This window comes from Aeromonas veronii bv. veronii, from assembly GCF_000820225.1.
Taxonomy (GTDB): domain Bacteria; phylum Pseudomonadota; class Gammaproteobacteria; order Enterobacterales; family Aeromonadaceae; genus Aeromonas; species Aeromonas veronii.
The window spans coordinates 232,076-288,317 of record NZ_CDDK01000031.1 but is presented as its reverse complement, the minus strand read 5'-3'; the positions used below and the strand labels follow the sequence as shown (position 1 = coordinate 288,317).

The 56,242-nt window shown below is 58.9% G+C and carries 55 protein-coding genes, 3 tRNA genes and 1 other annotated feature (1 of these 59 only partly in view); of the genes, 34 read left to right on the top strand and 24 right to left on the bottom strand.

What is annotated here, in order from left to right:
* The 12 genes from glmM to pnp form a co-directional block, all read left to right on the top strand.
* A protein-coding gene (gene glmM / locus BN1139_RS13965; RefSeq protein ID WP_005349539.1) for a phosphoglucosamine mutase crosses the window boundary here: on the top strand, window positions 1–1,063 show its 3' portion. Its footprint begins 272 nt before the window's first position; 1,063 of the gene's 1,335 nt are visible here — the last part of the coding sequence; its start codon lies off the left edge, out of view; it ends in the stop codon at window positions 1,061–1,063.
* 131 nt (window positions 1,064–1,194) lie between these two features.
* The gene (gene tpiA, locus BN1139_RS13960; RefSeq protein ID WP_005349542.1) at window positions 1,195–1,959 is read left to right on the top strand and encodes a triose-phosphate isomerase; all 765 of its coding nucleotides are present in this window, start codon (window positions 1,195–1,197) and stop codon (window positions 1,957–1,959) included.
* Window positions 1,960–2,286: a preprotein translocase subunit SecG gene (gene secG / locus BN1139_RS13955; RefSeq protein WP_005338811.1), complete on the top strand. Its 327-nt coding sequence runs from the start codon at window positions 1,960–1,962 to the stop codon at window positions 2,284–2,286.
* A gap of 7 nt (window positions 2,287–2,293) precedes the next feature.
* Window positions 2,294–2,378 (top strand) — tRNA-Leu (locus BN1139_RS13950).
* Between the two features lie 92 nt (window positions 2,379–2,470).
* Window positions 2,471–2,547 (top strand) — tRNA-Met (locus tag BN1139_RS13945).
* Window positions 2,548–2,713: 166 nt separating this feature from the next.
* Entirely contained in the window at window positions 2,714–3,172 is a 459-nt protein-coding gene (gene rimP, locus BN1139_RS13940) for a ribosome maturation factor RimP (protein WP_005349544.1), read from the top strand.
* Between the two features lie 14 nt (window positions 3,173–3,186).
* Window positions 3,187–4,689: a transcription termination factor NusA gene (nusA, locus tag BN1139_RS13935; RefSeq protein ID WP_005338808.1), complete on the top strand. Its 1,503-nt coding sequence runs from the start codon at window positions 3,187–3,189 to the stop codon at window positions 4,687–4,689.
* A gap of 20 nt (window positions 4,690–4,709) precedes the next feature.
* On the top strand, window positions 4,710–7,403 hold the full coding sequence (infB, locus tag BN1139_RS13930) for a translation initiation factor IF-2 (RefSeq protein ID WP_005349547.1): 2,694 nt from the start codon (window positions 4,710–4,712) through the stop codon (window positions 7,401–7,403).
* A 55-nt stretch (window positions 7,404–7,458) separates the two neighbouring features.
* Entirely contained in the window at window positions 7,459–7,896 is a 438-nt protein-coding gene (gene rbfA, locus BN1139_RS13925; protein WP_005338799.1) for a 30S ribosome-binding factor RbfA, read from the top strand.
* Between the two features lies 1 nt (window position 7,897).
* Window positions 7,898–8,848 (top strand): tRNA pseudouridine(55) synthase TruB, encoded by a 951-nt coding sequence (gene truB / locus BN1139_RS13920; protein ID WP_005338798.1) that lies wholly within the window; start codon window positions 7,898–7,900, stop codon window positions 8,846–8,848.
* 144 nt (window positions 8,849–8,992) lie between these two features.
* Window positions 8,993–9,262, top strand: a complete 270-nt coding sequence (gene rpsO, locus BN1139_RS13915; protein ID WP_005338797.1) for a 30S ribosomal protein S15 — start codon at window positions 8,993–8,995, stop codon at window positions 9,260–9,262.
* Window positions 9,263–9,429: 167 nt separating this feature from the next.
* Window positions 9,430–11,577: a polyribonucleotide nucleotidyltransferase gene (gene pnp / locus BN1139_RS13910; RefSeq protein WP_005338796.1), complete on the top strand. Its 2,148-nt coding sequence runs from the start codon at window positions 9,430–9,432 to the stop codon at window positions 11,575–11,577.
* 98 nt (window positions 11,578–11,675) lie between these two features.
* Here pnp and BN1139_RS13905 read toward each other — a convergent pair whose 3' ends face one another.
* From BN1139_RS13905 to BN1139_RS13855, 11 genes are all read right to left on the bottom strand, one after another.
* A complete protein-coding gene (locus BN1139_RS13905; protein ID WP_005349555.1) occupies window positions 11,676–12,734 on the bottom strand; it encodes a protein-glutamate methylesterase/protein-glutamine glutaminase in 1,059 nt (352 codons plus the stop codon).
* Window positions 12,731–13,222, bottom strand: coding sequence for a chemoreceptor glutamine deamidase CheD (gene cheD, locus BN1139_RS13900; RefSeq protein WP_005349556.1), 492 nt, complete (start codon window positions 13,220–13,222; stop codon window positions 12,731–12,733). The genes BN1139_RS13905 and cheD overlap by 4 nt, the downstream gene beginning before the upstream one ends.
* A 3-nt stretch (window positions 13,223–13,225) precedes the next feature.
* Window positions 13,226–14,029 (bottom strand): CheR family methyltransferase, encoded by an 804-nt coding sequence (locus BN1139_RS13895; protein ID WP_005349557.1) that lies wholly within the window; start codon window positions 14,027–14,029, stop codon window positions 13,226–13,228.
* A 57-nt stretch (window positions 14,030–14,086) separates the two neighbouring features.
* Window positions 14,087–15,841: a methyl-accepting chemotaxis protein gene (locus tag BN1139_RS13890; RefSeq protein ID WP_005349558.1), complete on the bottom strand. Its 1,755-nt coding sequence runs from the start codon at window positions 15,839–15,841 to the stop codon at window positions 14,087–14,089.
* A 43-nt stretch (window positions 15,842–15,884) separates the two neighbouring features.
* A complete protein-coding gene (locus BN1139_RS13885) occupies window positions 15,885–16,454 on the bottom strand; it encodes a chemotaxis protein CheW (RefSeq protein WP_005349560.1) in 570 nt (189 codons plus the stop codon).
* A gap of 12 nt (window positions 16,455–16,466) precedes the next feature.
* A complete protein-coding gene (locus BN1139_RS13880; protein WP_005349563.1) occupies window positions 16,467–18,392 on the bottom strand; it encodes a HAMP domain-containing methyl-accepting chemotaxis protein in 1,926 nt (641 codons plus the stop codon).
* 10 nt (window positions 18,393–18,402) lie between these two features.
* A complete protein-coding gene (locus BN1139_RS13875) occupies window positions 18,403–20,613 on the bottom strand; it encodes a chemotaxis protein CheA (RefSeq protein ID WP_005349566.1) in 2,211 nt (736 codons plus the stop codon).
* 22 nt (window positions 20,614–20,635) lie between these two features.
* Window positions 20,636–20,962 (bottom strand): STAS domain-containing protein, encoded by a 327-nt coding sequence (locus BN1139_RS13870; protein WP_005349569.1) that lies wholly within the window; start codon window positions 20,960–20,962, stop codon window positions 20,636–20,638.
* A gap of 13 nt (window positions 20,963–20,975) precedes the next feature.
* Complete coding sequence (locus BN1139_RS13865) at window positions 20,976–21,344, bottom strand: response regulator (RefSeq protein ID WP_005338778.1); 369 nt, start codon at window positions 21,342–21,344, stop codon at window positions 20,976–20,978.
* Between the two features lie 9 nt (window positions 21,345–21,353).
* On the bottom strand, window positions 21,354–22,568 hold the full coding sequence (locus BN1139_RS21940; RefSeq protein WP_005349573.1) for a methyl-accepting chemotaxis protein: 1,215 nt from the start codon (window positions 22,566–22,568) through the stop codon (window positions 21,354–21,356).
* Between the two features lie 253 nt (window positions 22,569–22,821).
* Window positions 22,822–23,910 (bottom strand): ketoacyl-ACP synthase III, encoded by a 1,089-nt coding sequence (locus BN1139_RS13855; protein ID WP_005349577.1) that lies wholly within the window; start codon window positions 23,908–23,910, stop codon window positions 22,822–22,824.
* 226 nt (window positions 23,911–24,136) lie between these two features.
* Here BN1139_RS13855 and BN1139_RS13850 point away from each other — a divergent pair, with 226 nt between their 5' ends.
* The 3 genes from BN1139_RS13850 (at window position 24,137) to BN1139_RS13840 (ending at window position 27,770) form a co-directional block, all read left to right on the top strand.
* Window positions 24,137–25,078 carry a LysR family transcriptional regulator gene (locus BN1139_RS13850; RefSeq protein ID WP_005349580.1) on the top strand — a complete coding sequence of 314 codons (942 nt, stop codon included), beginning with the start codon at window positions 24,137–24,139 and terminating at the stop codon, window positions 25,076–25,078.
* Window positions 25,079–25,204: 126 nt separating this feature from the next.
* Window positions 25,205–25,813 carry a LysE family translocator gene (locus tag BN1139_RS13845; protein WP_005349583.1) on the top strand — a complete coding sequence of 203 codons (609 nt, stop codon included), beginning with the start codon at window positions 25,205–25,207 and terminating at the stop codon, window positions 25,811–25,813.
* A gap of 97 nt (window positions 25,814–25,910) precedes the next feature.
* Entirely contained in the window at window positions 25,911–27,770 is a 1,860-nt protein-coding gene (locus BN1139_RS13840; RefSeq protein ID WP_005349586.1) for a peptidase U32 family protein, read from the top strand.
* Window positions 27,771–27,836: 66 nt separating this feature from the next.
* Here BN1139_RS13840 and BN1139_RS13835 read toward each other — a convergent pair whose 3' ends face one another.
* The gene (locus BN1139_RS13835; protein WP_005349587.1) at window positions 27,837–28,310 is read right to left on the bottom strand and encodes a methylated-DNA--[protein]-cysteine S-methyltransferase; all 474 of its coding nucleotides are present in this window, start codon (window positions 28,308–28,310) and stop codon (window positions 27,837–27,839) included.
* Window positions 28,307–29,851 (bottom strand): AlkA N-terminal domain-containing protein, encoded by a 1,545-nt coding sequence (locus tag BN1139_RS13830; RefSeq protein ID WP_041202742.1) that lies wholly within the window; start codon window positions 29,849–29,851, stop codon window positions 28,307–28,309. Before BN1139_RS13830 ends, BN1139_RS13835 begins: the two co-directional genes overlap by 4 nt.
* Window positions 29,852–30,262: 411 nt before the next feature.
* On the opposite strand from BN1139_RS13830, the gene BN1139_RS13825 reads away from it, so the two are divergent.
* The 6 genes from BN1139_RS13825 (at window position 30,263) to BN1139_RS13800 (ending at window position 34,140) form a co-directional block, all read left to right on the top strand.
* The gene (locus tag BN1139_RS13825; RefSeq protein WP_041915426.1) at window positions 30,263–30,652 is read left to right on the top strand and encodes a type IV pilin protein; all 390 of its coding nucleotides are present in this window, start codon (window positions 30,263–30,265) and stop codon (window positions 30,650–30,652) included.
* A gap of 1 nt (window position 30,653) precedes the next feature.
* Complete coding sequence (locus BN1139_RS13820; protein ID WP_005338751.1) at window positions 30,654–31,073, top strand: GspH/FimT family pseudopilin; 420 nt, start codon at window positions 30,654–30,656, stop codon at window positions 31,071–31,073.
* The gene (locus BN1139_RS13815; protein ID WP_005358533.1) at window positions 31,070–31,462 is read left to right on the top strand and encodes a type IV pilus modification PilV family protein; all 393 of its coding nucleotides are present in this window, start codon (window positions 31,070–31,072) and stop codon (window positions 31,460–31,462) included. The genes BN1139_RS13820 and BN1139_RS13815 overlap by 4 nt, the downstream gene beginning before the upstream one ends.
* Complete coding sequence (locus BN1139_RS13810) at window positions 31,456–32,016, top strand: PilW family protein (RefSeq protein ID WP_013724064.1); 561 nt, start codon at window positions 31,456–31,458, stop codon at window positions 32,014–32,016. Before BN1139_RS13815 ends, BN1139_RS13810 begins: the two co-directional genes overlap by 7 nt.
* A complete protein-coding gene (locus BN1139_RS13805) occupies window positions 32,013–33,644 on the top strand; it encodes a DUF7305 domain-containing protein (protein WP_013724063.1) in 1,632 nt (543 codons plus the stop codon). The genes BN1139_RS13810 and BN1139_RS13805 overlap by 4 nt, the downstream gene beginning before the upstream one ends.
* Window positions 33,645–33,738: 94 nt before the next feature.
* Window positions 33,739–34,140 carry a VOC family protein gene (locus tag BN1139_RS13800; RefSeq protein WP_005338740.1) on the top strand — a complete coding sequence of 134 codons (402 nt, stop codon included), beginning with the start codon at window positions 33,739–33,741 and terminating at the stop codon, window positions 34,138–34,140.
* 134 nt (window positions 34,141–34,274) lie between these two features.
* Here BN1139_RS13800 and BN1139_RS13795 read toward each other — a convergent pair whose 3' ends face one another.
* From BN1139_RS13795 to BN1139_RS13780, 4 genes are all read right to left on the bottom strand, one after another.
* Entirely contained in the window at window positions 34,275–35,753 is a 1,479-nt protein-coding gene (locus BN1139_RS13795) for a carboxypeptidase M32 (RefSeq protein ID WP_005349604.1), read from the bottom strand.
* Between the two features lie 138 nt (window positions 35,754–35,891).
* Window positions 35,892–36,473 carry a DNA endonuclease SmrA gene (smrA, locus tag BN1139_RS13790; RefSeq protein WP_005338734.1) on the bottom strand — a complete coding sequence of 194 codons (582 nt, stop codon included), beginning with the start codon at window positions 36,471–36,473 and terminating at the stop codon, window positions 35,892–35,894.
* A 187-nt stretch (window positions 36,474–36,660) separates the two neighbouring features.
* Window positions 36,661–36,840, bottom strand: coding sequence for a DUF3149 domain-containing protein (locus BN1139_RS13785; protein WP_005338733.1), 180 nt, complete (start codon window positions 36,838–36,840; stop codon window positions 36,661–36,663).
* A gap of 121 nt (window positions 36,841–36,961) precedes the next feature.
* A complete protein-coding gene (locus BN1139_RS13780) occupies window positions 36,962–37,864 on the bottom strand; it encodes a TraB/GumN family protein (protein WP_005349606.1) in 903 nt (300 codons plus the stop codon).
* 88 nt (window positions 37,865–37,952) lie between these two features.
* Between BN1139_RS13780 and BN1139_RS13775 the strand changes: the two genes are divergently transcribed.
* Window positions 37,953–38,285: a DUF1904 family protein gene (locus tag BN1139_RS13775; protein ID WP_005349608.1), complete on the top strand. Its 333-nt coding sequence runs from the start codon at window positions 37,953–37,955 to the stop codon at window positions 38,283–38,285.
* 91 nt (window positions 38,286–38,376) lie between these two features.
* Here the strand turns inward: BN1139_RS13775 and BN1139_RS13770 are convergent, their stop codons facing one another.
* From BN1139_RS13770 to BN1139_RS13745, 6 genes are all read right to left on the bottom strand, one after another.
* Entirely contained in the window at window positions 38,377–39,204 is an 828-nt protein-coding gene (locus tag BN1139_RS13770; RefSeq protein WP_005349610.1) for an SDR family oxidoreductase, read from the bottom strand.
* A gap of 141 nt (window positions 39,205–39,345) precedes the next feature.
* Window positions 39,346–40,794 carry an OprD family outer membrane porin gene (locus BN1139_RS13765; protein ID WP_005338723.1) on the bottom strand — a complete coding sequence of 483 codons (1,449 nt, stop codon included), beginning with the start codon at window positions 40,792–40,794 and terminating at the stop codon, window positions 39,346–39,348.
* A 501-nt stretch (window positions 40,795–41,295) separates the two neighbouring features.
* Window positions 41,296–43,233 (bottom strand): methyl-accepting chemotaxis protein, encoded by a 1,938-nt coding sequence (locus BN1139_RS13760; protein ID WP_005349613.1) that lies wholly within the window; start codon window positions 43,231–43,233, stop codon window positions 41,296–41,298.
* Between the two features lie 105 nt (window positions 43,234–43,338).
* On the bottom strand, window positions 43,339–44,223 hold the full coding sequence (locus BN1139_RS13755; RefSeq protein ID WP_005349615.1) for a DMT family transporter: 885 nt from the start codon (window positions 44,221–44,223) through the stop codon (window positions 43,339–43,341).
* Window positions 44,224–44,410: 187 nt separating this feature from the next.
* Window positions 44,411–44,487 (bottom strand) — tRNA-Arg (locus tag BN1139_RS13750).
* 50 nt (window positions 44,488–44,537) lie between these two features.
* A complete protein-coding gene (locus BN1139_RS13745; protein ID WP_005349617.1) occupies window positions 44,538–45,692 on the bottom strand; it encodes a flagellar assembly protein FlgT in 1,155 nt (384 codons plus the stop codon).
* Between the two features lie 206 nt (window positions 45,693–45,898).
* Between BN1139_RS13745 and BN1139_RS13740 the strand changes: the two genes are divergently transcribed.
* Both BN1139_RS13740 and BN1139_RS13735 read left to right on the top strand, forming a co-directional pair.
* The gene (locus tag BN1139_RS13740; RefSeq protein WP_005349620.1) at window positions 45,899–46,519 is read left to right on the top strand and encodes a FlgO family outer membrane protein; all 621 of its coding nucleotides are present in this window, start codon (window positions 45,899–45,901) and stop codon (window positions 46,517–46,519) included.
* Window positions 46,520–46,529: 10 nt separating this feature from the next.
* The gene (locus tag BN1139_RS13735; protein ID WP_005349622.1) at window positions 46,530–46,955 is read left to right on the top strand and encodes an LPP20 family lipoprotein; all 426 of its coding nucleotides are present in this window, start codon (window positions 46,530–46,532) and stop codon (window positions 46,953–46,955) included.
* 77 nt (window positions 46,956–47,032) lie between these two features.
* Here the strand turns inward: BN1139_RS13735 and pheA are convergent, their stop codons facing one another.
* On the bottom strand, window positions 47,033–48,205 hold the full coding sequence (gene pheA, locus BN1139_RS13730) for a prephenate dehydratase (protein WP_005343631.1): 1,173 nt from the start codon (window positions 48,203–48,205) through the stop codon (window positions 47,033–47,035).
* Between the two features lie 38 nt (window positions 48,206–48,243).
* Window positions 48,244–48,365, bottom strand: a sequence feature (Phe leader region).
* Between the two features lie 170 nt (window positions 48,366–48,535).
* On the opposite strand from pheA, the gene BN1139_RS13725 reads away from it, so the two are divergent.
* The 10 genes from BN1139_RS13725 to BN1139_RS21785 all read left to right on the top strand — a co-directional run.
* Window positions 48,536–49,147: an HAD family hydrolase gene (locus BN1139_RS13725; RefSeq protein ID WP_005349628.1), complete on the top strand. Its 612-nt coding sequence runs from the start codon at window positions 48,536–48,538 to the stop codon at window positions 49,145–49,147.
* A gap of 18 nt (window positions 49,148–49,165) precedes the next feature.
* Window positions 49,166–49,444 carry a DUF6482 family protein gene (locus BN1139_RS13720; protein WP_005338699.1) on the top strand — a complete coding sequence of 93 codons (279 nt, stop codon included), beginning with the start codon at window positions 49,166–49,168 and terminating at the stop codon, window positions 49,442–49,444.
* Between the two features lie 79 nt (window positions 49,445–49,523).
* Entirely contained in the window at window positions 49,524–50,360 is an 837-nt protein-coding gene (locus tag BN1139_RS13715) for an adenine nucleotide alpha hydrolase family protein (protein WP_005349631.1), read from the top strand.
* A 106-nt stretch (window positions 50,361–50,466) separates the two neighbouring features.
* Window positions 50,467–51,039 (top strand): DUF3157 family protein, encoded by a 573-nt coding sequence (locus BN1139_RS13710; RefSeq protein ID WP_005349633.1) that lies wholly within the window; start codon window positions 50,467–50,469, stop codon window positions 51,037–51,039.
* A gap of 189 nt (window positions 51,040–51,228) precedes the next feature.
* Window positions 51,229–51,876 carry an autotransporter gene (locus tag BN1139_RS13705; RefSeq protein WP_005349637.1) on the top strand — a complete coding sequence of 216 codons (648 nt, stop codon included), beginning with the start codon at window positions 51,229–51,231 and terminating at the stop codon, window positions 51,874–51,876.
* Between the two features lie 180 nt (window positions 51,877–52,056).
* Window positions 52,057–53,004, top strand: coding sequence for a YbgA family protein (locus BN1139_RS13700; RefSeq protein WP_005338692.1), 948 nt, complete (start codon window positions 52,057–52,059; stop codon window positions 53,002–53,004).
* A 69-nt stretch (window positions 53,005–53,073) separates the two neighbouring features.
* On the top strand, window positions 53,074–53,961 hold the full coding sequence (locus BN1139_RS13695; protein ID WP_005349639.1) for a MerR family transcriptional regulator: 888 nt from the start codon (window positions 53,074–53,076) through the stop codon (window positions 53,959–53,961).
* Window positions 53,958–55,379, top strand: a complete 1,422-nt coding sequence (gene phrB / locus BN1139_RS13690; RefSeq protein WP_005349641.1) for a deoxyribodipyrimidine photo-lyase — start codon at window positions 53,958–53,960, stop codon at window positions 55,377–55,379. Before BN1139_RS13695 ends, phrB begins: the two co-directional genes overlap by 4 nt.
* 1 nt (window position 55,380) lies before the next feature.
* Window positions 55,381–55,809 carry a nuclear transport factor 2 family protein gene (locus BN1139_RS13685; protein ID WP_005343652.1) on the top strand — a complete coding sequence of 143 codons (429 nt, stop codon included), beginning with the start codon at window positions 55,381–55,383 and terminating at the stop codon, window positions 55,807–55,809.
* A partial coding sequence (locus BN1139_RS21785) for an SDR family NAD(P)-dependent oxidoreductase (protein WP_041980618.1) occupies window positions 55,806–56,242 on the top strand: 437 nt, incomplete at its 3' end. The genes BN1139_RS13685 and BN1139_RS21785, both read left to right, overlap by 4 nt.

Sequence of the window (56,242 nt, the reverse complement as noted above, 5' to 3'; positions counted from 1 at the left end):
TGCCGAAGCTGGCATCGTCATCAGCGCTTCCCACAACCCCTTCTACGACAACGGCATCAAGTTCTTCTCCGCCGATGGCACCAAACTGCCCGATGATGTCGAGCTGGCTATCGAAGCCGAGCTGGATCACGAGCTCCAGTGTGTCGAGTCGGCCGAACTTGGCAAAGCGGTGCGCATTGATGATGCTGCCGGTCGCTATATCGAATTTTGCAAGAGCACCTTCCCCTCCCACATGAATCTGGATGGGGTGAAAATGGTGGTCGACTGTGGCCACGGCGCCACTTACCACATTGCGCCGTCGGTTTTCCGCGAGCTGGGCGCTGAAGTGATCACCATGGGCTGTGCCCCGGATGGTCTCAATATCAACGATGGTGTCGGTTCGACTGCGCCTGACGCTCTGGTTGCCAAGGTACTGGAGTGCAAGGCCGATCTGGGGGTTGCCTTTGATGGTGATGGTGACCGTCTGATCATGGTCGACCATACCGGCTATCTCATCGACGGTGATGAAGTGCTCTATATCATCGCGCGCGATGCCCTGCGCAATGGTCGCCTCAAAGGCGGTGTCGTCGGCACCCTGATGGCCAACATGGGTCTGGAGCTGGCGCTGCAAACCCTGGGTATTCCGTTTGCCCGTGCCAAGGTGGGTGACCGCTATGTGCTGGAGATGATGGAAGAGAAGGGCTGGCGCATCGGTGGCGAGAACTCCGGCCACATTATCTGTCTGGATCAAACCACTACGGGTGATGGCATCGTAGCCGCCTTGCAGGTGCTTACCGCCATGCGCAGTGCCGAGATGCCGCTGGCCAAGCTGCGCTCCGGCATGAGCAAGTTCCCGCAGGTGCTGGTTAATGTTCGTTTTGCCGAAGGCAAGGATCCGCTGGCCGCTGATGCTGTCATGGCTGAGGTTGCCAAGGTGGAACAGGAGCTGGCTGGTCGTGGTCGCGTACTATTGCGTAAATCAGGTACCGAACCGCTGATCCGGGTCATGGTCGAAGGGGAGCATGAACAGCAGGTACGTGACATGGCTCAGCGCATCGCCAAGCAGGTTGAATCGGCGTTTTAATGAACAACCAGGGCGGCTTTTTAGCCGCCCTGGTTGTATCTTGTTCAAACGATTCAAAAATTTAAAAATAGCACTTGTCAGCTGAGCATCCTCTGGATATTATCAGCCCCGCTTTCGCAAGGGAGTTGCCGATGGGACATCGCAAGCCGTTTGTAGCAGCCAACTGGAAGTTGCACGGTAGTAGGTCGCAGTTAGAGCAGTTTACGAGTCAGTGCCTGAAGGGCGTTGACGGAAAAGTAGATGTGGTTCTCTGTCCTTCCCATGTGCATCTCGACTTTACCGCTTCACTGCTCAACGAGCAGAAAGTAATAAAGTTGGGGGCTCAGAATGTGAGTCAGCACGCTACTGGCGCTTACACTGGAGAAATCTCGTGTCAGATGCTGGTTGAGGCAGGGTGTCGTTACGTATTGGTAGGGCACTCCGAGCGTAGGCGTCTCTTTGGTGAGACCAGTTTTATCGTCGCAGAGAAGTTTGCGGCAGCCAGAGCGGCAGGCTTGATCCCCATCCTCTGTTTAGGTGAATCAGGCGCGGCGAGGCAGGCGAGAAGAGCCTTCGAGGTGATCGCTGAAGAGCTGGATATCGTCATAGAGAAAAATGGCGCGATGGCTTTCGATAATGCTATCATCGCCTACGAGCCGATTTGGGCTGTAGGTACAGGTAAATGCGCCACACCCGAGCAGGCACAAGAGGTTCATTCCTTTATACGTGGTCGCTTGGCGGAGGATACTCCGGTAATAGGTGAGAAAGTTAGAATCATCTATGGTGGGAGCGTAACGCCGAGCAACGCGAGAGATTTGTTTGCACAGCCCGACATTGATGGCGGACTGATTGGCGGAGCAAGCCTCGATAGCGATGCGTTTTTAGGAATTGTTGAAGCGGCAAAGGGTGCAAGTTAAATGTACGAGATTCTTTTAGTCGTTTATCTGCTGGTTTCACTGGCTCTGATTGGTCTGGTGATGATTCAGCAAGGTAAAGGGGCTGATATGGGCGCCTCCTTCGGCGCAGGGGCATCGAACACAGTATTCGGCTCCGGTGGTTCAGGCAGTTTCCTGACCCGAACAACAGCAATTTTGGCTACTCTGTTTTTCGTTATCAGCTTGGTGCTCGGATCTATGTCCAGCAACAAGGTCAAGCAGGGTAGTGAGTGGGAAAATCTGCAACAAACCCAACAGGTTGAGCAGACCAAAGCGCCAGTGAAGAAAGATACTGACGTTCCCGAGTAAGAGTTTTGCCGTGGTGGTGGAATTGGTAGACACGCTATCTTGAGGGGGTAGTGCTCTAGGGTGTGCGGGTTCGAGTCCCGCCCACGGCACCAATTAAGCAGTGAGCTCGGGAAGCCGAGTGTATTATAGCCAGTCAGTCTTGTATCGAGAGAGTGAAGTGGCTATAATCTCGCACGATTTCGGACGCGGGGTGGAGCAGCATGGTAGCTCGTCGGGCTCATAACCCGAAGGTCGTCGGTTCAAATCCGGCCCCCGCAACCAAATTTCACGCATTTCCTACGCTCAGGAAGGCGGTCGCTGCGAGGCGACAATCAGGGTAAAGCGCCAAGCCCCGATTTGACATCGGGGCTTTTTGTTATGTGCAATTTACTCTGAATCGATATCTATCTGGGCTTTATGCCCTTTTTTTGTTTTTCGGAGGGTGACTTTGGCTACGTTGGAACAACGTTTGACCGATCTGCTCGAGGCTCCGGTCGTTGCCTTGGGTTTTGAACTTTGGGGTATTGAGTTTATCCGTGCGGGTAAACACTCCACCTTGCGTGTCTATATCGACGGCGAGCAGGGTGTGACTGTCGAGAACTGTGCTGAGGTCAGCCATCAGGTTGGCGCCATCATGGACGTCGAAGATCCCATCACCGAGGAGTACTACCTCGAGGTGTCCTCCCCAGGCCTGGATCGTCCCCTGTTCAAGGTTGCCCATTTCGAAAAATACGTTGGCCAAGAGGCGGCGGTAACGCTTCGGATGGCAACAAACAACCGCCGCAAGTTCAAAGGCGTAATCAAAGCTGTGCAAGGCGACATGATCACCCTGGCAGTAGATGGTAAGGACGACGTGTTGGCTTTCACCAATATCCAAAAAGCGAACATAGTGCCGAACTTTGGTTAACGAGGCTATCGGATATGAATAAAGAGATTTTGCTGGTCGTTGACGCAGTATCCAACGAGAAAGCGGTACCCCGCGAGAAGATCTTCCAGGCTCTGGAAACCGCGCTGGCGACTGCGACCAAGAAGAAATATGAAGGCGAGATTGAAGTTCGGGTCGAAATCGATCGCAAGACCGGTGACTACGACACTTATCGCCGCTGGGTAGTCATTGCGGATCAAGCCGCGATGGAGAACCCCTACGCGGAAATCACCCTGGAAGCGGCGCAGATCGATCAGCCGGAAATCCAGATCGGTGAGTATGTTGAAGACCAGATCGACTCTGTGACCTTCGACCGTATCACTACCCAGACCGCCAAGCAGGTTATCGTGCAGAAAGTGCGCGAAGCCGAGCGTTCACAAGTAGTTGATCAGTTTAAAGATAAAGAAGGCACCATCATCAGTGGTGTGGTCAAGAAGAGCAACCGCGACAACGTCATCCTGGATCTGGGCAGCAATGCTGAAGCCGTGATCTTCCGTGATGACATGCTGCCGCGTGAAACCTTCCGCCCGGGCGACCGTGTCCGTGGCCTGCTCTACGCAGTACGCCCGGAAGCCCGTGGTTCCCAGCTGTTTGTCAGCCGTTCCAGCCCGGACTTCCTGAAAGAGCTGTTCCGTATCGAAGTACCGGAGATCGGTGAAGAGATGATCGAAATCATGGGCGCAGCCCGTGATCCGGGTTCCCGCGCCAAGATCGCGGTGAAGACCAACGATCGTCGTATCGACCCGATCGGTGCCTGTATCGGTATGCGTGGTGCCCGTGTGCAAGCTGTCTCCGCCGAGCTGAGCGGTGAGCGTGCCGACATCGTACTGTACGATGACAACCCGGCCCAGTACGTGATCAATGCCATGGCACCTGCCGATGTGGCCTCCATCATCGTTGATGAAGACAACCACACCATGGATATCGCCGTGGAAGCTGCCAACCTGGCTCAGGCCATCGGTCGCAATGGTCAGAACGTGCGTCTGGCCTCCCAGCTGACCGGTTGGGAGCTGAACGTGATGACCGTTGAGGACATGCGTGCCAAGCACCAGGCCGAAAACGACCGCATCATGAACCTGTTCACCAGCACCCTGGACATCGACGACGATTTCGCCGGTCTGCTGATGGAAGAGGGCTTCTCTACCCTGGAAGAGATCGCCTTTGTACCGGTCAACGAGCTGCTGGCTATCGACGGTCTGGATGAAGACATGGTCGAAGAGCTGCGCAAGCGCGCGAAAGATGCCCTGACTACCAAGGCACTGGCCAAAGAAGAGTCTTTCGATGGCGTTGAGCCGTCCGAAGAGCTGCTCAATCTGAACGGTCTGAGCCGCGAACTGGCTTACGCTCTGGCGGGCCGTGGCGTGGGCACCCTGGAAGATTTGGCTGAGCAAGGTATCGATGACCTTGCTGATATTGAAGGGCTGACTGCCGAGAAGGCAGGTGAGCTCATTATGGCTGCTCGCAATATCTGTTGGTTCGGAGAAGAGCAGTCCGAGTAAGATCAAACGGAGGAAAATGAATGGCAGAAGTATCAGTCAAACAACTTGCCACTGACATCGACACACCGGTTGATCGTCTTCTCCAGCAGTTTGTCGATGCCGGTATCAGCAAGAGCAAGGCCGACGACATGGTCAGCGAGTCTGAGAAACAGGCTCTGCTGACACACCTGAAGAAACAGCATGGAGGTGACGAGGTCGCCGCTCCTGCCCGCATGACCTTGCAACGCAAGACCAAGAGCACCATCAGTGTTCAGGGGACTGGCGGCAAGAACAAGGAAGTGCAGGTAGAAGTGCGCAAGTCTCGCACCTATGTAAGACGCTCGGCGCTGGAAGATGAACAGCGTCAGGCGGAAGCCGAGGAAACAGCGCGTTTGGAAGCAGAAGAAAAAGCTCGTCGCGAGGCCGAAGAGAAGGCTCGCCTCGAAGCTGAAGAGAAGGCTCGCCGTGAGGCTGAGCAAGCTCGTCGTGAAGCTGAGGAAAAGGCGCGGATCGAGGCACAATCAAAGGCTCGACAGGCTTCACAGCCCGCCAAAGCAGCCAGTAGCACAGCTCAGCAAGAGGCAGAAAAGATGGCCAAGCGCGAAGCAGAAGAACTGAAGCGCCAACAGGAACAAACAGCTTTGAAAAAAGCTGAAGAACTCGCCGCGAAGAAAGCCGAAGAGGCTCGTCTCATGGCGGAACAGAACGCAGCCCGCTGGGCTGAAGAAGAGGCCGCTCGCGCCAAAGAGAGCAGCGACTACCATCTGACCACCAACAAGCATGCGCAAGCCGCAGAAGACGAGTTGGATCGGAAAGAAGAGACCAGCCGCCGCACTGCCGCAGCTGCCAAGGCACCGAAGAAAGCCGGTCGTCGTGAAGATGATCGCGACTCTCGCAACCCGCGTGCCCGTAAAGGCAAGCGCGGCAAGGTTGCCATGCCGAACGCCATGAAGCACGGCTTCAACAAGCCGGCTGCCGTGGTGAACCGCGATGTCGTCATCGGCGAGACCATCACTGTGGCCGAGCTGGCCAACAAGATGGCCGTCAAGGGCGTGGAAGTCATCAAGGTGATGATGAAGATGGGTGCCATGGCCACCATCAACCAGGTGATCGACCAGGAGACCGCTCAGCTGGTCGCCGAGGAGATGGGTCACAAGGTTGTGCTGCGTCGTGAGAACGAGCTGGAAGAGGCGGTACTGTCCGATCGTGACGAGACCTCCGAAGCCAAGCCGCGCGCACCGGTCGTTACCATCATGGGTCACGTTGACCACGGTAAGACCTCGCTGCTCGACTACATTCGTAAAGCCAAGGTTGCTGCTGGCGAAGCCGGTGGTATTACCCAGCATATCGGTGCTTACCACGTCCAGACCGACAGTGGCATGATCACCTTCCTGGATACTCCGGGTCACGCGGCGTTTACCTCCATGCGTGCTCGTGGTGCCAAGGCGACCGATATCGTTGTTCTGGTTGTTGCAGCTGACGACGGCGTGATGCCGCAAACCATCGAAGCTATCCAGCACGCCAAGGCTGCCGGTGTGCCGCTGGTTGTTGCGGTCAACAAGATCGACAAGCCTGAAGCGGATCCGGATCGCGTCAAGACCGAACTGGCCCGTTACAACGTCATGTCCGAAGATTGGGGTGGAGACTGCCAGTTCGTGCACGTATCCGCCAAGTCTGGCGAAGGCATCGACGACCTGCTGGAAGCCATTCTGATCCAGGCTGAAGTACTGGAGCTGAAAGCGGTGGTTGACGGCATGGCCAACGGCGTCGTGATCGAATCCTTCCTGGATAAAGGTCGTGGTCCGGTTGCTACCGTACTGGTACAAGAAGGTACTCTGCGTCAGGGCGACATCGTTCTGTGTGGTCTCGAGTACGGCCGTGTTCGCGCCATGCGTGACGAACTGGGTCGCGAGATCAAGGAAGCGGGTCCGTCCCTGCCGGTGGAAATTCTGGGTCTGTCCGGCGTTCCCTCTGCCGGTGACGAAGCCACCGTTGTCCGTGACGAGAAGAAAGCCCGTGAAGTGGCGCTCTATCGTCAGGGCAAGTTCCGCGAAGTCAAGCTGGCTCGCCAGCAGAAGGCCAAGCTGGAAAACATGTTCGCCAACATGACCGAGGGCGAAGTGTCCGAAGTGAACGTGGTGATCAAGGCCGACGTACAAGGTTCTGTGGAAGCGATCTGCGATGCGCTGGTCAAACTCTCCACCGACGAAGTGAAGGTGAAGATCGTGGGTTCCGGCGTAGGTGGTATCACCGAAACCGACGCGACCCTGGCTGCTGCTTCCAGTGCCATCCTGGTTGGTTTCAACGTCCGTGCCGACGCATCTGCGCGCAAGGTCATCGAATCCGAGAGCCTGGATCTGCGTTACTACTCCGTCATCTATGACCTGATCGACGAAGTGAAGCAGGCCATGAGCGGCAAGCTGGCCCCTGAGTATCGTCAGGAAATCATCGGTCTGGCTGAAGTGCGTAGCGTCTTCAAGTCTCCGAAGTTCGGCGCAGTTGCCGGTTGTATGGTTACCGAAGGTGTGGTCAAGCGTTCCAACCGTATCCGCGTTCTGCGTGACAACGTGGTTATCTATGAAGGCGAGCTGGAATCCCTGCGCCGCTTCAAGGATGACGTCAACGAAGTTCGCAACGGCTACGAGTGTGGTATCGCGGTTAAAAACTACAACGACGTACGCGAAGGCGACCAGATCGAAGTTTACGAGACTGTTGAAATCCAACGGACTCTGTAAGCCGAGAGTTAGACAAAATAGGGGGCCGCGGCCCCCTTTTATCGCAGGATAGAATATGGCCAGAGAATTCAGCCGGACCCGTCGGGTCGGACAGCAGATCCAGCGTGAAATCGCGCTGATCCTGCAGCGCGAGGTGAAAGACCCGCGCATCGGCATGGTGACTGTTTCCGATGTGGAAGTGTCCCGTGACCTCAACTATGCCAAGATTTACGTCACCTTCTTGCAGCTGGAAAATGATGCTGAGCGCATCAAGGAAGGCTTGCAGGGTCTGACCGAAGCAGCCGGATATATCCGTAGTCTGCTGGGCAGTGCCATGCGTCTGCGCGTGGTGCCCGAGCTGCGTTTCTACTACGACCAGACCCTGGTCGAGGGGATGCGTCTCTCCAACCTGGTGACCAACACTGTGCGTGAAGACAAGCGTCGCATGGCCGAATCCGGCCGTGACGAAGAAGCTGAATCCGCACCGGATGACACGACTGAGGATAAAGCCTGAGATGACCCGAAGACGTCGTTTCAAGGGCCGTGATGTGCACGGCATTCTGCTGCTGGACAAGCCGACCGGCCTGACCTCCAACGATGTGTTGCAGAAGGTCAAGCGCATCTACAACGCCGCCAAGGCCGGTCACACCGGCGCACTGGATCCGCTGGCGACCGGCATGCTGCCGATCTGCCTCGGCGAGGCCACCAAGTTCTCCCAGTATTTGCTGGAAGCGGACAAGCGCTATGAGGTGACCGCCAAACTGGGCGAGCGCACCAACACCAGCGACTCCGATGGTGAGGTGGTCTCCACCCGTCCGGTGAACGTGGCTGTCGGTACCCTGATCGAGGCGCTGGACCAGTTCCGCGGCCCCATCATGCAGGTGCCGTCCATGTACTCCGCGCTCAAGCACAACGGCCGTCCGCTCTACGAATATGCTCGCGAAGGCATCGAGATCGAGCGTGAAGCCCGTCCCATCACCGTATTCGAGCTCAAACTGCTGAGCTTTGAAGGTGATGAGGTGCGCCTTGAAGTGCACTGCAGCAAGGGCACCTACATCCGCTCTCTGGTGGATGATCTGGGTGAAGTGCTGGGTTGTGGCGCCCACGTGACCCAGTTGCGTCGTACCCAGGTGGCCAGCTATCCGTACGAGCGGATGCTGACTCTGGAGCAACTCGAGTGCATCTTCGAGCAGGCCAAGGCCGAGAGCATCCCGCCGCGCGAGCAGCTGGATCCGCTGTTGCTGCCGATGGATACCGCCGTAGCAAGCTTGCCCGAAGTGAACATGCTGGCGGTTGTGGCTGCCTATGTGAATCAGGGCCAGGCCGTGCAGGTGGCGGGTGCGCCGCAAAGCGGTCAGGTTCGCATGACGGTCGGCCCGGAGCGCGAGTTCATCGGGGTTGGCGAGATTGATGATGATGGCCGCGTCGCCCCCAAGCGACTGGTGCGTTATCACGACGAGGAGTGATCCTCAGGCGATATCAGCACGTCTTTCCCGTTTCGCCTCTTTATCGTTGCGAAAAGGGGCGGGGACGATTATGATACCGCCCTCATTTCACGGCTGAATTAGAGATTGGCTGTGAACCTTTAAACACTCTACTGGAGTATTACCATGTCTCTAAATGCTGAGATCAAAGCTCAAATCGTTGCTGACAACGCTCGTTGCGCCAACGACACCGGTTCCCCCGAAGTGCAAGTTGCCCTGCTGACTGCCCAGATCAACCATCTGCAAGGTCACTTCAAAGAGCACTCCAAGGACCACCACGGTCGTCGCGGTCTGCTGCGCATGGTTTCCCAGCGTCGTAAGCTGCTGGACTACCTGAAGCGTAAAGATTCCGAGCGTTATGCTGCTCTGATCGCCAAGCTGGGTCTGCGTCGTTAATCGACCATCAGATTTCGCGAAAAAGGGGAACCGTCAGGTTCCCCTTTTTTATTGCTCTTCAAGCCGTTGCCTGCCTCACAGAATTCGCGTCGCCGCTTACCTTTTGCATCGAATCAAGTATACTTGTGCGCGAATTTAAAGAGCCAAATTGTAAAAAGGAAATTCACGTGAATCCTATTGTAAAGTCATTCCAGTACGGTCAACACACCGTCACTCTGGAAACCGGTGTGATGGCCCGTCAAGCCACTGCGGCCGTTATGGTCAGCATGGACGATACCTGCGTATTTGTGACCGTCGTCGGCAAGAAAGAGGCCGATCACGGCCGTGATTTCTTCCCGCTGACCGTCAACTACCAGGAGCGTACCTATGCTGCTGGTCGTATCCCGGGTGGTTTCTTCCGTCGTGAAGGCCGTCCGAGCGAAGGCGAGACCCTCATCTCCCGTCTGATCGACCGTCCTATTCGTCCGCTGTTCCCGGAAGGCTTCCTCAATGAGGTTCAGGTCGTTGCGACCGTAATGTCCGTGAATCCGGCCGTATCCCCCGACATCGTTGCCATGATCGGTGCCTCTGCTGCACTGGCCATCTCCGGTATCCCGTTTGGCGGCCCGATCGGTGCTGCTCGCGTTGGTTACATGAATGGTCAGTATGTGCTGAACCCGACCACCACCGAACTGCCGCAGAGCGATCTGGATCTGGTAGTTGCCGGTACTGCCAATGCCGTGCTGATGGTTGAGTCCGAAGCGGCCATCCTTTCCGAAGAAGTGATGCTGGGCGCCGTGGTATACGGTCACGAGCAGATGCAGACCGTGATCAATGCGATCAACGAGTTTGCCGCTGCCGTCGGCACCAAGCCGTGGGACTGGACTCCGCCTGCCGTCAACGAAGCGCTGAAAGCCAAGGTTGCCGAGCTGGCGAGCGCCGAACTGGGTGAAGCCTACCGCATCACCGAGAAGGCAGTTCGTTACGAAACCATCGCGGCCATCAAGGGTCGTGTGGTTGAGCAAGTTATCGCTTCCGGCGTGGAAGAAGATGCCAAGAAGATCGGCGAAGAGTTCCACAGCCTGGAAAGCCGCATCGTTCGTGGTCGCGTAGTACGTGGTGAGCCGCGTATCGATGGTCGCGATCCGGAAATGATCCGCGCCCTGAGCGTAGGTACCGGTATTCTGCCCCGTGCTCACGGCTCTGCCCTGTTCACCCGTGGTGAAACTCAGGCCATCGTGGTCGCCACTCTGGGTACCGAGCGTGATGCCCAGAACATCGACGAGCTGACCGGCAACCGTGCCGATCGCTTCATGCTGCACTACAACTTCCCGCCATACTGTGTCGGTGAGACCGGCATGATGGGTAGCCCGAAGCGTCGTGAAATTGGTCACGGCCGTCTGGCCAAGCGCGGCGTTGCTGCCGTGATGCCGAGCGCCGCCGAGTTCCCGTACGTGGTGCGCGTGGTCTCTGAAATCACCGAATCCAACGGCTCCTCCTCCATGGCGTCTGTCTGTGGTTCCTCTCTGGCGCTGATGGATGCCGGTGTGCCGATCAAGGCCTCCGTTGCCGGTATCGCCATGGGTCTGGTGAAGGAAGAAGAAGGTTTCGTCGTGCTGTCAGACATTCTGGGTGACGAAGATCATCTGGGCGACATGGACTTCAAAGTAGCCGGTACCACCGAAGGTGTGACCGCGCTGCAGATGGACATCAAGATCGAAGGCATCACCAAAGAGATCATGGAGATTGCGCTGAAGCAAGCTCGTGGTGCTCGTCTGCACATCCTGAAAGTGATGGACGAAGCTATCCAGGCTCCCCGCGCCCAGATCTCCGATTTCGCACCGCGTATCCACACCATCAAGATCAATCCTGAGAAGATCAAGGACGTGATCGGTAAGGGTGGTTCCGTGATCCGTGCGCTGACCGAAGAGACCGGCACCAACATCGAGCTGGATGATGACGGTACTGTTCGTATCTCCGCCGTGGCCAACGAAGCCGCCATGGAAGCGATCCGTCGCATCGAGGCCATCACTGCCGAGATCGAAGTGAACCGCATCTATGAAGGTAAAGTTGTTCGTCTGGCCGATTTCGGTGCATTCGTCAACATTCTGCCGGGCAAAGATGGTCTGGTACACATCTCCCAGATCACCGACGCTCGCGTGCAGAACGTGGCTGACCACCTGACCATCGGTGACGTAGTCAAGGTGAAGGTACTGGAAGTGGACCGTCAGGGCCGCGTACGTCTCTCCATCAAGGAAGCGAACGCCCCGACCGAAGCAGCTGCACCTGCTGCTGACGCCGCTCCGGCCGCTGAAGAAGCGCCTGCTGCAGAGTAATCTGCTCGCCTGATACCGGATTGGTTCCGGTTGATGTAAAAAGTCCGGCTCCCCAAGGGGAGCCGGACTTTTTTATGGGCAAAACGCGCGATAAGGGATTACTTGCCGAGGATGGCGTACTGCATCTCTTGCAAGGGGAGCACATGGCGGGCTGCTCCCAGCTTGATCGCCTCCTTGGGCATGCCGAAGACCACGCAGGAGGCCTCATCCTGGGCATAGGTGTTGGCACCCGCATCCAGCATCTCGCGCAATCCCCGGGCTCCGTCATCCCCCATGCCGGTCATGATGATGCCGGTGGCATTCTTGCCGGCATATTTGGCGACGGAGCGAAACAGCACATCCACCGAGGGGCGATGGCGGTTGATAAGCGGCCCGTCGACCACCTCGACGTGATAGTAGGCACCGCTGCGTTTGAGCAGCATATGCTTGCCTCCGGGGGCAATCAGCGCCAGCCCCGGGATCACCCGGTCATTGTTCCTCGCCTCCCGCACTTCAATCTGGCAGACCCCGTTCAGGCGTTCTGCAAACATGGCGGTAAATTTCTCTGGCATGTGCTGCACGATGACAATGCCGGGGCTGACCCGGGGCAAGGCTGTCAGCACGGCTTCCAGCGCCTGGGTACCGCCGGTCGAGGTGCCGATGGCGATGAGCCGCTCGGTGGTTTGTGCCATGGCGTGCTGGTTGGGCGGCAGCATGGCATCTGCGTTGAGTTTGGTGCTGACCGGCACAGAGGAGGGCTTGCCCACGCGCTTGAGGTTGGCCTGAGCCGCAGCACGTACTGCCATAGCCAGGTCGTGGGCAGATTCTTGCAGAAAGCTTTTTATCCCCATGGTCGGCTTGGTGATGATGTCCACCGCGCCGGCAGCCATTGCCTGCAAGGTTGTCTCGGCCCCCTTTTCGGTGAGGGAGGAGCAGATCACCACCGGGGTTGGATGCTCTGCCATGATCTTGGTGAGAAAGGTGATGCCATCCATACGGGGCATCTCCACATCGAGCACGATGACGTCAGGCCACTCTTTCTTCAGTTTTTCCTGGGCAAACAGGGGATCCGATGCTGTGGCGATCACCCGGATATCGGGCTCCTGCTCCAGCACCGCTTGCAATACCTGTCTGACCACGGCGGAATCATCCACCAGCATGACCCGGATCTGCTTCATTCTCGCGACTCCCGTTGATGTGGCAGACGATGATGGCGGAGCCAGACACTGCCGTTGCTGAGCTCAAAGAGCAAGCTTCGGTGGCCGCTATGGCCAAGATGATGAGCCTTGATATCAAGGCCAAGGTGTCGGGTCAGCTGCCAGGCTGCCTGAATATTTTTGGCGGCGACATTATTGTCGCTCTGTGCGTATTGAGGCTCGGTAAACATGTTGCCACCCCCGAACAACTTGGCCTCATATTCATGGATAGGGGCGGGATAGTGACTGGCCGCTTGCAGCAGCAAGGCGAGGGCCTCATCGGCATAGCGCCCATCCAGCTTGGTAGAGGGATTGCGCCGACTTGGCAGCATGTAGTGACACATTCCTCCCTGTTTCTGCTCCGGATGCCACAAGGTGATGGCAATACAGGAGCCCAGTACGGTTCTGACCACCACATCCTCCTTGCCAAAAAAGAGCTCTCCCGGTTGCAGGATCACCTCCCGAGTCATGACTTATCTCTTCTGATAGATGGAAGGCGAGACAAGCTGCAGGCCGTGGTGCAGGCCATGCAGGCTCTCGGCGTGGCTCACCAGCAGGTAGCCACCGGGTTTGAGTCTGGGTACCAGCCGCTGCAATACTTGCCCTTTGGTCTCCTTGTTGAAGTAGATCATCACGTTTCTGATGAAGATGACGTCAAACATGCCGATGTCCGGCAGATCCTGATTGAGGTTGATCTGCATGAACTGCACCTTGTCCCGCAACTTGCGATCGATGATGAAGATGCCCTCCTGCAGGCCCACACCCTTGAGGCAATATTTCATCAAAAAGGGCAGTGGAATATTTTGCGCCCGCTCGATGGGGTAGCGACCGCTCATCGCCTGTTCCAGCACCCGGGACGAGATATCGGAGGCCAGGATCTCCCAGTTGAAGGTGCTGCGTTTTTCCGCGAGGGTCATGGCCAGACTGTAGGGCTCCTCGCCGGATGAGCTGGCAGCGCTCCAGACCCGCAGCGATTGCTCGGGCGGGAGCGCTGAGACTATCTCCCGCGTCAGAAACTCGAAGTGTTTGGGCTCCCTGAAAAAGTAGGTTTCGTTGGTGGTAAGGAGATCGAGCGCCAGCTGCAGTTCGCTGCTGCGATCGTTCATGATGAGCTGGAAGTAGTCGTCATAACTATCCAGCTCATAGTGGCAGAGTCGCTTAGCCAGGCGGCTGGCTACCAGCGCCTTTTTGGCTGGAGACAGCTCTATCCCCGCCGTTTGATGAAGCCAGCGCTGGAAACGGGAGAACTCATCATCATGCAGCTGGGTTTGATACAAAAAACAGTCCCTCTACCTGTGGTGTCGGAGATGGGAGAGGCGACGCCTCTCCCGTGACTAGAACCGCACAAAATCGCCATCGCCGGTGGGGCGTTGGACTGTGGCGGCTCGTTCCCGACTGTTGGCATTGCTCTCGTTCATGAAGCGGCCTCTGGTATTGGGGTGAAGATGCGAGGTGGCTGCTTTACCTTCTTTGGCGTGGACCTCCAGGGTAAAGAACTCCATGGCCAGCTGCAGCTGTTCAGCCTGGCTGCTCATCTCTTCTGCTGTGGCAGCCAGCTCTTCGCTGCAAGAGGCGTTCTGCTGGGTAACCTGACTCAGCTGGTTCATTGCCTGGTTGATCTGGCTGACACCGGTGGATTGCTCAACCGAAGCGGCACTGATCTCCTGCACCAGATCCGAGGTCTTGTTGATGGAGGGCACCATTTGATCCAACAAACGACCTGCTTTTTCCGCCATCTCGACACTGCTGGAGGCCAGCTCACCAATCTCCTGTGCTGCAACTTGGCTGCGTTCGGCCAGTTTGCGCACCTCCGCCGCCACTACGGCAAAGCCTTTGCCGTGATCGCCTGCCCGTGCCGCTTCGATAGCTGCGTTGAGAGCCAACAGATTGGTCTGGTAGGCGATGTCATCGATGATGCCAATCCGTCTGGCGATCTGCTTCATGGCATCCACAGTCAGTTTGACCGCTTCTCCTCCCTCTACGGCCTCTTTGGCTGCCTTGCTGGCCATGCCATCGGTGACCTGGGCATTGTCGGTATTCTGGTTGATGCTGGCGCTCATCTGCTCGATGGAAGCGCTGGTCTCCTCCATGCTGGAGGCCTGTTCACTGCTGGATTGGCTGATCGACTGGGCGGTCGCGCTTACCTGTTCGGCGGCACTGGATAGGTTGTCAGAGGCGCCGCGCACTTCGGTGACGATGTTGGTGAGCGATGCGATGGTCTTGTTGAGCGCATCCTTGGTGGTGCCAAACACGCCGGGATAGTCCGCCTCAATCTGCTGGGTCAGGTCACCTTTTGCCAGACATTGCACGACCCGGATGACGTCGTTGAGGGTACTGTCGATCACTTCGGCAATCTGGTTGATCCCTTCTCCCATCGCCTGAAAGAAGCCGCTCTTGCCAGCAAGTTCCATCCTGCGGTGCAGCTCGCCATTGATCACGGCCTGCACAATGTCGGACATCTCTTTCTCTATCATCACCTCCTTGGTTCTGTCGGCCCATTCGACCACGGACCCCAACCGTTCACCGGTATCGTTGAAGACCGGATTGGCGATCAGGGAGAAGGTGCGCCCCCCCAGCTGTATCTGGGTGCGGTAGGTGCTGTTGAGTTTGGCCAGCATGGCGCGCTGATGGCCGGGATTTTTATGAAAGCTGTCGATGTTGGCGCCCATCAGCTGATTGGCGTTGAAGCTGTATAGCTCTTTCTTGATGTCGGTCTCGGCCTGATTGAGCATGCCGGTCACTGCCTCGTTCATATAGATAATGTCGAGGTTGGTATCGGCAATCATCACGTTGGTGCTGGCGCAGTCGAGGGCTTTGCGAACCAGCTGGTTCTCATGGAGCAACACCTGGTTCTTTTTAATGTCGTTGCGGCTCTGTTCCAGCTTGTCACTGAGCAAGGTGACCACCTCGTTGATGGCATGTCCTACTTCACGCAAGGGGCTATCCATACCGGAAAGATCGAGTGGTGCTGGAACCTGCTCTGCCAGGACTGCGTGTTGCAGTTGGCCGATTGCGTCGAGTAACAGGGTCCGCTGCCTCACTTCGGTGGCATTGTCTCCGAAGAGTTTTCCTAAGAGTGATTGGGTCATGAGCGTTTCCTTATGCTGCATGTCGTGGAGTATAGAGGCCTGTTCAGGAGGGTTGCAGGTTGCCTTGTGGCAACCTTGCCTGTGGCTGGGCCAGTTCGTTGAGTTGAGCCATCTCATCGAGTGACAACACTTTCCCGGTATCGATGAGGATGACGAATTTGCCGTTGACCTTGCCCATGCCGCTGATGAAATCGGCCCGGATGCGGGCACCAAAACTGGGTGGGGGCTCGATATCTGCTTGTGGGATACCCAGTACTTCCGATACGGAATCCACCACAACGCCAATATCCTGACCTACAGGTTCATCGCCCTGCGGGGCCACCCCCTCGATAATGACGATGCAACTGCGGCGGGTGATGACCGAAGGTGCATTGCCAAAGCGGGCATTCAAGTCTACGACCGACACTACCGCTCCTCTGAGGTTGATTACGCCGCGAATAAAACCCGGCATCATCGGAACCGGAGTGATATTGCCGTATTCGATGATCTCTTTGACCCCCAGAATATTGATGGCGAACATCTCGTTGTTGATCAGAAATGTCAGGTACTGGGCATCGCCACTGCTCTCGTCAGCGGCCGCTGTTGGCACCGTGATGTCGGTGGATGTATGCATGGTCGCCTCCGGTTAAAAGCGGACAAAATCCGCGTCATCAATGGAATGGGATGATGGTTGATTGGGCTGGCTGGCCCGTTGTGGGGGGGCGATGAAACTGCCTCTGGGAGGCATGCCCTTGTGGCCGGTTTCATGGGGCCTGGTGTTGAGCTGCGCACTTTTCTCCAGAGCAAAAAAGGCCATGGTTTGCTGCAGTTCGCTGGCTTGTGAGCTCATCTCTTCGGCCGTGGCCGCCAGCTCCTCGCTGCTGGCCGCATTCTGCTGTGTCACCTGATTAAGCTGGTTCATGGCCAGACTGATCTGGTTGGCTGCACTGGCTTGTTCACCTGAGGCGGCATTGATCTCTTGTACCAGGTCAGAGGTTTTGCGAATGGAGGGGACGATCCTCTCCAGCAGGTTGCCAGCCCGCTCTGCCTTGCTGACGCTGTCGGAGGAGAGCTCACCAATCTCCTGCGCAGCGATCTGGCTGCGCTCTGCCAGCTTTCTCACTTCGGCAGCAACCACCGCGAAGCCTTTGCCATGCTCTCCGGCGCGAGCCGCCTCGATGGCGGCGTTGAGGGCAAGCAGGTTGGTCTGGTAGGCAATGTCGTCGATGATGCTGACTTTCTTGGCGATTTGCTGCATGGCGGTCACCGTCTGTTGAACGGATTGGCCCCCTTCGGTGGCCTCCAGCACTGAGTTGCTGGCCATGCTGTCGGTGATCTTGGCGTTCTCGGTGTTCTGATTGATGCTGGCGCTCATCTGCTCGATAGAGGCGCTGGTCTCTTCAACGCTGGCTGCTTGCTCACTGGTGGCCTGGCTCAATGCCTGCGCAGTGTTGCTCACCTGATTGGAGGCATTGGTCAGGTTGTCGGCGGCGTTGCGTACCTCTTCGATGATATTGGTCAGCGCAGTGATGGTCCGGTTGAGGCCGTCTTTGGTCTGGCCAAAAATTCCTGGGTAGGGCTCATCGATCCGTTGGGTCAGATCCCCCTTGGAGAGCGCGGTGGCGATGCGCATCACATCTTCCAGGCTGGTATCTGTCACATGGGAGAGGCGATTCAGCAGCTCGGATACCCGCTTGATGTAGCCCTGACGATCCTCCAGCGCAATCTTGTGGCTGAAGTCGCCTTGTTCGACAGCGGCAGTAACCAGGGTCTCGATATCCGTGATCAAGGCACCGAGTTTCTTGACCATGTTATCCATCGCCATCAAGAGCTGACCCGCTTCATCGTTGGACTCTATCTGGATCGATACATCCAGATTGCCATCGGCCAGACTATTGGCCACGCGCAGAGCCTGTTCGATGGGGGTGATGATGCTTTTGATTAGCAGGGTGCCAAACCAGGCTGCGAGTGCAATGCCGACCGCGATAACCACCGCCATGGTTATCAGCATCACGTCATACCAGGATTGCGCTGCGGTATATTCCGACTTGGCCACATTGAGCTGCAGGTTAACCAGCTCGGTGATTTTGTTGCCTATCGGGTCGATGGAGCCATAGAGCGCACCGTCAAAAGTGTTCAGCATGCCAGTAATCATGCCGTGCTGGGTGGCGAGGTATTTCTCCAGCTTGCCAATATCGGTATCGGCCGCATTGAACAGGGTTGTCGCCTCGGCTGACAAACGCTGTTCATCTGGTGTGAGAGTGGTGGACTGGTAGTGATGCCACTCGTTTTTGATTGTCTGCTGGGCCTGTTGTATCTGCTTCAAAGCCTCTTCTGCCGGGATCAGCCCCGCATTGGCCTTGTTGAGGTTGTCGATGATCGAGACGGCATAGCTGTCGGAGATAGTCTTCAGCTGCTTGAGGGGAACCACCCTGTCGTTGTAAACGCGCTGCAACCCGGTATTGCTGCTCTGCATGTTGTATAACCCGAGGCTGCCAACGGCCAGCAGCAGCAGGCAGAGCATGCAGAGCAGTACGATAAGACGCAATTTGATGGTGGAATTTTTTAACATGATGGTCCCCTCAGTTGATGCTGGATTGAGGCAGGTTGCGCGACACTGTCAACCTGTTGAGCTGACAGGATTCCTGAGTGATTGCGTGCTGGATCAGCGAAGGAATGTCGAGGATCAGGGCGACTTCTCCCCCCCCCAGAATGGTTGAACCACTAATGCCCTGCAGGCGCTGGAACAATTTCCCCAACGGTTTGATGACGGTCTGGAATTCTCCCAGCAGTTCATCCACTACCAGTCCGGATTTTTTGCCTGCATGGCTGACTACGACAATGTTCTCGCGCCGCCCCTTGCTGCCATTGGTGTCGAAGTAGTGTTGCAGGCGGATAAAGGGCAGCACCTCGCCACGCAAATTGATGTAATTGCGACCCTGGGTGTCGGACAGTGCACTCTGGGTCAATTCAACGCACTCGATCACCATATCGAGGGGAATGACGTAGTGGGTGTCGCAGACTCGCACCAGGAAGCCGTCGATGATGGCAAGGGTGAGCGGCAGGCGGATCTGCACACGGGTTCCTTTTCCCGGGATGCTGTCCAGATCGACCGTGCCGCGCAGGGCAGTGATGTTGCGTTTGACGACGTCCATGCCCACCCCGCGACCGGAGAGGTTGGTTATCGCCTCGGCGGTAGAGAACCCCGGCTCGAAGATCAGGTTGTATATCTCCTGATCCGTCAGCGTGGTGGTTGGGCTGATCAGACCGCGCTCGATGGCTTTTTGCTGGATCCTGGCTTTGTTGAGACCTGCGCCGTCATCCCGAATTTCGATGACGATACTGTTGGAGTCGTGATAGGCATTGAGATTCAGGGTGCCACGGGCGGGTTTTCCTGCCAGCAGCCGTTGCTCTGCCGATTCGATGCCGTGATCCATCGAGTTTCTGACCAGATGCATCAGCGGATCGCCGATCTTCTCTACCACCGACTTGTCCAGTTCAGTCTCGGCTCCGGAGATTACCAGAGTGATATCCTTGTTCAGTTCCTGACTGACATCGCGCACCACCCGCTGGAAGCGGTTGAAGGTATCGCCGATAGGCACCATTCGCAGGCGTAGTGCACTGTCGCGGATCTCTTCCACCAGCATGGCAATGACTGAGGTGGCTTCCTGCAGTTGGCTTTCGCGGGTACGTTGGGCCAGCAGATTGGCTCCTGAACTGGCGACTACCAGCTCCCCGACCAGATTGATTAGATCGTCCAGCTTGTCGGCATGTACCCTGACGTAACGGCCCTCTTTGCTCTTGCTCTCCTTGGTCTGGTTCTGTTTTTTCAGGGCGGCATCGACGACGGCTTCGTTGACGGCACCCTGCGCAATCAGGATCTCCCCGAGTTTGGGCGCTTGTTCTGCCGGGGTCGCTTGTTGTGCCTGCAGACCGCTGGCTAACTCCTCTGCGGTGAGGGCGCCGGTGTTGACCAACAACTGCCCCAGCATGGCGCTATCTTCCGGCAGCGACTCGATCAGGTTGATGAACTCGGCGATCTTGCTGTGGGGTGGCAAGATGGTGATCTGGCAGTCATCTCTGACAAATTCAAAAACATCGCTGATGGCCGTCTTGTCTGCCTGCGAGTCGAAGTCTATCTCGTAGCCTAGGTAGCAATTCTCCGGATCGAACTGCTCCCAATCCGGTAGCGCCTGATGGATGGTCTCCACCGAGCATATGGTTCCGAGGGTGCCGAGATAGCGCAGAAATGCGGCCGGATCCATGCCATTGCGCAGCACATCGGCGCCAAAACGCAGGGAGATATGCCACAGGGAGGCGGAGCTGGTAATTCCTCCCTCTTTTTCGATCTTGGGTTCCGGCGTATGCACAGTATCTGGCAGCGTGGCGTGGGGGACGCACTGATGACGGGTGAGGGTGAGCCTCAGTCGTTCATCCTGGTTGGCATCGCCCTCGCTTAAGGTACTTCCCTGTTCTGCAACGACACTGATGAGCGTCTGGATGTGGTCACAGCTTTCCAGCAGATCCTTGATCAGAGGAGAGGTGACGGTGAGCTGCTGATTACGGATCTGGTCTAGCAGATCCTCGACGATATGGGTAAACCCGACGATTGGTTGCAGACCAAACAGGCCAGCCGACCCCTTGATGGTATGAGCAGCACGGAAGATGGCTCCAATCAGCTCGCTATTGTCAGGGTCAGATTCCAGTGATAGAAGGGCTGACTCCATCTCTTCAAGCAACTCGCGTGCCTCGGCGATATAGGTTTGTAAAGCCTGATCAAGATCGATGCTCACGGGGACTCCTTGTCATGGTGGCTCAGGGCCGTTCGCCATGGGTGATGAGGGTGGGGTCGCCAAAAAAGGCCGAGAGCTGGCAGAGCTCCAGCAGTTCAAGCACAACATGGCTGTGCCAGACCAGCGCCAGGGAGGTGCCCTGCTGCAGAGCGGTCTTCTTCGCTGCCAGCAGCAGTTGCAGCCCGGCGCTGTCTATCTCGGATACCGCTGCCAGATTCAGCTCCAGTTCGTTCCCCTGATGCAATAAGGGTGAGAGAGCATCTTTCAGCTCGCTGACTGTATAAATGGTGATCTCGTCCGGCATGGTCACCACTACCTTGTTGTCGAGTAGCTCACTCTGTAGTTGCATGATGCGCTCCGGATCACGGCATGATGAGCTTGGCGACTGCGGCCAGCATCTGTTCGGGCTGGAAGGGTTTGACCACCCAGGCTTTGGCTCCCGCGGCTTGTCCCTCCTGCTTCTTGCTGTCCTGAGACTCGGTGGTCAGCATGATGACAGGGGTAAATTTGTAGTTGGCCAGCTTTTTGGCCTCTTTGACGAAGGTGATGCCATCCATGTTCGGCATGTTGACGTCACTGATGATCAGGTTGATCTTCTTGCCATCTAGTTTGTTGAGCGCATCTTTGCCGTCAGAGGCTTCCATGACCTCATAACCGGCTCCCTTGAGGGTCATGCCCACGACTTGGCGAATAGTTGCCGAGTCATCCACGATCAGGATCGTTTTGCCCATATATCTCTCCTAGAAAAATGTGATGTCGGCGCTGCTTGGTTGCGCGTTGACAGAACGGGTGGTGCGACCATGGTGAATATTGCGCTGTTCGTCGGTGGCGTATGAGAGCTCCATCTCTGCCAGCCAGCGATTGGCATCGATCTGGATTGGCCCTGTCGCATTGCTGCTCTGCTCCGAAGCAACCAGATGGCTGGAGAGGCTCTCCATGTTTTGTCTGACGTGGCTGAGGATTTGGCTGACTCTGTCTTGAAATTGCAGCGAGACAATGACGCTGGAGATTTCGCGATGGATATCGGTGCTTTCGTTTTGCAGCAGGGAGGCGGATTCCGCCAGGCTGTCAGTGGCATGGCGAAAACGGGACAGTACCTGTTCGATTGTCTGCTCCGAGTTGAGCGCCGAGGCGTGATCCCGTGCGGCAGCATTTTCGGCAATCTGGAAGGCGCGACCGATAGCAGTATTGATGGTATCAACCTTGTCGGTCATCTTCTGGGCGGTTTCGCTGGAGAGGCGGGAGAGGTTGCGCACTTCATCCGCGACCACAGCAAAGCCACGACCAGCTTCCCCTGCACGAGCCGCTTCAATGGCGGCGTTGAGGGCCAGCAGGTTGGTCTGGGAGGCGATTTTGGCCACATCCATGGCCATGGTGTTGAGCTCTATGGTGTAGGTGGTCAGGCTTTTTATCTCACCCAGCATGGCGTCCCGATTGGCCTGGGCGGAGTGCAGGATGGCCACTACCTCATTGAGTTGCTGCTGGCTCTCGCTCAAGACTCCTGCCATGCCACGGGAATTGGCATCACCCAATTCTCCGGCTGCCAGATGAGAAGCATTGACTGCTTCTTCCAGCTTGTTGGCCAAGCCGCTGAAGCGTTGAGTCAGGTCAATCATCGCGGCTTCGGTTTGTTGACGAGAGCTTTCAATTTGCTGGGACCAGATGGGGAGTGCCTTCTCGCACACCTGTTCGAGCCCGATGATGGAGTGGGCGAGAGGATCGGTTGCGACGGTTTGTTCCTCTCCGGCACGATGTCGGAGTGTGTGCTGGTGGAAGTGACTCGATGTCCAGAGCGCGGCGGCAATACCAACCAGCACATTGAGCAGCAGGTAGAGAGGTGACAGCGCATCGGCAAGCTGCAGCAACAGGCAGCTCAGCAGAGCAAGCCCGATGCAGCAAATCCAGCAAACCGGTTCCCAAAGCGGTGTGTTCACGCCACTTTTGTGTTGTGCCATACGTAGCTTATCCCTGTGCAATTATTTGGTAAGAGGTAAAGGCGCGGGACCGAAACAGTCATGGTGCCCCTTGACGCTCTTTTCTTTATTTATAGTTGGCACAATAAGGTTAGCGGAAAAAAATTAATTGGCTGCAAATCGGAGTTGTTTGTATCAGCGATTGCCGTATCAAGCGGCTTGCGAAATGGGGGGAAGAGCCAGGTGGGGATGAAAAGGAGAGAAGGAGCCTGAGGATTCAGGCTCCTGATGAGGATCAAGCCTCGTTGGCGTGGGCCCTCTGGCAACCTTCCACGGCATGGGCGATGAGCTCCAGCGCGCTCTGGTCGCACGGTGGCAGTTCAGCCTCGCACTTACTGATAGGGGTAACACGATCGCCCCACTTGATGATGGCGGCACCCCAGGTCAGGCCGGCACCGAAAGCGGCGGTCAGCAGATAGGAGTTCGGCTTGACGCGCCCCTGCTCCAGCGCTTCACACAGGGCGATGGGCACAGTGGCGGCGGAGGTGTTGCCGTAATTTTCGATGTTGACCATCACCTTCTCCATCGGCGCATTCATCCGCTTGGCGAGGGTCTCGATGATGCGGATATTGGCCTGGTGCGGCACGATCAGGTCGACCTGCTCCGGCGCAATACCGGCCTGCGCCAGCACAGTGCTGGTGGCTTCCCCCATGCCGCGCACGGCGCGTTTGAAGATCTCCGGCCCTTCGAAGTTGAAGGTGAACAGCCCATCGATATCGGCAAAACGCACCCGATCGGTACCGAAGTTCGGTACGTGCAGGATCTCCCGGGCTTCGCTGTCGCAGCCCAGCTTGTTGGCGATCAGGCCACACTCCTGCTCGCTTGCCTCGATCACCACGGCACCGGCACCATCGCCAAACAGCACGGCGGTATCGCGGCGCGCCCAGTCCAGCAGGTAGGTGAGGCGCTCGGCACCAATCACCAGCACCTTCTTCATCATGCCGGTCTGCACCAGCGAGGTGGCGACGGAGAGGGAATAGACGAAACCAGTGCAGGCAGCGTTGAGATCAAACACGGCGGCATTGACGGCGCCCAGCTTCTTCTGCACCGCAGAGGCGGCACTTGGCAGCAGGTTGTCCGGGGTGGCGGTGGCCAGGATGATGCCATCGAGATCGTTCGCTTCCAGACCGGCGCAGGCCAGCGCGCGGCGACCGGCCAGGGTGGCGAGATCCGAGGTGCTGACATGGGAGATCCGGCGGGCCTTGATGCCGGTGCGCGGATAGATCCACTCGTCTGACGTATCCATGATGGTGCTGAGGTCGTCGTTGGTCAGCACGGAGGGAGGCAGGCATTTGCCCCAGCCGGTGATATTGGCGTATTTCATCTTGTTACCGCTTCTCAAAGTGGATCGCCCGCGGGCGGAAAATCGTGCAATTATGCCGTACGAGACAACCACTGTCATCTTGTGGTCATGGTTATGTGCGGGGGGAGCAGCTGTGCCATCTGGTCGCAAAGGGCTGCAACGTGCTGAGTATGGCTGGAAATTTTGCTTAAAACGCGGGACTCCTCTGCCCTAAGATAGGCGTTTCACCACCGATGAGGGTATCTCCTTGCTCAGAGCCAATCTCAACTTGTTGCCGACCCTCAAGGTACTGCTGGAGACCCGTAATATCAGCCGCGCCGCCGAGCTGCTGCACCTGAGTCAGCCCTCCATCAGCAAGCAGCTTGCCCAGTTGCGCAGCGAGTTTGATGACGAGTTGCTGGTGCGGGAGGGGCAACGCTGGCTGCTGACGCCGCGTGCCGAAGCGCTGGCCGCCCAGCTGGCGGATTCTCTCGGTGCGCTGGAGCGGCTCTACGAGGCCCCCGGGTTTGACCCGAGCCGCTGCGAGCGGGTATTTCGGCTCGCCTCCTCCGATTATGTGGCCCAGCATATCCTGCCCGATATCTGTGCCGCGCTCGCCAAAGAGGCGCCGTTGGCGGCGCTGGAGTACAGCCTGTGGGACAAGCGTCAGCTGCCGCAACTGTGGCAGTCCGAGCTCGATCTGGTCTCTACCATCACCGAGCAGGTACCGGAGCAGATACGCGGTCTGCATCAGGGGGAAGATCGGCTGGCGGTGCTGATGGGATGTCACCACCCGCTGGCAGGCAAGACGCTTAATCTCGATGACTATCTCGCCTGGCCTCACCTGCAGGTGAGTGGCGGTGGCGACAAGGACAGCCCGGTGGAGCAGGTGTTGGCGCCGCAGGGACTGAGTCGGCGCTGGTTTGCCAGAGTTCCCTTCTTTCAGGCGGCAGTGGAGGTGTTGCTGCGCACCGATTGCCTGATGACCACCCCGGCTCATATCGCCTGGCAGCTCTCCTGTGGCCATCAGCTCACCTTTGTCGACCTGCCCTTTGCGACCCGCGACCAGCAGTATCATCTGCTGTGGCATCAGCGCCACCATCAGGATCCGGCCCATCGCTGGTTTCGCGAGCTGGCCTACCCCTTCCTGCGGGATCACCTGCAACGCACCGTCGGCGAGAGTCGCAAGCTGCTCGATTTCGGCGGTTAGTCCAGTCAGTTGTGTGGTGCCATAGCCATTGGTTATGGAATCTATTCATAACTTTCACTACTGGCATAATGGCTCAGCCCGTACCCTGAATGCAGGCATCATATCGAGCATATAAAGAGGAAAAGCATGGAACTGACGAGTTGGCTGGCACTGGCCGCAATCTGCGTGATGGGCGCCATCAGCCCGGGGCCGAGTCTGGCGCTAATCATCCGCAACACCGTGCAGGGCGGGCAGGGGCACGGCGTCGCCACTGCGCTCGGTCACGGCCTCGGGGTTGGTATCTATGCGCTGGTCACGGCGCTCGGCCTCTCCATTCTGATCACCCAGACTCCTATCCTGTTTGATCTGATCCGCTACGGAGGTGCTGCGTTTCTTGCCTGGCTTGGGGTGAAAGCCCTGCTGGCAAAACCAGCCAGTGGTGACGCGAGTGAAGACGTTCACCAGCTGCGTGGTCGGCAAGGGGCCTTTGAAGGTTTTATGGTGGCCTTCCTTAACCCCCAGCTGGCGGTCTTCTTCATCGCCCTGTTCAGCCAGTTTGTGCGGGCCGATACCGGCTGGAGCGAAGGGGGCATCATGATGCTCACCGCTGGCGGGATCGATGCCGTCTGGTACGTGCTGGTGGCGCTGGTGCTCTCGCGCGGGCCTGTGCTGGCGTGGCTTAAAGCCAAATCCTTTGTGATCGATAAGGTGAGCGGCTTGGTGCTGCTGGGACTGGCACTCAAGGTGGTTATCTAATCCTGCATTTTGCGGATACCTTAAGCGGGATCAAGGCACGCGGGTGGTGAATGGGCTAGAGTAGCGCCCATTTGCTGTCCGCCCTGATCCCGAGACTATGCACCAGAACAAGCACCCGTTAAGCCACAACAACCGGTTGGAGCTGCTGGCTCCGGCCAAGAACCTCGCCTACGGCATCGAAGCCATCAACCATGGTGCCGATGCCGTCTACATGGGGGGGCCGGCCTTTGGCGCCCGCAGCGCGGCGGGTAACACCATCGAAGATATCGAAGCGCTGGCGCGCCACGCCCACCGTTTCGGCGCCCAAGTCTTTGTCGCCTTCAACACCCTGCTGCACGATCACGAGCTGGAGCAGGCCCGGCGGCTGACCCACCAGATCTACGAAGCCGGTGCCGATGCGCTCATCGTGCAGGATATGGGGCTGCTGGCGCTGGATTTGCCTCCCATCGCGCTCCATGCCAGTACCCAGACCGACAACCGCACGCCGGAGAAGGTGAAGTTTCTGCAGGATGTGGGTTTCTCTCAGGTGGTGCTGGCGCGCGAACTGTCTCTTGCGCAGATCCGCGAGATCAGCGCGGCGACCAATGTGCAGCTGGAGTTCTTTATCCACGGCGCGCTCTGTGTCTCCTACAGCGGCCAGTGCAACATCAGCCATGCCCGTACCGGCCGCAGCGCCAACCGTGGCGAGTGTGCCCAGCTCTGCCGTCTGCCCTGCTCGCTGCAAAAGCCGGACGGTGAAGTGCTGGTGGCCGACAGCCACCTGCTGTCGCTCAAGGATATGGATCAGACCGATAACCTGGAGGCCTTGATCGAGGCGGGGATCCGCTCCTTCAAGATTGAAGGGCGACTCAAGGGGCTCGACTACGTCAAAAACGTTACTGCCTGGTATCGCCAGAAGCTGGACGCCATTCTCGATAGCCGCTCCGATCTGGTGGCCGCCTCGGCGGGTCGTTGCAGCTACAGCTTCACGCCTGACCCCAAGAAGAGCTTCAACCGCGGCAGCACCGACTATTTCCTCCATGGCCGCCAGCAGGGGATCGACTCCACCAAAAGCCCGAAATATGTGGGCGAACCGCTGGGGCGTGTCACCAAGGTGACCCGTGACGGTATCGAGATTGATGGCAAACAGGTCACCCTCAACAACGGCGACGGTTTGGGCTTCTTCAAGCCGAACAATGAGCTGGTGGGGATGCGCCTCAACAAGGTCGAAGGTAAGCAGTTACTCCTGTCAGAACGAATGCCGGGGCTAAAGGTGGGGACAGAAATCTACCGCAACCACGATCAGGCGTTCAGCAAGATGCTGGAGAAGGCGAGCGCGGATCGCCGCATCCGGGTCGATATGGTGCTGGCTGAGTGCGATGAGGGTGTGATCCTCACGCTCACCGACGAGCAGGGCATCAGCGTTGCGGTGACCCTGCCTTGCGACAAGCAGCCTGCCGACAACCCGGAGCGGGCGCTGCAACAGGCGCGGGATCAGCTTGGCAAACTCGGCAATACCCTGTTTGTGGCGCGCAAGATTGAGTTGGCATTCACTCACCCGCTATTTATCGCCGCATCACAGCTCAACGGTTTGCGCCGGGATGGCATCGCTGCACTGGAGGCCGCACGCGTGGCCAGCTACCAGCGCCCCGAGCGACGCATTGCCCTGCGGGATATCAACTATCCCCAGCACCGTCTCTCCTACCTTGGCAATGTGCTGAACAGCGCGGCCGAGCAGTTCTTCCGCGAACACGGGGTGGATCGGATTGCTCCCGCCTATGAGGCGAACAAGGAGGAGCGGGAAGTGGTGCTGATGATCACCAAGCATTGCATCCGCTATAGCCAGAACCTCTGCCCGAACGAGGTGCCAGGTCTCAAGGCCGAGCCGCTGGAACTCAAAATGGGTAAAGACACCTTCCGCCTGCGTTTTGACTGTAACCGCTGCGAAATGCATGTGATGGGCAGCCTGAAACGCTGATCAATGAGCCCCTTTCTCCATCCGGAAAGGGGCAATTTTTATCGCAGGTTCTCTGCCTACCCTCCTTTAATTGCCCCTCTCCAGCGCCAGCAGCGTTTTTTTAATCTCCAATCCCCCCGCATAGCCGGTCAGGCTGCCGTTTTGGCCGATCACCCGATGGCAGGGGACGATGATCGAGAGCGGATTGCGGCCATTCGCCGCGCCCACTGCCCGCACCGCATCGGGTTTGCCGATGGTGCGAGCGATATCGCTGTAGCTGCGGGTCTCGCCGTAGGGGATGTCGCACAGCGCTTGCCACACCGCCTGCTGAAAAGCTGTGCCACGGGCGGCAAGGGGCAGGGAGAAGCGCTGCAAGCGACCGGCAAAATAGGCGTCAAATTCGGCGAGGAAGGGGGCCAGCGCTGCGGGGTCTTGCAGCCAGCCGCTCATATCGGGCAGCGCCCGCAGGCCCGCCACAAAGTCCACGTGCACCAAGCCATACTCGTTGATGGCAACCAGCAGATTGCCGCAGCGGGTCGGCAGGATATCGTAGCGGATCATGGGGTTCTCTCCTGTTGTTGGGTATCTGGCTGTTGTTCGTTGCCGGTGGCACGGAGCAGCAAATCGGGCGCTTCACTCATGGCGTGCCACAGCCAGCTGGCCGCATAGCTGCGCCATGGCTGCCATGCTGCGCTTTGCGCCAACACCTCCTTCACCGGCAGCTTGGTGCCGCCTCCGAGTGCCTTTTGCAGTACCAGATCGGAGGCGGGGAAGGCATCGGTATCCAGCCCGCAACGCAGCCGCCAGTAAGAGACCGTCCAGGGGCCTATGCCCGGCAGCGCCAGCAACTGCTCGTCACTGGCTGTAGTGAGGGGCAGCTCGCCACTGGCCAGCGCCTGCGCCACTCCGCGCAGGGTGCGAATGCGGCTGCCGGGCATGCCGATACCGTCGAGATCGAGTTCGCACAACTGGGCGGGGGTCGGTAGTTGCGCCACCCCGAATTGCGCCTCGGTGCGGGCCACCAGTCGCCCGAGTATGGTGATGGCTCCCTTGACCGAGACCTGCTGGCCGACGATGGCGCGCAGCATCACCTCGTATTCGTCCCAGCCACCCGGCAGCCGAACGCCGGGCCAGCGCGCCTGCAAGCGGGCGAGCAGCGGATCCTGACCGAGCAGATCACCGATCCGCTGCATGTCGGCATCGAGATCCCACATCCGACGCACCCGATAGAGCAGATCGGGCAGCGCGGCGAGCGGCAGGTCATGCACGGTGAGCTGCAGGCTATGCCCCTTGCCCTGCGCGATACGCACCCGCGCGACCTGATCGCCGACCCGGTAGCACCGCTCATACATCTCACCATCCACCTGCTCCAGCCCGGGGATCGCCCGGAGCCGATAGAACGCCAGCATGGCCGCCACGTCATATGGGGGGCGGTAGGGCAGTTGCAGCGTCAGAGTTGCGCCGCGCGGCTGCGCACTCATGTGCTCTGGCGCGTCATCGTGCTGCTCCTGTTGGCGCAGGGAGCGCGGGGCCAGTCCGTAGGCGTTCAGCCAGGCGTCATTGAAGCGGCGGATGCTGGCAAAGCCGGCGGCAAACGCGATGTCGGTAATGGGCAGCCCGGTTTCAGTCAGCAGCCGTTTCGCGAGCAGCAGGCGGCGCGTCTGCTCCACCTGTTTTGGTGAGGCGCCGAGATGTTGCTCGAACTGGCGGCGCAGGGTGCGTTCGCTGATCCCTGCCTCAGTGGCCAGTTTGGCGAGCGTGCCCTCCGCCAGCTCTCCGCGATCGATGCGTGCCAGCAGACGTGCCAGTTCAACCGGCAGATCGCCACGGGCGGCGGGGGCCAGCTCAGGGCGGCAGCGCAGGCAGGGTCGCAGCCCATACTGCTCGGCGGCCGCGGCGCTTTGGAAGTAGCGCACATTGTGCTCGTGCGGCGGACGTGCCGGGCAGACCGGTCGGCAGTAGATGCCGGTCGAGATAACGCCGGTAAAGAAGCGGCCATCAAAGCGAGCGTCGCGAGCGAGCCGTGCTGCGTGACACTGCTCACGGCTGAGGGTGTTGATCACCTCATCTTGTGACGAATCTGGGCTTGGCTTTGCATTCATGGTGTTGGCGGCTTTGCTGGAATAGATGGCAAAAGAGTAAGGGGGCTCGGGGGCCGTGACTAGCCAGAAACGGACAGGGATAGCAAAAATTGGCCAAAGGTTTTTTTGCTCTTTCATTGCACGGCCGGGTTTCACTCTTCGTCACGCTGTTATTCATATGTCGCGGCTCGACAGAAGGGGGCATAACGGACGGGTCGGAGGCACGATTGGCTTAGCTTTATTTGCTTAGCGAGATTAGTTGCGGAGAAAACTGCTTAAAAATTAATAACAGATCACATAACTATCTTTTTTACATTGAGTGTGGTGATTTTGTGTTGTTCAATCGAGTCAGTTAATTTTTTATGATTATTAAGTCATCGCATCTACGGCTCAGGGCCGACCAATAACAACAACACTTGCCAAGGATGATAAGTGAACGACTGTAAGGCATGGCCCCATTGCCGGGGGTTTAGTCTGATCGAGTTGTTGATCGCCATGACGGTTGTCAGCATTCTCGCGGCCATCGCGTTGCCAGCGTATCAGGGTTATCTGCAACAGGGACGTCGTTACGAAGCGCAGCAGCAATTGCTGGAGCAGGCGCTCGCCCTTGAACGTATCTATACCCAACAGGGCCGTTATCCAGATACGTTTGCTACCCCTTCCAGCACGGATTTCTACCAGTTCAGCTACAGCCAGCAAGATGCTGGCGACTACCTGCTCAAAGCCATTCCAACGACGCGACAACAGGATGAGTGCGGCACTCTGACCCTCGATCAGACCGGTTATCGCGCGGCCAATCGCCATGACTGCTGGGGATCATAAGATGAATGTGCGCGGATTTACTCTGATTGAGTTGATGATCACGGTCGGCATCGCCGCCATCTTGCTATTGGTCGGGTTGCCCTCCATGAGTCAGCGCCTCGCGGCCGAACGGCTCGATCGCAGTGCGACCGAGCTCGCGTCAGCCTACCGCTTTGCCCGCAGCGAAGCGGTCAAGCTGACCCTGCCGGTGGTACTGCAGGGCACCGAGAACGGTGGCTGGGAGGTGATGGCTGACAGCAAGTTGCTGCGTCAGGCGGCAGCACCTGCAGGCGGAGTGGTGATCAAGCCGTTTGACCCCATCCAGATCGCGCCAACCGGCAGCAGCAGCCACGCCGAGATCATTCTGGCCAATCGCCTCGGTGAGCAGCGGGTGCTCTGCGTGGCCCCGAGCGGCCAGCTGCTGCAAGGGAGCTGCTCATGAGACACGCCGCACTTGCCCGCCAGCAGGGCTTCAATCTGGTGGAGATCATGGTCTCCATGGTGTTGGCGGTGATGGTGTTTCTCGGTCTCGCCAAGGGGCAGGTGGTCTCGTTGCAGCAGGCGCATTACAGCTTGCAGAGCACGCTGGCCACGATAGAGGCGAGCAACAGCGTGGAGCAGATCTGGAGCTCGCTGTGTGAAGTGCAGCGCAAGCCTGAGCGGTTCACCCAGGCTGATTTTCTTGCCCGCTTCACCCTGCAGGATGGCCACCGGCTGGTGCTGCCGAACCGTTATAGCGACAACTTTGTGGTCGCTATCGAGTGGCAGGATGAGCGGGTCTCCGGCGCCAAGCGGGTGGAGCTGAACGCAGGATTTCCGCCTTTATGCTGAGCGTCCCCTCACGGCAACGAGGCGTCAGTCTCGTCGAGCTGATGATCTCCATGGTGCTCGGTCTGATGCTGATGCTGGCGATTTTTGCCGGTTACGCCCCGATCAAGAGCACGGTCGAACAGAGCAAGGCGCTGGAGCAGGCGAACGAAGTGCTGCGCTTTGCCACTCTCACCTTTACTAACAGCATCAAGCAGGCGGATCAGCTGATAGCCGTCACCCCTGATCGCCTGACGCTGGCCTTCAAGGTAGAGGGGGGCAGTCAGGTGCTCTCCTGCCTTGGCAACCAGAAAACCGCCGATTTTACCGAGCAGTACCGCTTCACGCCGCCGGTACTCAGTTGCGATGATGGAGATGGCCCGCGCCTGTTGCTGGCCCATCTTCAGGATCTTGAATTCGGCCAGCAGGGGGCGCTGGTCAATATCCGCATCTTGCCCGAAGGGCTGCCCAGCTATCTGGTGCCGGGAGTCGAGGTGCAGGTGGCCCGCCGCAAGGCGGTCTGGGCGGCAGCGTTGGCCACATCCGGTGCCAACGCCACAGCAGGGGGAGCGGGATGAACAAGGGATTGCAGGGGCAGCGGGGAGCCGTACTGCTGGTGGTGCTGGTGGTGAGCCTGCTGTCGAGTCTGCTGGTGTTTACCAGCATTCAGGAGAACCAGTTGCAGACCCGCCTGAGCGGCAATTTTCACAAGAAGATCAATGCGCAGCTCAGTGCCGAGCAGGGGATGAACGAGAGTTATCGTGCCCTGCATCAGGCCCTTGGCGCTGAACCGCGGATAGAGTGGGAGCGGCTGGTGCAGAAGGTGCCTGGCAAGGGCGAAGGGGCCATGGCGGGCAGCCGCTTCCGCATCGATCAGCTGGATGCCTCCGCCGGCAGCAAGCTGGCGTTGCAGAGCCATGGCCGCTATCTGGAGGGAAATGCCAGCCTCAACGCGCTGTTTGCCCTCAAGCGTGAGCCCGGCAATCTCATCTTTCAGGATTCGGTGGTGGCGTGTGAAGGGCTGAGCCTCTCCGGTAGCGGTTTTATCGACAGCTATGACTCGCGCAAGGGGGCGTACAAGGAGTCTGTTTCCGGGACTCTTAATCAGGGGCAAAACGCCAAGGTGGCGACCGTCAGCGACAAGGCCAATGTAGTGCTCGCCGGGCACTCCCCCATCTGGGGTGATGTGCGGGCGACCGGCTCGGTGACCTTGAACGGATCTTCACCTGTTGCGGGTAATGTACTTGCTGGCGGCGATATCACCATTTCTCCCTCTGATGGGGTCGTCAGGGTTGAGGGCAGCGTGAACGGGAGTGGAAATTTTGCCTTGCAAGGGGGGCATATTGCCGGAGCTGTTGCGATCAATGGTGATGTTTCTATGGGTCATGGCACAAGCATTGCTGGCGACAAGTTGAACTATGGTGGGAAGGGGGCATTCCTTGATGCCCAGCATCAGAAGTATCTGGATCCCCAATACCGCACTCACCCCAAGCTGCCACCGGTAGCCGGGCAGGTGTGTGACCCGCTCAATGTGGCCGCGTTGCCCAAATCGTTTCCCCCTGCAACATTGCCCATCAATGGGCCCCTGACGCTGGGCGCCACCCAGCAGATGGTGCTGACCACGGATCCTGCCACTGGCTCGGTCACCAGCAGCAACCAGCACAAGCCCGAGCTGCCGCTACCCGGCAAGGGGGAGCTGTTTGGCAAGGATCAGACCATTTATCAGCTCGACAGCCTCAATATGGGGGCCGATGCCAGCCTCACCATCAAGGGGGATGTGGTGCTGCTGATCGACAAGGATTTCACCATGACTGGCAGCAACAAGTTGACGGTGAGCGAGGGGAGCAGTCTGACCCTGATCGTCAGTGGCAAGGTTGATCTCGGGGCCGGTGCCGAGGTGACGGCAGTCAAGCAGGGGCTGACCGCTGGCGGTACGCCCGCTATCTCCATCTATTCCGCGTATAGCGGCAAGGATGGGGTCAAGCTGTCGGGCAATACGCCGCTCTATGCTGCTCTCTATGCCCCGCTGACCGAGATGAAGATCAGCGGAAGTGGCGGTCTGTTCGGGGCGGTGCGGGCAAAACACTTGACCGAGAGTGGCGCGGGTGGTGTGCACTATGACGAGGCGCTGGGCATGGCAGATCTGGGGGACGATCAGGGGCCGCCTCCGACGCTGGCACTGCGGCAGTGGCACTTTGTGCAGTGAGGCTGGCGAGCCGCTAAAAAGGATCGAACGGGGCACGCAACTGTGAGAAGGTGGAGATCTGTCCACCCAGCCGTTCACTGTTGAGGAGTGCTCCATGCCAGGCCCCGCTCGTGCCGGTGCCCTGATCTATGCCAAGGATCCGGGCCTGCTGACCCACTTTTACCGTACCCTGCTGCAGATGGTGGTCTGCAGTCAGGATGAGCAGCTGGTAGTGCTGGAAAACAGCGATATCCAGCTGCTGATCCATGCCATTCCTGAGCCTTATGCCGGGCAAGTCGTTATCAAGCGGCCGCCAGCACTGCGGGAAGAGGGGGCCATCAAGCTGTTCTTCACCGTCTCCAGCCTCGCCTGGGCAGAAGCGAAGGCGGCGGATCTCGGCGGCGGCCTGCTGCCACAGCAGTGGACGGGGCCCGGCTTTGTGGTGCGCAACGCCTTCGACCCTGAGGGCAATATCCTGCAACTGCGCGAGTTGCTGGGTTCCCCGGACCCCCTCTGAACCCTCTCTTTTTACAGCATTGCCGTGACGGCGTGCTGTGCCATGCACCGCCATAAAAATGAACCGCCATAAAAACGGGGCCCTGTAGTGGTCAACTAAAAAGGCCCCGTTCTGCTGTTAGCTTACTGCGCTCATTACTTCAGGTAGCGCTGTTCCAGATGCTGGCGCAGCCAGTGCGGGTTGAGCGCTTCATCGGTGGCGCGGCGCACCAGCTCGTCGGTACTGTGCAGACTCCCCTGTGACCAGATGTTGCGTCCGAGCCAGCCGAAGATTTCCGGCAGGCGGCCCGCCGCGATCACCTCACCCATGCTGCCCAGCTCTTTCTCGAGGGCAAAGCGCAGCTGGGCGGCATACATGGCGCCCAGGGTGTAGCTCGGGAAGTAGCCGAACGAGCCGTCGGTCCAGTGAATATCCTGCATGCAGCCATTGCGGTAGTTTCCCTTGGTGGAGAGCCCCAGCCACTGCTGCATCTTGGCGTCCCACAGCTCGGGGATGTCGGCCACCTCGATCTTCCCTTCCACCAGATCGCGCTCCAGCTCGTAGCGCAGGATAACGTGGGCCGGATAGGTCACCTCGTCCGCATCGACCCGGATAAAGCCCGGCTCGACTCGGCTGTAGAGCTTGGCCAGATTGTCCGGCGCAAACGCCGCCTGTTCGCCGAAGTGGTGACGAATGTGTGGTGCCAGCAGCGCGAGGAAGGCCGGATGATGCCCCAGCTGCATCTCGCAAAACAGGCTCTGACTCTCGTGGATCGCCATGGAGCGCGCTTCGGCCACCGGCTGACCCAGCAGATGACGCGGCAACCCCTGCTCGTAACGGGCATGACCGGTCTCGTGCACTATGCCCATCAGGCTGGAGACAAACTCCTGCTCGTTATAGCGGGTGGTGATCCGCACGTCGGTTGGCACGCCGCCACAGAAGGGGTGACTGCTCACATCGAGGCGGCCGTGGGCGAAATCAAAGCCGAGCAGTCCCATCACCTCCTGACCGAGCGCTTGCTGGGTGGGGATGGGGAAGGGGCCTTGCGACAGCAGCAGGGCATCGCCCTTCTGCTGTTCACTCACGGTCTGGATAAGAGCCGGCAGCCAGCTGGCGAGATCGCCGAAGATCTGATCGAGCCGCGCGCTGGTCATGCCGGGCTCATAGAGGGCCAGCATGGCGTCGTAGGGGCGCACGCCAAGCGCATCGGCCCGCAGCTGCGCCACTTCACGGGAGAGTTTCACCACCTCCTCGAGATTGGGAGCAAAACCGGCCCAGTCGTTGTTCTTGCGCTGGCTGCGCCAGGCGTGTTCGCACTTGCTGCCAGCGAGCGACAGCGCTTCGACCAGCTCACCGGGCAGCAGGCTGGCATCTTGCCACTGGCGCTTGATCTCGCCGAGGTTGGCCCGTTGCACTTCATCGAGCGGCTCACTCTCGGCCTTGGCAATCCAGTCGCCCAGCTCGGGAGCGGTACGCTTCTGGTGGATTAGCAGACCGAGTTCGGCCATCGCTTCGGCGCGGGCATCGTTGCCCCCTTCCGGCATCATGGCCGCCTGATCCCAGCCGCAGATGGCGGCGAGGTGGCTAAAGCGGTGGATCTGCTGCTGATGTTGTTCAAGCTTTTGATATGACATGGGATTGTCCTTGTTATCGTCCCTGATGGTATGCCGCCCCGTACCTGGCATGAGCGGGGCCGATCGATGCTAACACCGCCGCTCTATAGTTGACCACCATCATGCAGGCGGGCCAAAGGTGTGGTGGCGAGAGGCGGATTAGCCGAGCCGCTTCTGGTGCCGTTCGCGGTTTTCCGCTTTTTTGCGTTCGCTTTTACGCAGCAGCACGTATAGAGCACCGCTGCCGCCGTGGCGACGCTCGGCGCTGTGGATCGCCATGACGGCGGGCAGTTGCGGCAACCAGGCGCTCACATAGCTTTTCAGCAGGGCACGCGGGGTGCTGCGCTCCCCCTTGCCGTGCAGGATCAGCAGACAGCGGATATCCCGTACTTCACAATCCGCAATGAACTGCACCAGCGTCTGGCGCGCTTCGTTGAGGGTTTTCTGGTGCAAGTCCAGGCTGGCCTGCAGCTCGTATTTGCCGAGCCGCAGCTTCTTGTAGACCCCCTCCTGCACCCCATCACGCTTGAAGCCGACGATTTCGTGCGGATCACGCATCTCGATGGCCTCCATGGTGAGGTGGTCGAGGGCGAGTTGTTCGGCAGTGGCAGCCTGGCGGCGAGCGAGCTGCGCCTCGGTCGGGGCGGATTTGGCCGCATGGGGATGGATGTTGTCGCTGCGAATGGGCCGCACGTCGGCCACTTCATTCATGAATAGCGAGAGTTCGTCGTTATGAGACACGGCAGGCTCCCCATAAGAAAAAGTGGGGGCCATTATAACGGTCGCAACCGGCACAGAAAACGGGGAAAGGGGGAGGGGATAAGGGGCGCCCAGTATGGACACTGGTGCAGTCTGGCCCGGGAATCACAGTCGCGAACCATAAAACAGCACAGGCGGTCAGTGTGAGCTGCCGCCTGTGGTCAGAGGATTATTTTCCCTCTTTGGGTTGTTGAGAATGGGGTTGCTGTGAATGAGGCGGTTGCGAGTGCATCACCTTGTAGATGAAGTAGGCCGCGTAAGAGCTGATGAGCAAGAAGGTGCCGATAATCACCAGCATCGACATCAATCCCACGCTGTTGCCAAACATCAGGTCCAGCCAAAAGTCCATTTTATTGCTCCTGTCACCCGGTTGATGACAGGCATGATAAATACCTCTTTGCCCCGTCCGGGATGATCCCGATCAACTCCCTTGCAGGTTGTTTAATGACCAGCGCGTTCTGTGATCGTTCTCACTGGACTCCTTGCGACTGAGCCTGCACAGGGCCCGGTGTGGTGAGCGGGGTAATGCGCCACCCCTGCTGCTCCAACAACGCCAGCAACCCCTGTTCGCCGTAAAGGTGCAGGGCGCCTACCACGATAAAGCTCTCGTTGGACAGGGTGGACCATTTTTTCAGCCAGTTGTGGTTGCGCTCGGCCAGCAGGGTCTGCTCCATCCAGCTCTGTAGCGCGGGCGGAGCCATCTCCTCCTTGAGCAGATTGATCAGCGTCGCCTCATCTCCCTGCTGCCACGCCTTCATCACGGCGGCGAAACCACTCTCCAGCATCGGTAGCTCATCAAGGGTGCTGGCGAGCATCAGGGTCTGGTTGTCACCCACGCTGGCCAGATAACCGAGCTGTTCCAGCAGGGTTTCAAAGCCCACCACCGGTTTGCCCTCTTTGGCGGCCCGGGTGGCAAAGTGCTGGTCTATCCCGAGTTCACTCTTGAAGTCGGAGCGGGCCATGGCGGCCTGGGTCAGGGTAATGGCGGCAAACCATGGGCGCAGGGTGGCGAGGGTCGCCTCGTCGATGCCATAGCGGGCGCCCGCCATCAGGGTGCGTTGATAGAGCTCGGCAGGCAGATGATCCTTGAGCGGTTTGCCATCCACCAGTCGGGTGAGGGAGCCGGCCTGTTGCCACTGATCCGGTGTGATGCTGTTCATGTCCACCTCCATCACCAGTGCGCGACTCTGCAGCCAGGCACGCTCCACCGGCTTGGGCAGAGGATAGAGGGCTGGTTTGCCCGCATGGATGGAGCCCAGCAGCCAGTGTTGCTGGTTGCCCTTGCTCACCCGATAGAAGGCGGGATCGGCAAAGGCGTGCAGCGGTAGCAGCAGGCAGAGCAGGAAGGCAAAGAGGGTGCGATGAAATCTCATGGGGATCCTTAATATGCGCCGGGTGACTTCTCTTGCTGACAATAACTCCTATGATAAGTCCTCATTTCAGATAACCAAGAGGTTTGCCATGCCCCATCTTCGTTTTCGCGCCGTGGCGCTCGAGACCCTGCAACAGGTGAGCGGCCCGCTGCTGGCGGAGCTTTGCGAGCTGACCGGCGGCAAGCCGGAGTTTGTCACCCTGGAGCGGGTGGAGAGCAGCTGGATCCGCAACGGCGAGCCAGAGGCGGGTTTTCCGTTTGTCGAGCTGCACTGGTTCGAGCGGCCGCAGGAGATGCAGGACGCTGCCGCGCGCCTTATCACGCGCCATTTGAAACGGGTGCTGGGAGAGCAGACCTATGTGGTGGTGCAGGTGATCCCTCTGGTCAAGAGCGCCTACTACAGCAATGGCGAGCACTACTGAAGAGGGGGACAAACCAGGTTGGCGGGACGGGTGATGCCGTTACGCAGCTAACCCAACCTAGGCACCTTGATGCTCACCGCAAATCACGGGATCAGGCCGATTTGGCCAGCAGTTTATCGAGCCAGCGAGTGGGCAATACCCGTCGCAGGAAGGCAAACAGCCGGGTTGGAGTGGTCACTGGATAGCGCGCCTTGGGATGGGCGTGGGTCAGCGCATGGAGCAGTGGCGGGATGCAGGCTTCGCTCGGGAGGGTAAAGCCGCTGGTGGCCCCCTCTTTTTCCAGCCGCGTCAGGGTCTGGCGGTAGGCCGACTGATGACGGCTCTGGGCCGGATCGATGTGCCGCAAGAAGGCGCTGCGGGCATTGGCACGAAAACGGGTATCGATGGGGCCCGGTTCAATCAGGCTGATATGTACCCCGCTACCCGCCAGTTCGAGGCGCAGGGTATCGCTATAGCCTTCCAGCGCAAATTTGCTGGCGTTGTAAGCGCCGCGATACTTCATGGCAACCAGTCCCAGAACCGAGCTGTTCTGCACTATCCGCCCCTCTTTGGCCTCCAGCATCGGCGGCAGCACCTGACGGATCAGATGGTGCCAGCCAAACAGGTTGGTATTGAATTGTTCCCTGAGCGCCTCGGTGGGCAGATCTTCCAGCGCCCCGGGTTGGCCATAAGCGCCATTGTTGAACAGGCCATAGAGGCGCCCGCTTGCCAGATGGAGCGCCGCACTGGCACCCAGCTCGATAGAAGCAGGGTCCGCCAGATCCAGCTGTACCGCCAGCAATCCCTGTTGCTGCAGACGGGCCACATCTTCCGCCTTGCGCGCCGAGGCGATCACGGTAAAACCGTGCTGCCCGAGCGCCTGTGCGGCGGCGAGGCCAATACCGCTGGAACAACCGGTGATCAGAACAAAACGGGGCATGATGGCGTCCTTGTGACTGCTGACAAAAGCGTGCGTGCGGGTGAGCGGATAAAACCCTTATCCGGTTCGCATGTTAGCCTGCCAACCGGCAAAAAGAAAACCGGGCCAAGTGGCCCGGTTTGCTGACATCGTATTGCCTGATTACATGAAGGTAAGCGGCATGATGATGTGGAACTTGACGTCGTGCTCGGAGGCGAAGATGTTGGGGTAATCGGTCCAACCGCCGCCCTGGCTGATGTCGTTGTTGTAGTCGGTGTAGTGCAGTTTGAACAGGGTGCCTTTCAGCTTGCCATCCTGCACGGTATAGGTGACATCGAAGTTGGCTGCCCATTCGGTATCTTCACCGTTGGCTGCTTTCTTGCCTTGACCGGTTTCGATATCCCAACCGTAAGCACCGGATACACCGACGGACCAGCCAGGCGCACCAACCAGGTCATCCAGAGAACGGGTCACGCCGAAAAACAGCGCTTTCTCGTTGTTGGCGTTCCAGTCAGAGCGGGAGTCCCACCAAATTTCGTTGGCACCCTGGGAGTTGGCGTAGCCACGGGTCAGACGGGGCAGGTAGTTGCCTTCCGCACCTTCAGCCTTGGTCCACAGACCTTCCAGACGGAAGCCGTACGGGCCCATGCCCCAGGCTGCTGTCAGAGCTTGTTGCCATGCCAGACCGTCATAAGTCTCGATCTGGGAAGCGCCCTTGGTGTAGGTCTCGGTCTCGGAACCGTAGAACTGGTAGCTGGTGGAGAGGCCGCCCAGTACGTCAAACTTGTGAGCCAGTTTGAAGTGGTAGCTGTCCATGTAGCCTTCGGACTGACCGAAAGAACCGGTCACAGCAGTGCCATTTTCGAAGGTGTAACGGGCTGCAATACCGTGGATGTAGTCGATGACGTTTTCATCAGCGAACGGATCCATCCACGCTTTGGCACGGGAGAAGACCTGAGTCTCTTTGTACCAGGGGGCCTTGTACTCGTCAGCGATGGCGTAGGTCAGGTAGAGGCCACCGAAGTTACCTTCAACTTGACCACCACGATAGGTACCCGGCTGATAAGACCAGTTAACACCGATTTGGCCAGGGACATACAGCTGGGTATAACCACCCTTGGCAGTGATGCCGCCGTCCAGGAATTTCAGCTTCATCGCTGCGTTGGAGAGGCTGAAACCACCTTCAGGGGAGCCATCTTTGGCGTTGTTGCCCCAAGAACGGCCAGCGAAGGAGAATTCGTTTTCCTGGTTGACCGGGTGATTTTCGGTAACGGCCAGGTCATAGGCACCGAAGCCGCCCAGATCCAGACCTACGGTGTCCCAGGCATAACCGGAGTTGAAGTTAAGAGCGGCTTGAACGGTGGAATGGCTCAGGTTGGACTGGTATTTGCCTTCTTTCTTGGCTGCAGTCGGGTCACCATCGATGCGCTGACGATCACGCTGGAAGTAGAACAGACCGCCGGTCAGTTTGGAGTCTTTAACGAAGGTTTCATAGGACTGGCCGTATTCCGGGCTCATCATGTCCTGGGCTGCCAACGCCATACCGGGGGCGACCAGAGCGGCTACCACAGCGGCACTCAAAGCGGCGCGCTTGAAGATCACTTTTTCCATTTTTATTGCTCCTGATTTTATGGACTTAGCTTTTTTTCCGGCAGTTGGCATCGGGCCTACCGCTCGGTATTGGCATTGCAATCAAAACCCCGAAGGGCAAAAAATCTTGTCTTGGCTACCTGCAAACCCGGATGTCTTGGCACATCTGTAGTTGGCAGTCCTGATCATCACATGTTGTTTTTTTATGTTCCGATTCTTGGCTATCGGACAACCCCAAGAGTACGTTCGCGGTGCGAAATATCAATGAAAAGTTCCCTCAACGTTTCAAAAGTATGACCGAGTGCAAATAATCATGGGCAAGGTCGTAAACAGCCTCATGGCAGGTATCACGGTGATGAGAGCGTTTTCTTGAGGCTGCGGGCAGCGCCAGTGCGGGTTTTCATCCGGTACGGGGGACGAGGTGTCAGTTAACCTGCCGATAACAGATAATTTTGTGCTACAAAAAAACTTTCCCTCTGGTCGAGGGAAAGTGATCTGGTGAGGATGTGGGGCAAATAGGGGTCAGCCTTGCTGGCCGAGGATGCGGGGGATCTGCTGCGCCTGATGGTGGATATGGGACGAGACCTGCACCGAGAGCTGACTCACCTGACGGGCATGCTGATGGATACGGGTGATCAGATCGGCAAAACTGGCCAGCTTGTGTTCCTGACTTTTGGCATTGTCGGCGCCTTGCAGGGCGATCACTGCGGTGTTGCGGGCGATCTCCCTCACCGCCTGGGTAGTCTGGCGCAGTTGTTCCGCCTGTGCCCGCTGGCGGCTTGATTCGCTGGTGATTCGGTTCAGTACAGTGCCAAGTTGTTCGCCGGATTGGGTCAGGCGCCCCAGAATATCGGTGATCTGGTTGAGGGATTGCTGGGTATTGGCCGAGAGGTGACGCACTTCATCGGCAACCACGGCAAAGCCGCGTCCCTGTTCCCCTGCGCGGGCCGCTTCGATGGCGGCGTTGAGGGCCAGCAAGTTGGTCTGCTGAGCGATATGACCGATCACATCGACAATTGCCGTCACATCGGCAACCGAGCGGGTGAGGGCTTGCAGCGCCTCATCGCTCTCGTCAATCGCCAGTCCGGTCTGATGAGTGGCGTGCAGCATGCTCCCCACCAGATCTTCGCTCTGGCTCATCGCCTGTTCGTTATGGTGGGCATGCTGGGCGATGTCGGCGGCAACCTGATGAACTTCTCCGGCCAGCTGGTTCAGCTCATCCATCATCTGGCCGCTCTCGTCGACCACCTGTTCGGTGGTGCGGGTGCTGTGGTGGATCTCGTCAACCTGACTGACCATCCCTTGCAGACTGAGGGATACCGCTGACAGCTGCCCCTCTTTCTGTTGTTGATCCTGCTGCAGGCGGCCGATCAGCCGGTTGTAGCTGGCAACGATATCGGCCAGCTCGTTGCGTTCGCGCCCGTCAGGCAACGGCTCGGCCTGCCCCGTCTGATCGAGCTGCAGAAAGGCTCCGCGCAGTCGCAACAAGGGGACGAGTAGCCAGCGTCGTTGCACCAGCGCAAACAGCAGGGCGACTATCACCAGACAGAGCGCCAGCGTGCCGAGGATGGTGGCCAGCTCCTGATTGACGGCTTGCCGATCGCGGGAAAGTTGTTCCCCCATCTGTCTGGTCGCTTGCAACATGGCCATGATGTCTTGCTGCACGGTCTGGCGGCCAGCCTGTTGTTGCTGAAGCGCCGTGCGGCTGTTGGCCAGCTCCTGCGGATAGCGGCCCAGCAACGAGCGTAATTCGCTGCGCGGTTGATCTCCCAGCTCCTTGCGTACCGGCTCCCCTAGGGTGAACTCATCGGCGGGCGCCTCTTCATACAGGCCGAGCAGCGGCAAGGCTTGCAGCGCTTGCGCCTGTTTTTGCAGCGCTTCCAGCTCGAAGCGGATCCCTGCGAGCAGCTTCTCATTGCCCTGTTCCATATAGCTTTGGCGCAAATGGGCGAGGCGCGGCAGGCTCGCCAGGATCTCGGTTGCAGCGCGGCGATATTGCTGTGCTGCGGCAGATTGTTCCGTGCTGGCGCCTTGCTCCCCATAGCGGATCAGCGCCATGGCCTGGCTGCCCAGCTCACTCTCCGCATTTTGCAGCAGCAGCTGGCTGTTGCCCGAGAGCTTGCCTGCGGCCTGATAGTCGTGCGCGATGCGCTGCGCCATCTGTTCGAGTTGCTGTCTGAGCGGGGCTGCCATGGCATCATCCTGAGCGGCCAGCGAGGAGAGCGCTTGCTGACGGACCTTCTCCGCTGCTGTTAGTTGTTGCGGATCGCCGCTGTTGAGGTAGTCACGCAGGCTGTTTTGCAGGGTCACGGTCACCAGTTGTTGCAGCGTCTCGTGTTGATGCTGGGCCTGATTGGTATGGGCAAGCTGTTGCCAGCCGTGGTAGAGGGCCAGCGCCTGTCCTCCCGCAACCAGTAACAAAACAAGGGAGGATAGGGTGGCGTAATGGGCGATTTTCACGGGGTAATTCCTGTCAGCACAGACCATGGGGGAGCGTGGCCAGAGCCTAAACAGGGATGATGGCGTTTTTATGACAACATGGTCAGGTTGCCCTATCTTGCCGGCTTAACTGACTGGGGATACCTGAGCGCTGTTGCGTTGGCCAAGCATACCGAGCAGGGCGCCTCCCATAATAAGTGCACCGGCCAGCAGATGGCGCGAGGTCAGCGTTTCTCCATTGAGCAACACCAGCAGCAAGGTGCTCAGCAGCGGTGTCAGGTAGGCAAGGGCACCGATCCGGCGTGGATCGCCGTCTCGCAGTGCCAGATACCAGGTCACAAAGGCCGCCCCCATCGGGCCCAGCGCCAGCCCGATGATCAGCCACCAGTCACTGGTGGGGATCTGCGCGAGCGGCAGGGGCCCCTCCAGCAGACGGGCAAGCAGCAGCGCCAGCAAACCCGCGGGCAGACAGGCTGCCGCAGTGACCACTGCGGGGGCTGGCGGCAGACGGCGTGATAATACCGAGTAGGCTCCCCAGACGACAGCTGCACCGAGCGCCAACAGGTATCCCGGCAGATAGGTCTGCTGTAGTTGCAGCTCGCCGTTGACCATCACCAGCATGGAGCCCGCCAGACCAAAGGCGCCAGCCAGCAGGTGATGGGCATGGAGTGGATGGCCGGGCAACAACAGCGGGGTGAACAGAATGATGCAGAGCGGCCAGAGGTAGTTGATGAGGTTGGCCTCCAGCACCGGGGCATGGCGAAAGCTCATAAAGAGCAGCAGATGGTAGAGCAGCAATGCCGTAACCGTCACCAGCCAGGTAATAGGACGAGCGCGCCATTGGCGCCAAAACGGCAAGGCCCCGACCCCGCAGAAAAACAGCACCAGCCCGACCAGCACCAGTGGTGACACGCTGGTGACCCGTGACGTCAGCGCCGCCAGCGAGGCCCACAGCACAATGGTCAGCAGTGCAAAACCGGTGGATCTATCCCACCAGGAACATCCGGACATCCAACACTCCTTTGCAAGATGAGACAGGGCTTGGCCTCACAGACAAGCCGAAGAGAAGCAGTCTATCAGAGAGCGCATGCTCTGAACGCAGAAAGGAGAGGGTCATTACGGTTGGATGGTCGGATTCATTGTCGCCAAAAACGACCAAGGGGTTGGCATCGTGATGATGCCAACCCCTTGTTTTGTATGGCGCTCCCGACTGGAGTCGAACCAGTGGCCTGTCCCTTAGGAGGGGACCGCTCTATCCTGCTGAGCTACGGGAGCTGTGTGGCGGGCATTATACAAGAAGCAACTCCCTTTTAAACCCTTGATTCTTATTCCAATACTGCCAAATCCCCATTCTGGATGTTAAACGGCGAATATTTGTTCTGGCTGCTGATGATGGCGCCATCGTCGAATACCTGTACCACCTCGAACAGGCCGTCGGCCGGGTTGCGCATCATGCGCGACTTGCCGTAGGGGTCGATGAAGTCGGCGTTGTGCTGGATGCGGAACTGATCGCCGAGCTTGACACCGTTGCGCCGTCCCAGATTGATGTAGGGGCCGCGTTCGTTCTGGCCGACCACCCGGGCGGTGACCGGGGCGCAGGTAAGCTGGGCTACCAGATCCTGAGCCGCCTGCTGCAACTGGTAGTTGACCTCCTGACCGTAGCTCGACTGCCAGAACTGGCCGCTGTTGCTGCCCACTTGCTCCCGCTTGCCAAAGGTCCAGGTTGCGCGCCCTTCATAGACCTTGCGGTTGATCAGGCTGCCGTTGATGCCGTCGAACAGGTAGAGCTGCATGCGAAAATTGCGGACGGGATCCTGATACCAGCTGGTCAGCTGGTTGCCCTGCGGTTCGATGGAGAGATCGTCGATGCTGCCAAGCACCAGATACTGGCTGTCGGTGCGCAGGCTGAGAGCCTTGATCTCCTCGAGGGCACTGCGATCCCCCTGTTGCAGATGAAGCGGGTCGATGCGCAGGTTTTCATCCAGCCACTGGCGCACTGCGACCCCTTGCGGCGCATTGGCGAGGGTCTCGAACAGTCGTCGCGAGAGGTTCTCCGGCATGTCGTCCATGGCGCCGTAGCTGGCCTGATCCGGATAGCGCATCCGCAGCCTGACCAGTGTCAAATCCTTGGCGAAGTGCTGGGTCTGGCAGATCTGGCGCTCGGCCTGAATGTCGGCCACCAGGGTGATATACATGCGGCCGTTGCGCACCTCTTCCCGCTTGAGCCGGTACTGGCGAATGTCGCCGCCGGAGCGGATCTGGATCTGCTCGGAGCGAAGGCTGCCATTTTCCAGACGCTGGACGCTGGAAACGGCCGCGCCGCTGGCCAGCAAGGCCTGACGCAGGGCGTCGCGGGTCGCCTGCTCGCGGGCATAGACCTCATCGCCCCCCAGAATGGCGGCGCTGCCCTGCGCTTCGATAAGCTCGGCTCGGGCGCTCAGGCTGGCCAGCAGCAGGGTCAACAGCAGCGGTAATTTCATAGCAGATACCTTGAGTTGGCGGACAGCCGCGCCATTTTGAGGAAATGGCGTCTGCTGGCCGACATGGATCACAACACGTTCCAAGTGGCAGCGCACGTTGGCGCTGACGATGTCCATTAAAAAGCAAGAATCATGCCTCATTCCCGGCTCAAGCTTTGTCCGGCGCGTCCGATAATAAGTCAGGTGCAGATACAGGAAAGGTATCCATGAACAAACTCATCACGGTGTTGGCGCTTGCCCTGGCATTGACCGGGTGTGGCTCCGACCCTATCAATCGGGATCAGGGTGACCCCCGCCAGGCGGCGCAGGGGATGGAACTCAACTGGCTGGTGGCGCGCATGACCGATCAGCTGATGGAGCGCAAATCGCTGACCACCCTGACCGAACCCATCGCGGTGGCCTCTTTCGTCGATCTCGATACCCTGCAGGATACCAACTGGATGGGGCAGCAGATTGAGGAGAGCTTTATCTACGAGCTCAACCGTCGCGGCGAGGTGGTGGTGGACTTCAAGCTGACCGGTAGCATCAAGGTGACCCCGCAGGGGGACTTCGTGCTGAGCCGCAACTACAAGGAGCTCTCTTCCCGTTTGCCGATCTCCCGCATTCTGGTCGGCACCTTCAGCCGCAACAGCAAGGGAATTTTGGTCAATGCCCGCGTTATCGACATGCGCACCAAGATGGTGGAGACCACTGCCCAGAGCCTGATCCCGCAAAAATATCTGTTCGGTGCCAACAATTCGTTTGGTCGGGCATCGATCAATCGCGGTTATCTGATGCGTGACAGTCAGGCCCGGCCGGGCGGTCATCTGGTCAACCTGACCCCGTGAGGAGCGAGTCATGAAGATCCTGTTTGGTTGCCTGTTGGCACTCTTGCTCACCGGTTGCAGCTACAACCGGGTGGTGGATTACACCCAAGGTGGCAAGCCCGATGATTTTCCGGTGCTCAAGGCGGTGGGGTATGCGGTGATCGACATCCAGCCCGGCCCCTCCCAATCGGAGAAGATGCTGCAAGCCATTCGCGCCTCCAAGATGGATGCCTATCGCGAGCTGGCAGAGCAGCTCAATGGTCAGCAGGTGCGCGGTCAGAGCAGCTATCGTGACCTGACCCAGACCTCCAACTCGCTGGATGTTTCTGTGGCGGGGGTGGTGCGCGGTGCCCGGGTGGTTGCCTCTTATCCGCGCGGCAATACCTATGCCACCGAGATGGAGCTCGATACCCGTGCCCTCTACAACATCAACCAGCTGATGGCCGGTCAGTTCTGAGTTGATGGGCTTGCCGTGAAAACCGGCATCAAAACAAAAGGCGAGCAGGGTGCTCGCCTTTTGTCGTTGTGGGCTGGTTAGCTCCCCATCAGCACCGGCGGCACTGCGGTGGGTTTCACATCCTCGCTCGGGTAGCAGCCAAGCACCTTGATATAGCGGGTGATCTTGGTCAGCTCCACCAGTGCGGCCTGCATCGCCGGGGTCTGCAGGTTGGCGGAGACATCCAGATAGAACATCTCTTCCCACGGGTTGCCCTGCACCGGACGGGATTCGAGCTTGGTCATGTTGATCTCGTGGCTGCGCAGTACCAGCAGCGCCTCGACCAGCGAACCCGGCTTCTGGGAGGTGGACATGATGAGGGTGGTCTTGGCCGGGATCTGCGGCGCCACGTCGATGGGCTTGCGCGCCACCACGATGAAGCGGCTGTAGTTCTCTTTCTGGTTGGCGAGCTGCTCGGCCAGCACATCCAGACCATAGAGCTCGCCACCGGCGGCGCTGCCGATGGCGGCGGCCTCCGGGCTGGCCAGTTCTTTCACCTTCATCATGGCACTGGAGGAGGAGTCGCAGATCTCGTGACGGGCACCTTCCAGCTTGCTCAGATAGTGGGAGCACTGCTGAAACACCTGCGGGTGGGCATAGAAGGTCTTGATGCGACTCAGCTCGGTCGGGACGGCGGTGAGAATGCAGTGCTCGATGGGGTAGGTGAGCTCGCCGACGATGGAGAGGCTGGTATGCTGCATCACGTCATAGACTTCGTTGATGGAGCCCGAGCTGGTGTTTTCGATGGGCAGCACGCCGAAGGCGGCGCGACCCGACTCCACCGCATCCAGCACTTCGCGGAAGTTCTGGCAGTTCACCTCGATCACCTGATCCTTGTAGCGCGCCAGATATTTGCGGGCGGCGAGGCTGGAGTATGAACCGCGCGGCCCAAGATAGGCGACGCTGGTCATCGGCTCCTGCTGCTCCGGGTTGAGCAGGCTCTGCAGATAGGCCTGCTGGGAGAGCACAGAGTCTTCGATGATGGTGTGATAGATGCGAGTGATGTACTGGGCATCCAACCCAAGCACGCGCCCTTTCTGGATCAGGGCGACCAGCAGCTCCTGCTCCCGCTGGTGGTCACGAATGGGGCGCGGGTTGGCTTGCTTGGCACGGGCGACCTCGATGCTGAGGGTCTTGCGTTTCGCCAGCAGGGCAAGCAGCTCCTGATCCAACCGGGTGATGTCTTGTCTGATCTCGTCGAGCGTTGCCATGATTGTTCCCTATCCAAGTAATCGATTGATATTAATGCAAAAAAAAGCCTCCGCTAGGGGAGGCTCGATTCGTCTTTGCTTTCTGTTCACACGACGACAGGCCTTCCCTCAAGCGGGCCGGATAAACGAGAAAGCAAAGAAGAATGGTGCGTGCATAGGTGTGTCCTTGAAGTAACGTCATAACCATTAAGGGATTTGCCGGTCTGATGCAAGTAAAACTTGCCCGCGGGCGGGGATGGGGGCAGGGTATCCGGTTAAGAAAATGGCGTATGAATGATGTTCTATTGACTCTGTTTTTATGACTGAAACCCAGTGGGGGAGGTAAAGACGATGGCGATTATTTTCGATCTGGGACGGGTGGTGGTGAGCTGGGATCCGGTAGGCATAGTGCGTTCCGTGCGTGGTCCGCAAGGGGCCGAACAGTTGGCCGAGCAGCTCTTTAACCACCCGGATTGGCTGGAGGTAGACAGAGGCACCATGTCGCTCCACACCATGGCCCGGGAAGCGCAAGCGCGCACCGGCCTTTCGGCGGCACAGAATCTGGCCATTTTACAGGCAGTTCCCGCCTCCCTGCAGCCAGATCCCGCTATGCTAACCCTGATAGCCGAGCTTCACGGGGCGGGGTACACCCTGTATGCCCTCTCCAACATGGGTCATGCCAGCATCGACTGGCTGGAGCAGCATCAGGATTTCTGGCGCTTCTTTAGCGGCAAGGTGGTGTCGGCGCGGGTACGGATGATGAAGCCGGAGCCGGATATCTACCGCTATCTGCTGGTGTCGTTCGATCTGAAACCGGCAGAGTGCATCTTCATCGATGACAGTCCCGCCAACATCGCGGCCGCCGAGGCCCTCGGTATCAGGGGGATCGTCTTTACCGACGCGGCGAGTTGCCGCCAGCAACTGAGTGAGCTGGGCTGTTTGCCCGCCACCGGCAGGGGGTGATGCCCCTCTAGGAGCACTATGGAGCATGGCCGGTTTCGCAATTGGCTCAGTCACTATCCCGAGGCGACCCTGATCATCGCCTGCAAGGATGGCAGCGGTTATCAGCTCTGTGTTGAGGCAGAAGGAGAGTGCCTCTGCCTGACCGACAGCGAGGGAGGACGCCTGACCTTCACCTCACTGGATCAGGCGCAGGGTTTCTTGCGAGCCCATCGGGTTCACCAAGCAAGATTACGAATTTATGACGCCCAAAATGAAGATTTAGCAGCAGAATCACAGGAAATAATCATCAAGTTTTAATTTTAACCAGACTCTTTAAGGGTCTATTCAGTTTGTTTGCCGCACAATACTGCACCTGTTCATCATCCGGAGCTGTTTAATGGGTGCCAATGTAGTTGTACTGAATCAGGGATATGATCACTCTTTTCAAGCCAGGGAACAGCTGCTGATTGAGCGACTGGCAAGTTTTGACGAGCTGGTTGTCTCTTTTTCGGGACGGTTGGAATCCTGCTACAGCATCGAGCTGTGCCGCGCTGCCGGTGTGAAAATCCACGCAATTACCCTCGATAATCCGACCCGCAGTCGCAGCGAAGTGGCCCGAGCCCGCCGTTATTGCCAGCGTTATGGCATCGATCACTGGGTCATCAAGAGTGACGAGATCGTCTTTTGCGATCGCCTGCCAAATATTGAAGGACTGATCGACCCGGTTCGCCGCATTGGTGAGTATGTGCAGACTCGTTCGGAATGGACTCATCTGCCGTTGCTGGTTCCGGCAGCGGTGGAGGAGCGTGATGATTATCTTGCCCAGTTCGGGTCTCTGCCTGCCAACTCTATCTGGTTTTTTGCCGACAACGGATTGATGCGCCGCGATTATCGTTACGGCTTCAACAAGCGTCAGCTCGGTCGTTGGGGCAAGGGGAACAATGGTTGCCTCAGCAATCGCTTCACCAATCCACGGCAGCTTGAGCAGCGTTATCTGCGAATGGTGGATCAGGCCGAGCAGATGCTGGCCGACATGGGGCTGGACGAGGCACAGGTCTTTTTCCATACCCTGTGCGACTGCTCCACCACCTTGGCCCGGGTGCGTCTGCCCGAGCATCAGCGTGCGCAGGCCTTTGATATGCAATCGGATATTTTGTCCGCCCTCAAGGGGAGCAAGTTCGATCTGGTGACCCTGGATATGGCACAGAAAGAGCGACACGATCTCGCCATCTAGCCTGCGGGCAAGCGATGCGGGTGCCAGAACGTGAGTGCCGTCATAGGCAAGGGGCGACGGGACTGTTTATACTGTCGCCCTTTCACCCGTTACCGAGCTTCGCCCAATGAAACCCTTCTCCCGTCTGCTGATTGCCCTGTGCCTCTCCCCCGTACTGGCGCAGGCTGCCCCTCTTTCTCAGGTGACGCTGCCCGATGGTCGGCAGGTTCAGCTTAACGACGACTTCACCTGGGAGTATCTGGTGGTCAAACCGGCAGAACCCGTACAGGGCGTGGCTGCTGATGGGAAGGCTGGACCCGTGGTGGCCGTCGCTGCTCCGGTGCTGACCGATCAGGCCAAGGCCAATCCGGAACTGCTTGCCCAGATGGCGCGTGACGGTGTGGTGGTCAAGCTGGACAAGATCGAGGGATCTGACCCGCTGGCGCTGACCTTTATGGTGAGCAATACCGGCACCCGCAATGTGGTCGGGGTGCGTGGCATGGTGACCCTGTTCAGTGCTGACGGGGTGCAGCTGAGCCGCCAGGAGGCCCGCTTCTGGGTTGCCGAGAATCGCCTGCCGGAGACCTATCTGCGCAAGGGGCAAGCCCGCCCGTCGCTGGCCCTCGAGATCCCCCGTCCTGCCGGATTGACCGGTCAGCCGCTGGTGCGGGTCGAAATTGACGAGGTGGTCTTCCGCTGATTTGGCGTTGTTCCGGCCCATGCAAACCGCTTGGGCCGGCAACTTGTTGCCGCTGACACCCCCTGCAATATCTGCTTACATCTGACATGGTTCTGCAACAGCTTGCAGCTCGGCAAGCCGAGCACCTGACCGCACAATGACTCCATACCAGCTCGCTAGCAACGGGCCCAATCACATGGAGTTATCATCATGAAAAAAGCAACTGTCTCTCTTCTGGTTCTGGCCGGGTTTGCCTCTACTTCCGTCATGGCGCAGGATGCCTTCAGCTACGCCAAGGGCGCAGCTACCTGGGCGCACACCAAATCCGACTATCTGAACAACAACCCGCTGTTCCCACGTGATGCCAGTAATCAGGGCACTCGCGATTTTGGCGGTGTGACGCTGGATCTCTCCAAATCGTTCTCCAACAACTTCTATGGTCGTCTGCTCTCCGAGGGTACCTCTGCCCAGCACGGCAACGACAGCATGGGTATCGGCAGCCTGGGTATCGGTGTTTTCACCCCGCTTAGCACTGGCTTGAACCTCTACGGTGAAACCGGTCTGATGGGTTACACCATGGAGCGCGAGCAGGCGTATGACGTCAAGGGCTGGGATCTGGTGAGCCGCAAGAGCAGTGGCAGCATGTACGGTGAAGTGGGTCTGCGCTACGACATCGGCAATGTCGAGCTCTCCACCGCTTATCGCTACGCCAACATGACCGACGATATGCACGACTTCAAGGTGGGCGGCGCCTACAAGCTCAACCAGAACTGGGCGCTGACTGCCGATTACACCTATCGCAACTGGGATCTGCAAAAAGGTTCCATCTCCAGCCTGGGTGTGAAGTACAGCTTCTAATTTTCCTTCCCGTAGTCCGTAGTGTCTTGATTTTTACCCATGGCGTTCGCCATGGGTTTTTTCTTTTTCCGGTGATCCCTTTTTTCTCCTTGTGTCGTATCAGTCGCAAATAGTTATACAACTTTCATTTTTTTGTATAACTGCTATAACTGAATCAATGCTTATACAAGGAGCGTCATCATGTACAAGATTAAAGTCGGTATCAGTGCCTGCCTGCTGGGACAAGAGGTGCGTTTCGATGGGGGCCACAAGCGCTCCAGCTTCTGCGAACGGGATCTTGGCGCTCACTTTGACTATCACCCCGTCTGTCCCGAGATGGCCATCGGTCTAGGGGCGCCTCGCGCCGCCATCCGGCTGGTCAAGCGCAACGGCGAGATCCGCGCCGAGGCGAGCAACGGTAGCTTCGATGTCACCGAAAAGCTGATTGCCTTCAGCGAGCAGAAAGCGCGCCAGCTCGACTTTATCTCCGGTTATATCCTCTGTGCCAAATCACCCAGCTGCGGCATGGAGCGGGTCAAGGTCTATGGCGCCAACAACGAGGGGAGCGCCAAGGAGGGGATTGGCCTCTTTGCCAAGGCGTTAATGGAGGCCAACCCCCTGTTGCCGGTCGAAGAGGATGGCCGCCTGTGCGACCCCATCCTGCGCGAGAACTTCGTGCTGCGGGTCTTTGCCTACCACGACTGGCAGCAGCTCTGCGCTCGCGGCATCACCGCCTCTGCGCTGATCCGCTTCCACTCCCGCTACAAGTATCTGGTGCTCTCCCACGCCACCACCCACTACCGCATCCTCGGCAAGTTGCTCGGTAATCTGGGCAAGTCCACCAATTTGCAGGAGGTGGCCGACAACTACATCAAGGGATTGATGACGGCGTTGACCCTGCGAGCCAACCGCCGCAGCCACACCAATGTGCTGATGCACCTGCAGGGCTACTTCAAGCGGGTGCTGACCCCGGCCCAGAAGCAGGAGCTTGCCGATACCATCGACAAGTACCGCACCGGCATATTCCCCTTGCTGGTGCCGCTCACCCTGATCCGCCACTACCTGCGCGAGTACCCCAATCCCTATCTCGCCGAGCAGGTTTATCTCAATCCGCACCCCGATACGCTCAAGCTGCGTTACGGGCTCTGAATCCGTTCTGTTGCCCCGGCGCATGGTTTGCGCCGGGGTGCTTTACCCCTCTGATTGATGGACGTTGTCATGTCTGATTTATCGCAAGAAGTTGCTCCTCTCGCTGATGAGGGGATCTACCCCATTCGCGAGGTCTCCCGTCTCACCGGCGTCAACGCCGTGACCCTGCGTGCCTGGCAGCGCCGCTACGGTCTGGTGCAACCGGCCCGCACCGAAAAGGGCCACCGCCTCTACAGCGAGCAGGATATTCGCCAGATCGGCGAGATCCTGAGCTGGCTGGAGCGGGGAGTGAGTATCGGGCAGGTGAAGGGGCTCTTGAGTGAACCCCATTCCGAGCCGGTGAGCGATCACTGGCAGCAGACCCTGGAGCTGTTCAGTCAAGCGCTGCTCGCCTTCAACCAGCGCAAGGCGGAGGCTGAGCTCAACGATCTGCTGGCGAGCTACCCGTTCGAGCTGGTGCGCAGCTGGATACTGCAACCGCTGGTGGAGCGGCTGCTGGGGCTGTGGCGCGAGCGGCCCGATGGCGAGTTGCTGCAACAGGTGTGGCTGGGCTGGCTCCATACCCGCTTCGCCCGTCACCTGATCGAGCAGGAGAAAGGCGTGCCGATCACGCTGGCGAGCTGGGGACAGGTTGGCCCCCTCGATCTGGTGTGGGCCGCCTACGAGCTGATCGGTCAGGGCTATGAGGTGCAACTGCTGGGGGCGGTCGAGCCGCGCCATGCCAGCCTGCTGGAGGGGCGTGCCGTTACCCCCTGGCTGGTGCTGCTGGGTGCCGGGCTCGGCAAGCAGGAGCTGGCCGCCGGGTGGCCCGCAGGCACACGCCTGTTTGGCGAGCTGGGGCGCCTCTACGACGATGAGTGGCTTAAAGCCCATGGCTGGCAGGCGAGCCTTGCCGAGTTGATAGCGGATGCCCCAGATGCTGCTGGCACCAGCGGACGCGGGAGGAAAAAATCATGAAGCTGGTCTGGTTTCGCAATGATCTGCGCCTCGCCGACAACCCCGCGCTGCGGCATGCCTGCGCCGGTGATGAGCCGGTCGCCGCGCTCTTTATCATCTCCCCCACCCAGTGGCGGCAGCACAAAATGGCCCCCATCCGTCAGCGCTTTATGTTGGCGCAGGTGGATGAGTTGGGCCGCGAGCTGGCGGCGCTCGGCATCCAGCTCCATCTGCTGCGAGTGGAGACTTTTGCCGAGGTGCCCGCTGTGTTGGCAAACCTCTGCCGCGAGCAGGGGGTGACCCAGCTCTACGCCAATCAGGCTATCGAGATCGATGAGCTGCGTCGCGACCATGCCGTCAGCGCCGCGCTGGCAGAGCAGGCGGTGAGTTGTCACTGGTTCAACGGCTGCTGCGTATTGCCGCCGGGGCGGGTACTGACCGGCTCGGGTGAGATGTTCAAGGTCTTCACCCCTTTCAGCCGCGCTTGGCTCAAGTCCCTCGACGAGGAGGGGTTTGTCATTCATCGCGCGCCGACACCGCGTGGCGAGCCTTTGCCGTGGCAGCCGCTGGCTGAGCGGGCGTGGGTTGATGAAGCTCTCGGCGAGCTGACGGTTGATCCGCGTTGGCCAGTGGGGGAGGCAGAAGCTCTGCGCCGTTTGAACATTTTTCTGGAACAGGCAGTGCTCGACTATGGGGAGACCCGGGATTTTCCTGCCATCGCGGGCACCTCTGTGCTCTCCCCCTATCTGGCGGCGGGCATCATCAGTCCTCGTCAGTGTGTGGCGGTGCTCCAGCAGCGCCTTGGCTATCGGCCCCAGTCGAAGGCTCAGCCCGGCTTTGTCTGGCTTAATGAGCTCATCTGGCGCGAGTTCTATCGCCACCTGCTGGTGCTGATCCCGGCCCTCTCCATGAATCGTCCCTTCAAGCCCGAGACGGCGGCCTTGCCGTGGAGCTGGGATCCGGATGCCTTCGCCGCCTGGTGCGAGGGACGTACCGGTTACCCCATTGTCGATGCGGCGATGCGCTGTCTCAACACCACCGGCTGGATGCACAACCGGCTGCGGATGATAGTGGCGAGCTTTCTCACCAAGGATCTCCATATCCACTGGCGGCTCGGGGAGGATTATTTCATGAGTCGGCTCATCGATGGGGATCTGGCGGCCAACAACGGCGGCTGGCAGTGGGCGGCGGGGACCGGTGCCGATGCGGCGCCCTATTTTCGGGTGTTCAACCCCACCACTCAGGGGCAACGATTTGATCCACAAGGGGAGTTTATCCGTACCTGGGTAACTGAACTTGCCGATATTCCCCCCGCTTATGTGCATCAGCCCCACGACTGGCTGCGGCTCAAGGGGCGACAGGATTATCCGGTACCCATGGTGGATCACGCCGTTGCCCGGGTGAGAGCCATCGAGATGTTTCGCTCTCTGGAGAAATAGGATGAACGAGCCGCTGGCCCGCTTTATTGGCCTCTATCAGCAACTGGACAAACAGCAGTTGCACCGCTTGCCCGAGGTCTATGCCGAACAGGTGGTCTTTACCGATCCGGCCCACCGTATCGAGGGGCTGGCGGCCCTTGGCGACTATTTTGCCGCCCTCTATCAGCGCCTCGCCTACTGCCGTTTCGTCATCACCAGTCAGCAGCAGCAAGGGCAGCAGGCCTGGCTCGGCTGGACCATGACCTTTTCTCACCCCAGATTGCGTGGTGGTGAGCCGGTGACGGTGGAGGGGGCCACCCGCCTCGAATTCGACGAGGCGGGCAAGGTGTGCCAGCACCGGGACTATTTTGACCTGGGCGCCATGCTCTACGAGCAGTTGCCGCTGCTTGGGCCCGTGGTGCGCACCATCAAGATGAGGCTTGGCGCATGAGCGGCCGGGTGCTTATTACAGGCGCGACCTCCGGCATAGGTCGTCAACTGGCGCTGGATTACCGGCGCGCCGGCTGGCAGGTGTGGGGTTGTGGCCGCGATGGCGAACGGCTGCAGGCGCTGGGGCTGCACGGCGTCACGCCGCTGCAGTTCGATGCCCGGGATCTGGCCGCTATGAGCGGGGTGGCTGCTACGCTGCCATCCCTCGATCTGCTGATCCTCAACGCAGGCAACTGCGAGTACATGGATGTGGCGGAGGGGTTTGACAGCGAGCTGTTTGCCCGAGTGATTGAGACCAATCTGACCGCCACCGGCCATGCTTTGGCCGCCTTCTTGCCGTTGCTCGGGGCTGGGTCACGGCTGGCCATCGTCAGCTCGTCGGTGAGCTGGCTGCCGCTGCCGCGAGCCGAGGCCTATGGCGCCTCCAAGGCGGC

What these genes read in the sequence shown, in the direction of transcription:
- BN1139_RS21940 (WP_005349573.1), bottom strand. Translation starts at nt 22,568, where the DNA reads ATGGCACAACACAAAAGTGGCGTGAACACACCGCTTTGGGAACCGGTT.
- BN1139_RS13740 (WP_005349620.1), top strand. Translation starts at nt 45,899, where the DNA reads ATGAACAAACTCATCACGGTGTTGGCGCTTGCCCTGGCATTGACCGGG.
- infB (WP_005349547.1), top strand. Translation starts at nt 4,710, where the DNA reads ATGGCAGAAGTATCAGTCAAACAACTTGCCACTGACATCGACACACCG.
- BN1139_RS13845 (WP_005349583.1), top strand. Translation starts at nt 25,205, where the DNA reads ATGGAACTGACGAGTTGGCTGGCACTGGCCGCAATCTGCGTGATGGGC.
- BN1139_RS13830 (WP_041202742.1), bottom strand. Translation starts at nt 29,851, where the DNA reads ATGAATGCAAAGCCAAGCCCAGATTCGTCACAAGATGAGGTGATCAAC.
- BN1139_RS13745 (WP_005349617.1), bottom strand. Translation starts at nt 45,692, where the DNA reads ATGAAATTACCGCTGCTGTTGACCCTGCTGCTGGCCAGCCTGAGCGCC.
- BN1139_RS13855 (WP_005349577.1), bottom strand. Translation starts at nt 23,910, where the DNA reads ATGAAATACGCCAATATCACCGGCTGGGGCAAATGCCTGCCTCCCTCC.
- BN1139_RS13890 (WP_005349558.1), bottom strand. Translation starts at nt 15,841, where the DNA reads ATGACCCAATCACTCTTAGGAAAACTCTTCGGAGACAATGCCACCGAA.
- BN1139_RS13700 (WP_005338692.1), top strand. Translation starts at nt 52,057, where the DNA reads ATGTACAAGATTAAAGTCGGTATCAGTGCCTGCCTGCTGGGACAAGAG.
- BN1139_RS13905 (WP_005349555.1), bottom strand. Translation starts at nt 12,734, where the DNA reads ATGAAGCAGATCCGGGTCATGCTGGTGGATGATTCCGCCGTGGTCAGA.
- secG (WP_005338811.1), top strand. Translation starts at nt 1,960, where the DNA reads ATGTACGAGATTCTTTTAGTCGTTTATCTGCTGGTTTCACTGGCTCTG.
- BN1139_RS13840 (WP_005349586.1), top strand. Translation starts at nt 25,911, where the DNA reads ATGCACCAGAACAAGCACCCGTTAAGCCACAACAACCGGTTGGAGCTG.
- BN1139_RS13795 (WP_005349604.1), bottom strand. Translation starts at nt 35,753, where the DNA reads ATGTCATATCAAAAGCTTGAACAACATCAGCAGCAGATCCACCGCTTT.
- phrB (WP_005349641.1), top strand. Translation starts at nt 53,958, where the DNA reads ATGAAGCTGGTCTGGTTTCGCAATGATCTGCGCCTCGCCGACAACCCC.
- truB (WP_005338798.1), top strand. Translation starts at nt 7,898, where the DNA reads ATGACCCGAAGACGTCGTTTCAAGGGCCGTGATGTGCACGGCATTCTG.
- BN1139_RS13810 (WP_013724064.1), top strand. Translation starts at nt 31,456, where the DNA reads ATGCTGAGCGTCCCCTCACGGCAACGAGGCGTCAGTCTCGTCGAGCTG.
- BN1139_RS13880 (WP_005349563.1), bottom strand. Translation starts at nt 18,392, where the DNA reads ATGTTAAAAAATTCCACCATCAAATTGCGTCTTATCGTACTGCTCTGC.
- BN1139_RS13725 (WP_005349628.1), top strand. Translation starts at nt 48,536, where the DNA reads ATGGCGATTATTTTCGATCTGGGACGGGTGGTGGTGAGCTGGGATCCG.
- BN1139_RS13720 (WP_005338699.1), top strand. Translation starts at nt 49,166, where the DNA reads ATGGAGCATGGCCGGTTTCGCAATTGGCTCAGTCACTATCCCGAGGCG.
- BN1139_RS13705 (WP_005349637.1), top strand. Translation starts at nt 51,229, where the DNA reads ATGAAAAAAGCAACTGTCTCTCTTCTGGTTCTGGCCGGGTTTGCCTCT.
- tpiA (WP_005349542.1), top strand. Translation starts at nt 1,195, where the DNA reads ATGGGACATCGCAAGCCGTTTGTAGCAGCCAACTGGAAGTTGCACGGT.
- BN1139_RS13770 (WP_005349610.1), bottom strand. Translation starts at nt 39,204, where the DNA reads ATGCCCCGTTTTGTTCTGATCACCGGTTGTTCCAGCGGTATTGGCCTC.
- BN1139_RS13775 (WP_005349608.1), top strand. Translation starts at nt 37,953, where the DNA reads ATGCCCCATCTTCGTTTTCGCGCCGTGGCGCTCGAGACCCTGCAACAG.
- BN1139_RS13685 (WP_005343652.1), top strand. Translation starts at nt 55,381, where the DNA reads ATGAACGAGCCGCTGGCCCGCTTTATTGGCCTCTATCAGCAACTGGAC.
- cheD (WP_005349556.1), bottom strand. Translation starts at nt 13,222, where the DNA reads ATGACTCGGGAGGTGATCCTGCAACCGGGAGAGCTCTTTTTTGGCAAG.
- BN1139_RS13785 (WP_005338733.1), bottom strand. Translation starts at nt 36,840, where the DNA reads ATGGACTTTTGGCTGGACCTGATGTTTGGCAACAGCGTGGGATTGATG.
- rpsO (WP_005338797.1), top strand. Translation starts at nt 8,993, where the DNA reads ATGTCTCTAAATGCTGAGATCAAAGCTCAAATCGTTGCTGACAACGCT.
- BN1139_RS13710 (WP_005349633.1), top strand. Translation starts at nt 50,467, where the DNA reads ATGAAACCCTTCTCCCGTCTGCTGATTGCCCTGTGCCTCTCCCCCGTA.
- BN1139_RS13805 (WP_013724063.1), top strand. Translation starts at nt 32,013, where the DNA reads ATGAACAAGGGATTGCAGGGGCAGCGGGGAGCCGTACTGCTGGTGGTG.
- BN1139_RS13755 (WP_005349615.1), bottom strand. Translation starts at nt 44,223, where the DNA reads ATGTCCGGATGTTCCTGGTGGGATAGATCCACCGGTTTTGCACTGCTG.
- BN1139_RS13870 (WP_005349569.1), bottom strand. Translation starts at nt 20,962, where the DNA reads ATGCAACTACAGAGTGAGCTACTCGACAACAAGGTAGTGGTGACCATG.
- pheA (WP_005343631.1), bottom strand. Translation starts at nt 48,205, where the DNA reads ATGGCAACGCTCGACGAGATCAGACAAGACATCACCCGGTTGGATCAG.
- BN1139_RS13815 (WP_005358533.1), top strand. Translation starts at nt 31,070, where the DNA reads ATGAGACACGCCGCACTTGCCCGCCAGCAGGGCTTCAATCTGGTGGAG.
- BN1139_RS13885 (WP_005349560.1), bottom strand. Translation starts at nt 16,454, where the DNA reads ATGCATACATCCACCGACATCACGGTGCCAACAGCGGCCGCTGACGAG.
- BN1139_RS13765 (WP_005338723.1), bottom strand. Translation starts at nt 40,794, where the DNA reads ATGGAAAAAGTGATCTTCAAGCGCGCCGCTTTGAGTGCCGCTGTGGTA.
- BN1139_RS13780 (WP_005349606.1), bottom strand. Translation starts at nt 37,864, where the DNA reads ATGAGATTTCATCGCACCCTCTTTGCCTTCCTGCTCTGCCTGCTGCTA.
- BN1139_RS13695 (WP_005349639.1), top strand. Translation starts at nt 53,074, where the DNA reads ATGTCTGATTTATCGCAAGAAGTTGCTCCTCTCGCTGATGAGGGGATC.
- BN1139_RS13715 (WP_005349631.1), top strand. Translation starts at nt 49,524, where the DNA reads ATGGGTGCCAATGTAGTTGTACTGAATCAGGGATATGATCACTCTTTT.
- nusA (WP_005338808.1), top strand. Translation starts at nt 3,187, where the DNA reads ATGAATAAAGAGATTTTGCTGGTCGTTGACGCAGTATCCAACGAGAAA.
- rbfA (WP_005338799.1), top strand. Translation starts at nt 7,459, where the DNA reads ATGGCCAGAGAATTCAGCCGGACCCGTCGGGTCGGACAGCAGATCCAG.
- BN1139_RS13820 (WP_005338751.1), top strand. Translation starts at nt 30,654, where the DNA reads ATGAATGTGCGCGGATTTACTCTGATTGAGTTGATGATCACGGTCGGC.
- BN1139_RS13800 (WP_005338740.1), top strand. Translation starts at nt 33,739, where the DNA reads ATGCCAGGCCCCGCTCGTGCCGGTGCCCTGATCTATGCCAAGGATCCG.
- BN1139_RS13835 (WP_005349587.1), bottom strand. Translation starts at nt 28,310, where the DNA reads ATGATCCGCTACGATATCCTGCCGACCCGCTGCGGCAATCTGCTGGTT.
- BN1139_RS13865 (WP_005338778.1), bottom strand. Translation starts at nt 21,344, where the DNA reads ATGGGCAAAACGATCCTGATCGTGGATGACTCGGCAACTATTCGCCAA.
- BN1139_RS13735 (WP_005349622.1), top strand. Translation starts at nt 46,530, where the DNA reads ATGAAGATCCTGTTTGGTTGCCTGTTGGCACTCTTGCTCACCGGTTGC.